Genomic DNA, 57,671 nt, shown 5'->3' with positions numbered 1-57,671 from the left:
CCAAGGTCGTTGCGGCCGCGAAACCAGTGGAATACTGGTAAACGTAGTAGTTGTAGTAGAAATGCGGAATCCGCGTCCACTCGTCGGCGATTTGGGGATCGGACACGACCCCGTCGCCGTAGTAACGCCGGTTCAGGTCACCGTAGAATTTGCTCATGAAGTCGGCCGTCAAGGTTTCCCCGGCAGCGGCTTGCGTGTGAATGTAGTCTTCAAATTCAGCGAACTGCGTCTGCCGGTAAACGGTCCCCTTGAACCCATCCAGGTAGTGGTTCAACACGTAAGCCCGGACCTGAGGATCCGTTTGTGTCTTCAACAGATAATCCGTTAAGAGATTTTCGTTCGTCGTCGAAGCAATTTCGGCCACGAAGATGGAGTAATCCCCATACTGGTAAGGTTGGTTCGTCCGGGTGTAGTGGCTGTGCATGCTGTGACCCATTTCGTGGACCAGCGTGAACAGGCTTTCCAGACTGTCCTGCCAATTCAACAGAATGTACGGCTTGGTGTCGTACATCCCACCGGAATAGGCCCCCGTGCGTTTGCCTTCGTTTTCCACGACGTCAATGGCGCGGGTATCGAACATCTTCTGCACGTTGGCCACGTAATCGGGACCGAGCACGCTCAGCGCCTTCAAGGCTTCCTGTTGGGCTTCCGCGTAGGTGTAGCTCAGGCTAGGTTCCCCGGTGATGGGCGTGTACAGGTCGTACATGTGCAGTTCGGGCAGGCCCAAGATTTCCTTACGCAGGTTCACGTATTGGTGCAGGGAATCCAGGTGGTCGTTGACCGTCTTGACCAGCGTGTCGTAAACCACAGCGGGTACGTTGTTGGCACTCATCGCAGCTTCACGGGCACTGGCATAATGACGAACGTCAGCGTTAAAATTGTGCGTTTTAACTTCGCTAGCCAGCGTGGAGGCAAAGGTATGCCGGAACTGTTGATAGACGCTGTACAGGGCCTTAAAGGCCTGTTCACGGACGGCTGGCGTGGTGGATTCCAGCAGGACCCCATAGAGGCCTTCGGAGAGCCGGACGTCGTTACCCTTTTCATCCTGAACGACGGGGAACTTCAAATCGGCATCGCTCAGCACGCTATAGGTCTTCGATGAGGCAGCGAAGATATCACTGGCCCCAGCCAAGAGCTTTTCTTCTTGAACGGACAGTGTGTGGGCCCGTTGTTGCCCTAAGACATCAAAGATGTGTTGATACGCCGCTAATTTAGGCTCAGCATCGATCAGCTTTTGCAGGTCGGCTGGCTCCAAGGCCAAGACTTCTGGCTCGAACCAAGACGCTGCTGCGCCAACGGTTGCCAAGAGGCCTTCCGCCTGGCCCATTAAGGCTTGGGCGGCCGCATCGCCGGTATCCTGATCATTCTTCAGGGAGGCGTAAACGTAAACGCGTTCTAACTGGCGTTCCAGGTCAAAGTTGGCCTTGGTCACGCGGTACAGGTCGGCACCGCTCTGGGATAATTGCCCCTTCATGGCGGCCATCTTCGTTGCTTCGGCTTGGACGTCCTTCACGGCAGCCTTAAAGGCCGCGTCATCGGGGTAAATCGTGGTTAAGTCCCAGGTCAGGGCCGTGGGAACTGCGGAACGTTTGGGAATTTGTTTCAAATTTCTCATCCTCCTTTAACATTGCATAGCAATATTTTACCACTTTCACCCGTGCCATAGGGAAATCAGCCCAAAACTTTCTCATCATTTTCTAACCAGGCGGTGTAATCTGCATCCCAATGCGGTTCCGAGATAATTTGCCAACCGGTCGTCGTGCGTTTGATCAGGTCCGCTTGGGTCAAATCGGCTAGTAAATCGTCAATGGCGGTCAAATAAGCCGTCTGCCCGGTAAATCGAACCGCCGTGACCTCGCCACCCACCAGCTGAAAGGCCGCCCACGCCAAGCGTTCCAGGGTATCCGTCAAAACGTTCGAACGTTCAAATAGCCACGCCGCCAGAATGATACGCCACAGTAACAAGCCGCGGCTAAAAATAGGCGCCGTGACCGTCACCGTTGCCAACACCTGGGGGAACCCGGCCAGATGATGTCCGGTCAAATAAACCGCCGTCTGTAAAGGTTTGAGTACGGTGGATGACCGGCGTAAATCGCGGTCCAGCTCCCAGCGAAACCGCGCCAAGTTCGGTTGCGCCCACCACAAACGTCGCTGTGACCCAGCCGATAAGTCGGCCACATTCGCAAGCCAAACCGACTGACACTGATAGTCACCGGTAATGGCCTGACAGATGTGATGGTCGACGCGCAGTTGATTGCGCTCCACGTCCCAAAATAACAGGCAAAGTCCCCACCCATTTAACCAGCTGGCAAAGCGGTCGATCAAATGCCACCCCAATTTTTGCTTGGCGAACCGGCTCCCCAGTAACCAGAGCGGATACACCCCTAGGCCTTGATAGCCTAACGTCCGTTCAGCGACCTCGTCGCGGTTGATGGGGCTACACTGAAACTCCAGGGCAATCGGTCGCGGCTGGTGGTCAATCCAACAGTCGGCCCGCTGGGAAATACTGGGTAAGACCCGTTCCAAGGTGATGGCTCCCCAAGGAACGAAGAAGTCAGCCAACTGGCGTTTTCCCAACACGTGTTGGGGCGTCTCCCCTTCGCCCTTAACCGTACATGACGACTGTGGCCGGTGGGCAAAATACGGCTGCACCCGTGTCCCATGGTGCAGAACCACCGGCTGCTGACACGCCGGACACACGTACGACCGCCCCCGTTCAGCATTCTTCGCATCCACCAACTGTTTTTCTCGAGCCGCAATCAACATCAAACATCCCTCCTCACAGGTTAACTCCGTAAAGGACCGCCAAATGTTCGTGGGAAATTAAAAAAATCCGAATCCTTGGAATGGGATTCGGATTGGAGATTTTTATTTTAAATAGACGTTGATGTAATGACCTATCATTCAGCAAAACGAAACATCGACACGCTGACGTGCAGACAGTGAAAACGCACCTAACCAGTCTAAGCGACCAGAGGCGGGTCAACCTGGTCAGCTGTGTCAGTGATGTTAGCTGAGTGTTTTTCTCAGCTTAGATCACGGGACGACCTTGGAAACTCGCGATTCACAGCGAGGTTTCAAGGCGAGGCCCCAGACCGCCTCTCAGGCTGGGACCGCTCCCCACAACAGAGCAGGTTGAACCCGCCGCCGGGAACGCATGACTAGCTCAGGCTGGAGTCGGACCCCATAGCAGGCCACCTTGAGCCCACCGGCGGGAACAGCAAAACCAATGTATATTTCACTATTCTTAACGATTAGTCCTTAGCTGGAAAATGGGCGATGACTTGGTAAATAGGCCCCTTAGCCGAAAACTTTTGCTCGTACTCCGTCTGAATATCTTCCACGTCATCAGTCGCGGCATGCAAATCGAGCCAGACGCCGTCGAAGACCATGCCGAAGTTATTCAAGCTCCCTAAGGAATATTCAAATAAGCCGCGGTTATCGGTCTTGAACTGAACGGACCCTTCTGGCTGAAGGACGTCGGCGTAATGGGCCAAGAAGACCGGTGATGTTAACCGACGCTTCTCATGACGCGTCTTAGGCCATGGGTCAGAGAAGTTCAGGTACAGCCCCGCAACTTCCCCAGCGGCGAAGAAGGTGTTGATGGCTTCACCATCCGTGTGTACCAATTGGATGTTCGTCAATTCACTGGCCACGACCTTTTTCAGAGCGGCCGCAATCACAGAAAATTGAATTTCGATGCCAATAAAGTTGTGGTCGGGATGGGCCTTGGCCATTTCAACGATGAACTGCCCCTTCCCGGTCCCAATTTCAACAAATAAGGGTTGGTTCTTGGGGAAGCGACTCTGCCAGTTGCCCTTCAAGGGTTCTGGTTCGCTCACCAATCGTTCGGTGTGTTCGGCCACATAGTCCTTGGCCCACGGTTTATTACGTACACGCACTATAAAATCCTCCTTGTTAGCACAACGGCGGGCGCGAGGTTTGTCCCCGCTCCCGCCGACGTTATTTAATCAGTTACTGACTCACACGTCAGCTTTTCGAGTAAAATTAAATGTTGATTCATGATTTGAAAACGCTGCTGGTGGAAGCTCTCCGCGATAACGCTCAAGCAGTGCACCCGCGCATACCAGTTGACCCGTGCGGTCAGGTCCGGCGTTGTCGTCTCGCCGTAATCCTGTAACCAGCGTTGCCACTCTTCCAGGGGCACGTACTCACAGAGCAGTGCGCCCAGGTCGAAGGCGGGGTCAGCGAACGTGGCTGCGTCCCAATCCACCAGGTAAAGCCGTTGGCGGTCGGATAACAACCAGTTCTTATGATTCAAATCACCATGACAAACTTCATAATGCGTCTTGGGCAGTTGCGGTTGCTCGTTTTGCAAGGTCGCAAAGGCTGATTGGATCAGCGGATGTTGGCGCAGGTCAGCGGCTAAGGCTGGCTGTAAGCGAGTTAACAACTGGGCGGGCGTGGTAAATCGTCCGCCGACTTTTAATAACATATCATGAAGCAGATGGGAATGATGGACCCGGTGAAGCAAGCGGGCGACCCGCTCTTCACGCATTTCACTGCGCCGTAACGTTCGGCCGTTTAACCATTCCTGGGCCGTCATGACGTCGCCGGTGGCCAAACGTTTGGTCCAGACGAGCCGCGGCGTAATGCCCTCCATGGAGAGAGCCGCTAGAAACGGTGACGCGTTTTGTTTTAAGAACACCTTTTGTGACGCCTTGGTTCCCATGTACGCCGTGCCCGTATTACCGCCCAGCGGATACAGACTCCAGCCGTCACTAATATCTAGTGCCATGCGTGCCACCCCTCCTCGATTTGTCAGCTATTATTAATTCTATGGGGAAATGGCGGCCACGTCAAGCCTTATTTTTATCGGCGCGCGCTAACCGTTGCGGCGTGTAGATTCTAGCAAGATACCAAACTTCGACGGCCTCGACCAGCAGGGTGATCCCCGCCGTTTCTAACTCCCGATTGGCAATCACGACAACCACCCACAATAGGAGCGCCGCCGTGCTGAGAATCAGCGTGACCAATTTGACGAAACTCTTGAGCCGAAACTCTGGCAGGATGGGATAGACGTGCGTGAAGACCACGTCGTCGTATTGCTGGAAGAATGGCAGAAGCTGGAAGCCAATCAGGTAGATGAACAGAGCCGCCAGGAAGACGGGCAACCACTGCCCGCGCACGAAGTACAGCAGGAGCATGCCGATAACCGTCAGGCGAACGACCAACCCACTGAAATCGGTGCCCCGGACCATCCCGCGGCTAAACAGATACAGGTACGTTTGACTATGCTTGGGTTTGATCCCGGTAAACAGCCAGTCCAGGTAACGCCGCCGCTTGATGGTGCCCGAAACCATGGGCACCTCCGTAAAGAGATTGAAGAAGCGGTAAATGCCCAGCATCCGGTTGTCTTCGAGCTTGATCTGCTCGCGCCAACGAATCTGTTGCTTTTGCCAGTGTTGTTGGAACCAAACGGCAACTGCCCCATCAGCGACGAGCGCCAGCGCCAAGGCCACGTAAGGCGTGACCCACAGGCCGCTGGCAATCACGACGATGGCCAGGAGCCACTTGAATCCCCACTGGTTCATCCGGCGTTGCCCGGTCACCTGGTAGGCACTGGCCAGGTCCAACCGAAGGAGGCTATCCTTCAAGACGATTTGAGCCACCGCCAGGATCAGAATCTTAGCCACGGTCCAGTGCAGGGCCACGCTCAAAAATGGTGCCAGAATGAACAGCGTGATGACCTGCGTACACTGCGCCAGAAACTGGCTGTAGCGCCGCGCGGCCACGAAGTAATCGTGCATCGCCCGCTCCTTTGGCAGGAGAAAGACGCGGTCGGCATCCTCAATCAAGGTTGCGAACCGACCAATCTGAGCCACGATGACCAGCACCAGTAAGGCAACCAGTGGCGCCCACCACAGGCCCGGCTTTAACGATTTTAAAATGTTGGAGTAGCCCAATCCCAGGCCACCCATGAAGAATAATAACGCAAAGACGAAGAAATCATTGAACACCAGCCGCAAATACTTGGCCATTTCCCGGAGATGGCGCTGTAGCCGGTTCTTGAATAAATCTTTCATGCGCGGTCGACCTTGGTCATCGACAGGTAAATATCATTCAGCGATTCCCCCGCTTCCGGAAGAGCGGCTTGCAATTCACTGAGGGTGCCTTCGGTCTTGACCTGGCCATCGTGCAAGAGCACGAAGCGGTCACAGTACCGTTGGGCCGTGTCCAACACGTGGGTCGACATCAGGATGCTGGCCCCGGTCTTCTTACGGGCTTCGATTAAGTTTAAGAGGTCATTGACGGCCAGTGGATCCAGGCCCAGGAAGGGTTCGTCAATGATAAACAGCTTGGCTTGGGTCAAAAAGGCACAGACGATCATGACCTTTTGCTTCATCCCCTTGGAAAAGTTGGCGGGGAACCAGTCAAGCTTGTTGTCTAAACGGAACGTCTTTAACAATTCATGGGCCGTGACCCAGGCCTTCTCCTGGTCCAGATCATAGGCCATCATGGTCATTTCCAAATGTTCTCGCAACGTGAGCTCCTGATAGAGCACCGGCGTTTCGGGAATATAAGCAATCTGTTGTTTGTAGGCTTGGCTATCCTGATCGATAGTCACACCGTTCAGACTGATTTTCCCTTTGTGGGGGGTCAGTAGGCCAATCACGTGATTAATCGTGGTCGACTTCCCGGCCCCGTTCAATCCAATGAGCCCAACTAATTCACCGTCTTTAACGTCAAAACTGATATCTTTTAAGACGGGAATTTGTGAGTAACCACCCACGACATGGCTGACTTCTAGTGCCATTATGCATCCCTTCATTTCCTTTGAATTAACCGCCCTATTATACCATACGTGGCCTTAGGGTTGCTTTTATCTTGTTGGCGGGTGGGGCCCTAAGACCCTTAGCCCTTTAGCCCTTAAAGTCAAAAGATTAAGGACACCTGACATTGGCCGCCTGCGGCTTCCAGGTACTACGCCTGCTGTGGGGAACGGTTCCGGCCTGAGGAGCGGTCCTGCACCTCGCTTTGAAACCTCGCTTAGGGTCGCGAGTTTCCAAAGTCGTCCCGTGCTGTAGGCTGAGAAAGACCCTCAGCCAACACCACCGACACAGCCGTCTCCGTACCTGGCTTCCTCCGGCTCTGATTGTGCGTTGCCCTTTCTTTTGGCTTGGAGCTTAGGGTCAAGGTCAAGGGCTAGGTCCCACCCCGCCAACAAGGTGGGCGTAAACCCCGGCCACGGATGGGATAATCGGTCAGTTTCTGTTTGATATGCACCTCTACCTTAATTAACGATAATTGTCTTCACCACTTTACGTTGTCCTACTTGAGGTGGGAGCAGCCGTTTGATCCTACTGCTTCTCTACTAAAGTAGACCAAAAAACTAGACACCGACGAACCGATTTCATCTGGCGAACTGTCCCGCTTCGTTGCAAAAGTAATCACTAACGCTCTGTCACTCAGCGGTCATAGCACATCTCGACCATATATACACCACTCTCAGATACCCCAAACGACACCAGTGTCAGCTCCGGACAGGTCAACGGAGCCGGAGGCAGTCAGACCCGTCCCCCCTGTGTCGGTGGTGTTAGTCTGAGCATTTTCTCAGGCTTACAGCACGGGATGCCTTTTGAGACCGGACCTCAGGCTCAAAAGCAAGACCGAAGACCGCTCTTTGGCTTCGGTCGGTCCCCACAGGGGGGCGGGTCTGAACTGACGCAGGTGGAGTTGACCTGTCCGGAGCGGCTTACAGCACGGGATGTCTTTTGAGACCGATCCTCAGGCTCAAAAGCAAGACCGAAGACCGATTCTTGGCTTCGGTCGGTCCCCATAGGGGGGCGGGTCTGAACTGACGCAGGTGGAGTTGGCCTGTCCGGACCGGGTCCACGCTTGTATCGTTGGTTGGGGTCCCCGGAGCAATGGTGTATAATGAGGGAAATCGAAGTGAAAGAAGGAGTTTTCATGGATCAAATGACCCTAGAACCACACTACGCTGACGACTGTATCTTTTGTAAAATCTTAACCGGGGACATCCCCAGCTACACGGTTTACGAAGACAACATCGTGAAGGCATTTCTGGATATCTCGCAAGGGACGCCCGGCCATACGTTGGTGATTCCGAAGACCCACGTTCAAGATATCTTTGCTTACGACGCCGACCTCGCTGCCGCCGTCTTCTCCCGGATTCCTAAGATTGCGCGCGCCGTTAAGGCTTCCGACCCTGCCATCACCGGGATGAACATTTTAAACAATAATGGGAAAGTGGCTTACCAATCCGTTTTCCACTCCCACATTCATCTGGTTCCTCGCTACACCGATCAGGATGACTTCAAGATGATTTTCAAAGACAACTCCGGCAATTACACCCCCGCCGACTACGCTGCGATCCAAGAAAAAATCAAAGCACAATTGGAGGGTTAATTATGGGACTTGGTCGTTTTCTAACGGGCACCACCCTCGCTGTCGGCGTTGGTTTGGCAGCCTACCTAACCCTCACGAAGCAAGCCCCCCTCACCTGGGGCAAGAATGTCAAACAACAAGCCCAGCACACGGCCGCACAAATTGATGATATTCGTCAAGCCAAGGACCGCGTGGCACAACGCGCAACCGGATTAACGGCAGCCCTGACCGCTGCCCAGCCGGTTTTGGATGACATTCAGACCGACGTCGATAAGTTTGCGTTTAAGATTGCCCCGCGGGTCTCAGCGATTCAAGAAATTTTGGATGAACACGCTGGCGAGTAATTTTGAACTTTTTGTAAAGCTTTGCCGACCTTTTTCGGTTTGCCACTATTTGTGTTATGATGTTTGAGTATGGTGCTTGCACCAATTTTGATGAATGGATGTGTTGAGGAATATGAAGAAATGGTTTATCGCCTTCGCTGGCTTGTTACTGACTGTAACACTGGCCGGTTGCGGCAGCCAAACCGTTGCCACCACTAACGGTGGTAAGATTACCGAAAGTGCGTACTACAGCAGTTTAAAGGGTACCTCTTCTGGTAAGCAAGTCTTGCAACAAATGATTTTGAACAAGGTCTTGGAAAAGCAATACGGTAGCAAGGTCAGCAAGTCTGCAGTTACCAAGCAATTCAATACCTACAAATCACAATACGGTTCATCATTCAAGAGCGTTCTTTCCCAAAGTGGGATGACGGAATCCAGCTTAAAGACTGAAATCCGTTCGAACTTACTTTTGAAGGAAGCCGTTAAGGATAATGTGACGGTTAGTGACGCGCAACTCAAGAAGCAATTCAAGAGTTACCAACCAAAGGTCACTGTTGCCCACATCTTAGTATCTAAGAAGTCAACTGCCAACACGGTTATCAGTGACTTGAAGGGTACCAAGAAGAGCAACTTGACTAGCGAATTCACGAAGTTAGCTAAGAAGTACTCCACTGATACGGCTACTAAGAACAAGGGTGGTAAGTTGAGTGCCTTCGATAGCACCGACACTTCCCTGGACGCAACCTTTAAGAAGGCTGCCTTCAAGTTATCAACTGACGAATACACCACTACGCCTGTTAAGACGCAATACGGTTACCACGTCATCTTGATGTTGAAGAACCCTGGTAAGGGCACAATCAACGAACACAAGGCTGAATTGAAGAAGCAAATCATTGACAACGACATGAACGATAGCACCGTTCTGCACAACGTGGTTGCCAAGGTCTTGAAGAAGGGTAACGTTTCTATCAAGGATAACGACTTGAAGAACATCCTTTCCGACTACCTCTCAACTAGCTCAAGTTCTAAGACGTCATCATCAGCTTCATCTAAATAATTAAACGTTTCCGTTTGGGGCACCGATCATTTGGTCGGCGCCCTTTTTGTTTGCCGTAACAGCTTAAAAAGGACGCCGCCAGTCTCCCGTGTGAGAGATTGGCGACGCCCTATTTGGCATTAGTCTTCAGTTGGTGGTTGCGGCGTGGTGCTGGATGGTCGGTAGAACCGACGGCCGTCCATGGCGAAGACCCGTTCGGAGAATTCACCGGGTTCCGTGTGGGCCACGACCGTGTCGAGCATCATGATGGAGGCATCGAGTTCGTCCAATTGATGTAAGACGTCCGCCTCGCGCAAGGCTGGCCGTACCGGTGAGCCGTACTCCAGCAACCCGTGGTGACTGAGAATCATGTGCCGGAGTAGCAGCACGTCCTCGGCCTGTGGATCAAGCTTCAGCGTGTCGCAGGCCCGGACCAGTTCCCCATCGATCAACACGATGTGCCCGACCAGGTTGCCGGCCAGCGTGTAGACCGTCGACTTGGGACCGGACAGTTCAATCGTCTTGCCCAGGTCATGCAGGATGGCTCCGGCGAATAGCAACGGCGCGTTCAGGTCCGAATACTGCTTCACGACCGCGTGTGCCAATTTCAAAATGGAAATCGTATGGAATGCCAAGCCACCTTGGAATGCGTGGTGGTTACTCTTGGCGGCCGGGTACGTGTAAAATTTATCCGCGTACTCCGCAATCAGCTTGCGAACGAGCCGATTCCAGGTTGGCTGCGTGATTTCAAAAATGGTTTGGGTGATGTACTCTTCCATCTCCGCGCGTGACATGGGCGCCTGTTCAATGAAGGCGTTGGGGTCACTTGGCTCGCCCGCGTGTGTCAAACGCAAATGGAAAATCTTGATTTGCGGGTGCGTTTGGTAATTCTCCCGCTTCCCCTGTAGGTGCACGACCCGGCCGGCCACGTAGTTTTCCGTGTCGTCCGGTGAGGCGTCCCAGTATTTCCCAGAGATTTCACCCGACTGGTCCTCGAAGACCAGCGCGATGTATTGCTTCCCGTTCTTGGCCGTGCGGACGTCCGCCGACTTCAGGAGGACGAAGAGGTCAACGGCTTCGTCGACCCCATAGTCCATTAGTTGTTTCGTTGCCGCCATATATGTCCCTCCTAGTCATTTAACCGAATTAAGTTTCCCGTGTTTAACCGTTCAACGGCCGTATCTGCCGTCAAGAAAATGATTTGAACGGTCTGGCTAATCTCCGTCAATAAAGCGTACGCGGCTTGGCGCCGGTCCGCATCAAAGTTGACGAACCCATCGTCGATCAGCAACGGCATGGCGACCTGTTGCTGCATGACGATGGCAAACGCCAGTTTCACGGCCAAATCTAGCTGTTCCGCGGTTCCCCGGGAAAGCTGACCGACGTTGCGCCATGCCCCGTCGGCTCGCCGTACCCGTAAAGTCGTCGCGGTCAGTTCAATTTCAGTATACCGGTTTTCCGTTAATTTGCCATATAATTTGCTGGCCTGGGCCACAATTTGTGGGAGTCGGTCACCGGAAGCCGCGGCCAACGTCGCACTGATCCATTGACTGGTCAGGCGTTGCACCAGCCACTCCTGGGTCGTGGCCACCATTTGCGTTTCCAAATTCGCCAGACGTTGGCGCAACGTGGCTTGGGTGCCGCTGGCCGTCAAATGAGCCAGTTGCCCGGCTAAGGTGGCCAACTGCGTCGTGGCTTGATCCAGCGTCTGTTGGAGCTGTGCCTGCTGTGTTTGCGCTTGGGTCACGGAACCGGTCAGGGCCGCCTGATCAGCGACCTGTTGTAAGGCCGTCAGGTTGGCCGCCCCGATTTGCTGGGCCAATGTCGTGCGTTGTTGTTCCTGGTTCTGTCGTTCACGTTGAGCCTGGTAGCGTTCATAAAAGGCCGCGACACTCCGCAGATTTCGTGTGCTCAGGAAGGTGGCCAACGCATGACTGGCCTCGTCCGCGGCGCGTTGATCCGTGCGGAGACGTGCCGTCAGACTGGCCAGTTCGCCCGATTGGGTCTGGCTGGCCTGTTGGCGTGCCTGTAGATCAGCCAGTTGCGTGGCGACCGTGGCAAAATTGCTAGTCGCCAGCGAGGGCAAGACCTGCCCGACCGCCGTGAGGAAATCCGCGACCGTCTGCTTGGCCTTGGCCAATTGGGCGCCCTGCGACTCCATTTGCCGAGATAAACGTTCCCACTCCGCAATGGCGGTCTGAGCGGCCGACCACTGAGCTAACGGCACGTTTCCCAGGCCGTGGGCGTCTCCGATGACGTCTAACTGATTGGTCAGGTCATCGACGAGGTGGCCCCCCTCGCGCAACTGCGCCTGGTTATCCCGAATATCAGCCGTTAGGTCCTCGAGCTCCCGGCTGGCCGGCGTACTGCTGTCGACCTGAAAGACGCCGTAGTACCCGACGGCGACCCCACACAGGGCCCCCACCAACTTGAACAGTGTCCCGGGCAAGAGCAGCGAGCCAATCAGGACCACGAGTCCCACGGCCAACCAAATCAATTGCTTGTCGGCCAGTGGGTTGCGTTGCTGCTGACGGGTCGGCTGCTGTTGCTGGTAGCGTTCATTCAGCTGATTGAGGTGTTGCTGGATACGCCGGCGTTTCTGATTGGCGGCGGTCAAGCGTTCCTGTAGGTCTTTGACTTGTTGCAGGGTCGCCAGTGAAAATGGCCGCGGCATCTGCCCGCCGACTGCGTACTGGGTTTCCAGGGCGGTCGACCGTTGCTGTAGGTCACGTTGCTGCGCGGCTAACTGCTGTTGTGTCTGAGCCGCCTGTTGCACGGCTGGCAGTTGGGCCAGCAACGGATCGACCTGGGCGGCAACTGGTAAGTATTCCTGAAATAGCGGTGGCAACTGTGCCGTTTGTTGGAGGTCCTGGACGCGCTGTTGATCAGCGGTCAGGACCTTTTCCGTTGCCGTGACCTGCCCCCGCAACTGTTCAAGCTGCGTGGCGTCATCGGCACTAAAGCCACTGGGGACGGGCTGGTCGGCCAAGTGACCGAGTCGTTGCCATTCCGCAAACGCGGGCCAACTGGCCGCCTGCTGGGTTAACTGCGCCGTGACTTGGCGTTGTTGCGCCAGCTGGTCCTGCGTTTGGGACTGCTGCTGGCGTAGGTTCTGTTGTTCCTGTAACAACTGCCAGTAGGTCCCGTAGGCCGCATCCGCCTTGGCTAATTTGTCCGTCAGCTCGCGGTGTGCCTGTAATTGTTGATTCAAAATGGGATTGCGCCCCTGCGGCTTGTAGCGACTATCGGCCTGCTGGTCCAACTGATGGGCCTGCGTCAGCCAAAAGTCACTGCCGACCGCCCCCACGTGTCGCAGACGGTCAATCAGCTCCTGCTTGGAGGCCGCGAAGACTTGACCGAGCCGGGGCTCGTTGATGGCGTACACGCTGGTGAACAGTTGTTGGTCCACCGGTGCTAGGAGGCTCGCCAGGTTGTTGGCCGGTAGCGTCAGATCCGTGGTGTCGTTATGTAGCGTGACCTTGCCCCCGTGAGGCCCCGCCGTTCGGGTGACGGTATAGGTGGCGTCCGCCTGAACGAACTGAATTTCGCCGCCAAAACGACTGCCGTCGAGCGGTTCGTACCGCAACTCGGGATGTTTCTTGGTCGGAAAGCCAAAGAGAATGGCCGTGATAAATTGGGTCAGGGTCGACTTGCCGGCTTCGTTGGGGCCCACTAAAAAGTTGAGGCCGTCCGTCAAGTCAAAGGTTCGGTCGTGAAAATGGCCAAAGCCGTAAATCGTCAAGCGCTTAAGCTTCATCGTGTGCCTCCTCTCCCATCAATTCCGCCAAGAGTGCTTCGGCCTGCGCGTGGACCTGCGTGGCCGTTTCGGGCTGCACAAACCACTCGGCTAACGCCGGATCTTGGGCTAATTTGCCAAAAGTTGTCTGTAAATTATCTGCGGTAAAGATTGCCGCCGCCCCCTGCTCCCAGTAGGCTTGATCCAACTGGGGCGCGACCGGTTGCGCTTGATTGGTCGCGAGCTTGACGCCAATCAGGTAGCGTTGGGCCGCCTTCAATTGGCGGGCGTGGGTTCGTTGATAGAGGGCCAACCACTCACCATTGTTAAAACTGGTCAAGTCGGCCCCCGTCAACGCGGCGCCACTCACGGTTACCGCGGTCAACGTGGCTTGTGCGGCGGTGTTAGTGGTGAGCCATGCCGTCAGGTCGGTCGTCAGCTGGGGCAAGTCGGTGGCCGTGGACGTTAACGTGGCGGCATCCCAGAGAATTTCGGCGGTGGGGAAGAATTCCGGCACCAATTTACCGGCTTGACTGGTCACCAGGTAGGCGCCCTTCTCACCCGTTTCGTTGATGCTGCGTCCCTGCGTGTTACCGGCGTATAGGATTGGGGGCTGTTCCGCCAGAAATTGCCGGTGGTGAATGTGCCCTAACGCCCAGTAATCATAGCGTTTGGCCAATAAATCGGCCACGTGAAACGGGGCGTAATGGTCGCTGGTTCCCGTGGCCACGGCACCGTGTAGCATGCCAATGTGCCACTGCGTCTCAGCGTGAGCCGGAAAATCGGCCACCTGATCCGTGGGCACCCACCGCTCGGGGTAGCTGAAGCCACTCACCGCCACGGTCTCACCGGAGGCCAGCGTCAACGTGTGGGTGGTCACGTTCGGGCCCAGAACCGTCACGTTGGCCGGATAGTTCACGGTCTGGTGCCGGTCGGCCAGGTAATCATGATTCCCAAAACTAATAATGACGGGAATATGGTGGTCGTTTAACCGGTCAAATTGTTGAAACAGATAGGCCTGCGCCGCCACGCTTTGTTCCGCCCGGTCAAACAGGTCCCCCGCAAGCAACACAAAGTCGACCTGCTCGGCAATGGCCCGGTCAAAGACCCGCGTCGCCGCCGTAAAGGTTGATTGCCGCACGGTCGTCAGTAAGCTACTGGGGAGGGTCGTCAATCCCAGAAAGGGACTATCTAAATGTAAATCAGCTGCGTGAATAAATTTCATGAGTTTCCTCCCGATTAACTGGGTCGAACAAAAAATCGTCGGCGCACCGACCTCCCAAAGTGAGTGGTTGCGCCGACGATTGACTGATGCTTAACCCGCGTAAATATCTTGAATGGGTTGCGTAATCGTTTTGTTTAATTGGTTCAACATGGAGTTGACACCGCGTTCGGCTTCCATTAAGTTCTTAACGGCGTCGATCTTGCCAACTTGGTCGGCAACCTCACGGGCATGCTTCATTTCATCGTCTGTTAATTGTTGACCAGACATTTGCTTTTGTTGCAAGTCCAGTTGAATCTTTTGAAAGTCTTTGAACAGCTTGTAGGTGTCGGCGTCTGCCTTCATCTCGTTAAATGCCGTTTGCAGTGCTTTGAATTGATCTGAATCTTTGAGCGCTTGGGTCACTTGTTCGCCCAGCTCTACCATCTTGTCAGCCATTACGTTTCCTCCTCAGTGGGCGTGACGCCCATTTACAATACAAAGTCTATTGTAACATGTTAGGCGCTTTCATCCCACCCACTTTTGGCTAATTGACAATGGAATTCCACCACGACTTCACCGTATTGGCGGCGTCGCTGAAGGACTTGCCGGCGTTATCGATGCCCTTTTGCACGGAATCCCAAACGTCACTGCCGTCGCTAGAACTGCTGCCATTGTTTTCGGCCTTGGCAATCGTCGAGGCGTCCTTGGTGTTGAAGGCAGTTCCCTTCGTGTTCGGCAGGATGCTCTGCATTTCGGCCTGGTAAAGTGGACCTTCACCGGTACCACTGACATTTTCCAAATGGTGCTTGCTACTGGTGTTGTCAAAGCCTTCCCAGGTGGCCACGACCACGTCCGGCGTATAGCCGACGATCCATTTGTCCCGGGTCGCATCGGAATCACCATCGGCTTCGGTGCTCCCGGTCTTCCCGGCAATCGTGTACCCGTAAGGCTTGGCGCTGACCCCGGTCCCGTAGTTGAAGACGCCCATCATCATGCTGGTCATCTGCTTAGCGGTCTTGCTGGACATGACCTTGGTCTTCTTGGCCGCGGAGTCGGACGTGTCCACAACCACATTACCGGACGCGTCGACAATCTTGCGAATGTAGTGGGCCGAGGACATGGTCCCGTTGTTGGCAAAGGCCGTGTAGGCCTGGGCCAACTGTTGCGGGGACACCCCGGTCTTCAAGCCACCCAACGCGAGCGCTAGGTTCTTATCGGACTTGGTGACGGGGAGACCGAACTTCTTGACGGAGTCATACCCCTTGTCCACGCCAATCTTGTTCAGTAACCAGACGGCCGGCGCGTTCTTACTCTGCGCCAGTGCCTGATACATTGGCACCTTACCGCTGTACTGATTGCCATAGTTGTGTGGTGAATATTTATTGGTCCCATAGGACTGTTTCTTATCGGTCAATTCGGAATCATAGTAGTAGCCATTTTCCAGGGCTGGCGTATAAACGGCCAGCGGTTTAATGGTCGATCCGGGTTGGCGCCGCATCTGCGTGGCCCGGTTGTAGCCCCGGAACACGTGCTGGCCCCGACCGCCGACGACGGCCTCGACCCCACCCGTGTTGGGGTCAATCGCAATGCTGGCGGCCTGGACCTTGGTCCCGTCGCTGGCATTGGCTGGGAAATAACTGGGATTTTTAAAGAGCGTCTGCATTTGCGACTGGTTGGCCTGGTCCAGGGACGTGTAGATCTTATATCCCTTGTTCATTATTTCCGATTCGGTCAACCCATACTTACTAACGGCCTCATTGATCACGGCGTCAAAGTAATACGGGTACTTATAACTATTCTTGTAGTTATAGGTGTCGCTGGTGGTCAACGCAGTGGCCTGATACTGCTTGGCCTGGGCACTGGAAATACTGCCGGTCTCCGCCATCAGTCCCAGGACCACGTTTCGCCGTGACCGCGAGGCTTGGGGATGGTCAACGGGGTTGTAGGCACTCGGTGACGTCAACATCCCCGCCAAAACCGCAGATTCGGGCACGGATAAATTAGCCGCTGTCTTGCCAAAGTAGCGTTCGGCAGCGTCCTGAACACCCCAGACTCCGTTGCCAAAGTAGGCGTTGTTCAAATACATCGAGAGAATGTCCTTTTTGCTATAAACATTTTCCACTTCAATGGAGAGGAACAGTTCCTTAAACTTCCGCGTAAACGTTTGCTCCTGCGTTAGGTAGGCGTTCTTCACCAGTTGCTGGGTCAACGTACTCCCACCACCACTAATGTAGCCGCGCCGAAGCACTTTATTTTTGGCAAACAGGTAGAAGGCTCGCGCATACCCCTTGAAGGAAAAGCCGTATTCCTTGTAAAAATTACGGTCTTCGGTCGAAATGACCGCACCCTGAATGTTGGGTGAAATTTTCTTCAACGGCACGTAGGTTCCCTTCTGCGAATACAGGGTCCCCGCCTTATTATTTTTACGGTCATAGATCTGCGTGGGATTTTCCAGCGCAGCCTTCAGATCACCAACGTTGGCAGTCTTGGCCATAAAGGTCAGGTAGCCGCTCCCCACCAAAATGATGGTTAGAAAAATCACGATTAACCAACGTGTCAGTTGGAATCGCCGCCAGAAGCGTTTGAAGCGAGCTCTGAAGCCCGACCAAAAATTCTGATTAGGTTCTTGGTTATTCATAAAATAGCCTCTTCTTATCTCAATTGTAATAGACCTATTTTAGCATAGTCCAGCCAATCAGCCGACATTCAGTTGAATCTTTAGCAAGCTTTAAATTAGCTTAACCGATTCAGCGCAACAAAAAAGCGGGACTCAGCCGACAAATTCGACCGGTACCGCTCGGTTCATTTCTAAATTTAGTGCACAATTTCTGGGTTCATTTCACCGGCGATTTCATCATGCAATTTTTCAGCAATCTCGGCGTTCGGACTGATGATGAAGATGGTATCATGCCCGGCCAGGGTTCCGGCAATCTCTGGCATATTCAAATCATCAAAGATGGCCGCCAATAGGTTCCCGTTACTCGGCAGCGTTTTCAAAATGTTGACGAATTCAACCCGGGTTAAGCCGGTCACGACTTCGTTAATCGTTTCCCGTAAATGCTCTTCTTCGCTCCGGTTTCCCGCCTTGAAGATGGTGTAACGCAAATGGCCGTGGCCGTCTTGGGCCTTAACAATTTGCATTTCCCGGATATCCCGCGAGATGGTGGCCTGAGTCGCCTGAATACCCACCTCTTCCAGGTGTTCCATTAATTCTTCTTGAGTCCCAATGGGATACTGATTGATGAGTTGCTCGATGCGCGCTTGGCGAATACTTTTTTTCATGGCGACGACCCTCCCGCATAAAATTGCATTAAGTATAACAAAGGATGCGGAATTTGGCCACATGTCTCTGCATATTTATAAAGTAAGTGTACCAAATATTCGTTTTTAACGCAAAGAACCTTGCTTATTTCATTTACCGACTTTTGGGTAAACGAAAAAGTTTCGTGCCGCTGGTAGCCGACCCGGAACTTCGCTTGCTTTCTATCTAGTATTGACCCTAATCTGACGCGTTCAGTCCATGGTCCCCAATATCAGTCCGGTAAATCAACGACCCCAATGATAACCGGTCAAGTTGATGGTAGACCCGTCGCTGTGCCGTCTTTAAATCAGCTGCGTGATCAGCCACCAGCATGACCCGACCACCGGTACTGATCAGTTGGTCGGGGGTCCCGCTCACGCTGGCATAATCCGCCCCGGCGACGGTCGGCACGGGTACGCCCAGCTGTGGCTTGCTGGGATAACCCGGTGCCGCTAAGACCACACCTAAATAAGTGTCCGTCGTTTGCCAGTCTAAAGTCGGCTGTTTGCCTTCTAAAAGGTCGACGATGACCTGATAGAAATCGCTCTGTAATTGTGGGAGTAAAACCTGGGCTTCCGGGTCCCCCAGTCGCAGATTATATTCAATGACTTGGACCCCCGTTGGCGTCACGATTCCCCCAACGTACAGAACTCCGGCAAACGCCAGGTTGTCAGCCATCAACCCATCAATTGTGGGCTGAATAATCTTCTGGACCGTCTCTTGAAGGATGTCAGTGGTCACTTGCGGGACGGGTGAATACGCCCCCATACCCCCGGTATTAGGTCCCTTGTCCTGATTCAACAAGCGTTTGTGGTCCTGAGCCGTCGGTAACAGCCCATACTGGTCGCCGCCAACAAAGACCATCTGAGAAAATTCAAAGCCTGTCAAATGGGCTTCAATCAAGACGGGGCCGCCAGCTGAGAAAGCGGCTTGCAGGGCTTGTTGTGCCATTTGGTGTGTCGTCGCTACCGTGACACCCTTGCCCGCCGCCAGGCCATCCACCTTAATCACCTGTGGCAGACTGGCCTGATCACTGTAGGCAATCGCGGTCGTCACGTCTTCAAACAACTGGTAATCAGCGGTCGGAATCCCGTGGCGTCGCATAAACGTCTTGGCAAAGACTTTGGAGCTCTCTAACCGTGCTGTTTGCTGTTTGGGTCCAAACACTTGGAGCCCAGCCGCCTGGAAATAATCCACAATACCCGCAGCCAGCGGGACTTCCGGTCCCACGACCGTTAACGCAACCTGATGCTGCTGGGCAAAGGCAACCAATTTAGCAAAATCAAGTTCAGCAATGGCAACCGTTTCAATCTGATCCAATTGCATCCCCGGATTACCTGGTGCACAAAAAACGGTCGTTACCTGGGGACTCCGCAATAGTGCCTTGGCAATGGCATGCTCACGGCCGCCGCTACCGATGACGAAAACTTCTGCCATAGTTGACTCTCCTCCATTTTTGCTTAGATTTTCTTCGTGGCAATCAATTCTGCTAAAACATCTGGATACAGCTCATGTTCGATCTGATGAATACGTTCAGTTAGGCTGGCCAAGGTGTCATCGGACTCCACGGAAACCCGCTGTTGGCGAATAACTTGGCCCGTATCGATGCCCGCATCAATAAAGTGGACCGTCACACCGGTCTCTGACACACCGGCCGCAAAGGCGTCTGCGATTCCCTGTCTCCCCGGAAACTTGGGTAATAGTGCGGGATGCAGATTAATAATGCGATGGGGGTAAGCCGTCAGTAAGGTTTTCCCCACGATACGCATGTAACCCGCCAGTAGAATAGCCGCTACCTGGTGAGCATACAAGCTGGTTAAAATAACCGTCTCGGCAGCCGCCTTCGTGGCAAAATCCTTGTAGTTAATCACGAGTACGGGAACGCCAACCGCCTCGGCCCGCTTAATCACGGGCGCAGCGGCTTGATCACAAACCAGCAACACAATTTCTGCTGGAATTTTTCGTTCCACAATGGCTGACTGGAGCGCACTAAAGTTGGTGCCAGTGCCGGAAGCAAAAACAGCAATGCGTTTAACCATCCGTCGCCTCCCGAAAGGTCACTGGATCTTCACCGGTGACGACCTGGCCGACTTGGTAGGCGACTTGATCAACCGCGGCTAAGCTGGCTAGGACCGAGGCGACCTGTTCTGGGTGGACAACCAATACCATTCCCAGGCCCAAGTTAAACGTCGAGCGGACATCCGTTACCGTCAGTTGCCCCAACTCAGCTAAGACGGTCATGATTGGGGGGACTGGCCAAGTGCCCAACTCAAATTGGGCGCTTAACTTCTCCGGCAGGGCTCGGGCCACATTTTCAATCAGCCCCCCGCCCGTAATGTGGGCGATACTGGCAACCAGTTTTTGTTGTAACAGTGGCAAGACGCTGCCGACATAGATTTTAGTGGGTCGTAATAGTTCTTCGCCAAGAGCGTGACCCACCGTTGGAAAAACGTGGTCGAGTGAAAAATGATGCTGTTTAAATAAGATATCCCGCACCAGACTGAAGCCGTTGGCGTGTAAGCCATTGGCTGGTAACCCAATCAACACATCCCCAGCCCGAACTTGACTCGGATTGAGCAAGGCCGACCGGTCCGCAATCCCAACCGCAAAGCCCGCGAGGTCGTAATGGCTGTGCGCATACATGTCTGGCATTTCAGCCGTTTCGCCGCCAATCAGCGCGACGTCGGCCTCTTGACAGCCTGTGACCACGCCTTTCATGATAGCTGCTACTTGATCTTGATCAGTGTGGCCCAAGCCCAGGTAGTCTAAGAAAAACTGGGGGCGAGCCCCTTGCGCCAGAATATCATTTACACACATCGCGACTAAATCGATACCAATTGTCTCGTGACGTTGCGCAGCAATCGCCACCAATAATTTGGTTCCCACACCATCCGTGCCGGCAACCAGGACTGGCTCATTCATGACCGCATCGGCAGCTAGGGGAAAGAGACCGCCAAAGGCTCCCAGCTGACGGTTACCACTCAATGCCTTCACGGTCTTCAGTACTTCATAGCCAGCGTTTAGATCCACACCTGCCTTTTTGTAGGCCTCACTCATGCCTGTTTCCTCCCTACTTCTTTAGCCACTGCATTTCTTCGTCAAATTCTGCCTGGTAATCGTATAACGGCGTCGGATAGTCCCCGTTGAAATAGGCCATACACAGTCCACCATACGGGTCATCCACGTCCAGACCCACTGAATCAATCACACCCTGTTCACTCAAGAATCCTAGTGAATCCGCCCCAAATGAGGTACACATTTCTGGAATTGTTTTCTGAGCGGCGACTAATTCCTTGGTGGTCTGAATATCAATTCCGTAGAAACACGGGAAGCGTAGCGGCGGTGACGCAATGCGCAAGTGTACGGCGCTGGCCCCAGCATCTTTTAACAACTTCACAATTCGCTGGCAAGTAGTACCACGAACAATTGAGTCGTCAATTAAAACCACCCGTTTCCCAGCCACCACGCCTTGAACGGCGGACAACTTCATCCGGACCCCCTGTTCTCGCAGTGCTTGCGTCGGTTGAATGAAGGTTCGCGAGGAATATTGGTTCTTGATCAACCCCATTTCATACGGTAGCCCACTAGCTTCGGCGTACCCCGTTGCGGCCGACAGCGAGGAATTAGGCACCCCCACCACAATATCTGCATCGACCGGTTGCTCCTTGGCTAATTGGATGCCCATTCGCTTCCGGGCCGAGTGCACGTTAACGCCATAAATATTGGAATCTGGTCGGGCAAAGTAAATGAATTCCATTGAACAAATGGCTAAATTTCCCGCCGTCGTGTAATGATCGACGGTCAGTCCTTGATCATCAATCGTTAGGAGCTCACCCGGATGGACATCCTGGATAAACTTGGCACCGACGGCATCCAGCGCGCACGTCTCACTACAAACCACGTAACCCCCGGTGGGCAACTGACCCACAACCAGTGGCCGCAAACCATTCGGGTCTAACGCCGCAAACAACCGATCATTCGTTAATAACAGGTACGCAAAGCCCCCGTGAACCTGACGTAACGCTTCTTTTAATTGGCCGGTCAGGGTTGGTGATTGACTTCGGCGAACCAGATGCATGAGAATTTCGCTATCCGAGCTGGCATGAAAAATGGCCCCGGCGGCTTCTAACCGGTGGCGCAACGTCTTGGCATTGGTTAAATTGCCATTGTGGGCTAAGGCAAACTGGGCGTCACTGAAATTAAATTCCAGTGGCTGAATGTTTTCAATGCCGTGGTTGCCGGCAGTGGCGTACCGCACATGGCCAACCGCAGCCGTGCCGGTCAACCGCTCTAAGCGACGCGGTTCCCGAAAGACATCGGCCAGTAAACCTAATCCCCGTTCTGACTGGAGCTGGCCCGCATTATTCGCGGTAATCCCAGCCCCTTCTTGCCCCCGATGCTGCAGTGCATGCAAGCCAAAGTAGGTGAGCTTGGCCGCATCCGGTGAGCCCCAGACGCCAAAGACGCCGCACTCTTCGTTCAGGCCTTTTATTTCAACAGACACGGTAACGCTCCTTCCCATAACTTTTTTGCTTCGCTGACGGGCAGATCAAAAGCCTGATCAGCTGTTTTGACCCATAGCCGGTCTTCTGCTGTCGTGATTCCCAGATAAGTGACCGTCTCTTGCATCAAGGCTTCAAACGCTGCCTGATGTTCCGGCGCTACCGACACGACAAAGCGTGATTGGGTTTCCGCAAAGAACTGAACGGCTGGCAGTTGACTGGTCAAAGTCACCCCTAAGTCGCCACCAAAACATGATTCAGCAATCGTGGTGATCAGTCCCCCTTCAGAGACATCGTGGGCACTGGCAACTAGTCCTGCTTGGATAGCTTCTAGGACGAGTTTTTGATGGTGATGCTCCGTCGCCAGGTCAAAGTCAAACAGATTGCCGCTGACTTGACCCGTCAACATCTTCTGGCACTCACTTCCATTAAAGTCGGCATGAGTGGCACCCACCACGTAAACCTTGTCACCAGCTCGTTTGAAGTCTTGCGTCGTCACGTCCCGTAAATGCTTAATCAACCCGACCATCCCAATCATTGGGGTTGGATAAATAGGTTCGCCGTTTGATTCATTGTTCAACGACACATTTCCCGAAATGACTGGCGTGTTAAACAGCTGGCAGGCGCGACTGATTCCTTGGGCAGCCTCATCCAAGTCGTAAAATTGTTCGGGCTTTTCTGGATTACCAAAGTTCAAGCAGTCCGTGATTCCCAGCGGTAAGCCCCCCGAAGCAACGATATTTCTAGCAGCCTCTGCCACGGCCATCTCACCACCGACACGCGGGTTGAGATGAAGGTAACGGCCATTCACATCCGTCGTCATTGCCAGAGCCTTATCCGTTTGGCGAATCCGAATCACCCCGGCATCTGAACCCGGTCGGACAACTGTGTTGGTCTGAACTTGTGAATCATACGTTTCAAACAGTGACTGCTTGGAAGCAATCGTGGGCTGCTGTAATAGCTGTTTGAGTGTGGCCGTCACATCTGGGATTACCGGCACAAACTGTGTGGCAGACTGTTGGTCCAGACGCTGAGGACGACGCTTTTCTCGTTGATAGACCGGTGCTTGCGTCGCCAACGCATCAACTGGCACATCGGCCTCTATCACCCCGTGATGCACCAACTGGTACTGATGTCCCGGGACGACTTCACCAATGACCACCGCATCTAACCCATATTTATCAAAGACTTCACGAATTTCTGCCGCTGAGCCCTGCTTAATGCATAACAGCATGCGTTCTTGTGATTCCGACAGCATCAACTCAAACGCTGTCATATCCGTTTCACGTTGGGGCACTAAGTCCAAATTGAGTTTAAGCCCACTTCCCGCTTTGGACGCCATTTCTGCTGAAGAGGAAACCAAGCCGGCCGCGCCCATGTCTTGAATCCCGACCAGACTGTTACGATGCTCGTGAATCACTTCTAGACAGGCATCCATCAACAGTTTTTCCATGAATGGATCACCGACTTGAACTGCCGAACGCTGGGTTTCCTTGGCATCATTGAATTCTGCCGACGCAAAGGACGCGCCATTGATGCCATCACGACCGGTTTTGGCGCCAACGTAGATGATTTGATTGCCGACCCCGGTTGCCTGCCCCTTCTGCATGTCTGCATGATTTAGGAGGCCAACGCACATGGCATTCACTAGCGGATTCTTCTGATAACACGCATCAAATGCCATATCCCCACCAATCGTGGGAATCCCAATACAGTTGCCGTAGCCCCCGATGCCGGCCACGACTTGCGAAATCACATACGTCGTTGCCGAATCCGTGGGTTCACCAAAGCGTAGGCTATCGAGCAAGGCAACTGGCTTGGCCCCCATTGAAAAGATATCGCGGATGATGCCCCCCACGCCGGTTGCGGCCCCCTCATAGGGTTCCACTGCCGACGGATGGTTATGACTTTCTGCCTTAAAGACCACGGCCTGGCCATCACCAATATCAATGATGCCGGCCCCTTCGCCCGGACCCGCTAAGACGTGATCACCCTGGGTCCAAAACTTTTTCAACACTGGTTTAGAGTTCTTGTAGGAACAGTGTTCACTCCACATCCCCGAGAAAAGGCCGACCTCAGTATAATTGGGCAACCGATGGAGGACTTGTTCACAAATGAGGTGATACTCATCAGTCGTGAGGCCTAGTTGCAGGTAGGCTTGCGTATCCCGGATAGCCTCCGGCGTTAATTTAGCGGTTTTCAACATGCGCATCCCCCTGTACATGATTCATCAACAATGAGTCAAAAATTCCTAACCCATCAACGGAACCCAGAATCGTTTCAACTGCCCGTTCTGGATGGGGCATCATCCCCAAAACGTTGCCACGACGGTTCACAATTCCCGCAATGTTCGCCACACTACCGTTGGGATTATCAACGTATTCAAAGACAATCTGATTATGTGCTTTTAATTCCGCTAGGGTTGCGTCATCACAATAATAATTACCCTCGCCATGTGCAATCGGTAGTTTAATGTCTTGATGACGCGCATAGGCCGTCGTAAATCGGGTTTGGGTATTGCTGACGTGTAGGGGGCTAACTTGGCAAATAAACTTGGATGATTCATTTGCCTGTAAGGCACCTGGCAACAGGCCCGCCTCCGTCAAAATTTGAAAACCATTACAGATACCCATGACCGGCTTGCCAGCGTTGGCAAAGGCCTTCACTGCCGTCATCACTGGCGCAAAACGGGCAATCGCCCCGCTACGCAGGTAATCCCCGTATGAAAATCCGCCGGGCAGAATGACCGCATCATAGCCGCTCAAATCGGTGGTAGTGGCGGGCACTAAATCGGCCGGCGTGTGTAGACAATCACGCAGGGCATTCAATAAATCATAGTCGCAATTAGAACCCGGAAAAACGGGGATGGCAAACTTCATGGTTTAAGCCTCCAACTCTGTAATTTCGTAACGATAAGTTTCCATGTTCACGTTAGCCAGTAACCGGTCGCACATCTCATCAACCTGTTCGGCTAACGGTTTCTCCCCAGGAGTCAATTTAATTTCAAAGTATTTACCTAGGGTAACGGTCGCCACATTTTCATAGTCTAGCCGATGGAGGGCGTCTTTGATGGCTTCACCCTTCGGATCTAAAATCGATGGTTTATAGGTCACATAGACCTTTGCTAAATACATGGCTTTTCCTCCTCTACCACTGCCAATCGATCGAGCACTTCTGTATAGACCTGGGTCAAGTCACCAGAATTCTTACGGAAAACATCTTTGTCCAACGACTCATGGGTTGTTTGATCAACCAGTCGACAGCTATCTGGTGAAATTTCATCGGCTAATAAAACTTTGCCGTCCGTCGTTAAGCCAAATTCAATTTTAAAATCGACCAGCTGGACCTGCATGGCGCCAAAGATTTGTTGTAATCGTCGATTGACCAATTGGGCTTGTCGGCGCATTTCAGCTAGCGAATCTGCGGTAGCCACGTTTAAGGCCAGAATTTGAGAATCGTTGATGAATGGATCATCTAGCTGGTCACTCTTGTAGAAGAATTCCATGACCGGCTCTTCAAAAGGGGTCAGATGTGGCATACCAAATTTCCGTTCAAAACTCCCCGACGCAGCGTTCCGCACCACCGTTTCCAAAGGAATCATGGTTACCCGGCGGACCAACTGAACGTAGGCTGACTGCTGCGTGATAAAGTGATTGGCAATCCCATGCTTCGCCAAGTCCTGAAAGATCAGGCTAGCAATCCGATTGTTGAGCAAGCCCTTTTGGGCAATGGCGACTTTGCGCTTGCCATTTAAGGCAGTCGCTTGATCTAAATACTCCACCCACAACACTTCTGGGTCGTTCGTTTCGTACATGGCCTTAGCTTTCCCCGTGTAAATCAGGCCTTGCTTGGTAATCTCTGTCATCGGTTATTGTTCCCCTTTCAATGCCGCTACTGCTGCTAAAGCCGCCTGCGTATCCGCATTCAAAACCGTTACGTGCCCCATCTTCCGCTGCGCTTTAATTTCTGCCTTGCCGTAATCGTGAAAATGCCACTCCGGATGTTGGCTGAGCAAGTCTCGGGCCACCTGTAAATCTGCTCCCAGTAAGTTGCGCATGACCGCTGGGGTCGCCTGCGTAATCTGGGGAATCGGTAACCCACAAATACTGCGGATGTGGGCCTCAAACTGTGAAATGTTGCACGCCTCAATGCTGTAATGCCCAGAATTATGCGGTCGCGGTGCTAATTCATTCACTAAGAGCTCGCCATCAGGTAAGACAAAGAATTCGATCCCCAAGACCCCACGTAAATGTAAGGCTGTGGCAATTTTTGTGGCGAACACTTGCGCTTGCTGGTGCACGGCCGGCGCAACCTGGGCTGGTGCAATCGTGGTATGCAGGATATGGTTTTGGTGGCGATTTTCAACCAGTGGAAAGGCCGCCACGTTTCCCGTCGCATCACGGGTCACCATCATCGCAACCTCTAATTTAAAGTCCTGTCGGCGCTCTAGGATACAAGGCCGTTGGCAAAGTTCCCGACTAGCTGCCGACAATTCTGGTTGGTTGACATCGACCTGGCCGTGCCCGTCGTAGCCGCCTTCTAGCGTTTTCAAAATTGCCGGGGTCCCTAGCTGTCCAACGGTCTTTTCTAACGCTGCCGTCCCCTGAACCGCCGCAAACGGCGTGACTGGAATCCCTTGACTATGTAAAAACTGTTTTTCCGCCAAACGATTCCGAGTCAACCGCAGCAGGTCCGTACCTTGTGGGAGTCGGGTCAGCGATTGCACGGCATCTAAAGCTGCTACATCAACGTTTTCAAACTCGTAGGTCAGCACATCGCTTCGTTGGGCCAATTGTTCCAGAGCTGTGGTCTCCTGATAGTCCGCGATGATTTGAAAGTCGGCCACCTGCCCCGCTGGTGACTGAGGAGTGGGGTCTAGGATGCCCACGTGATAGCCCATGGCTTTCGCACTCAGCGCTAGCATTTGGCCCAGCTGCCCGCCACCTACGATACCGATTGTTGCCGGCGGTAGGATTGGCGTCTCAGAATTGTTGTTCACTGCGTTCTGCCTCCTGCCGTTGACGTTGTCGAAAGTCTTGGACCTGCATTTGAATTTGCTGATCCTGTAAACCTAAAATTTGCGCTGCCAATAGTGCCGCATTCTTAGCCCCAGCCGCCCCAATTGTCATAGTGGCTACCGAGACGCCGGCTGGCATTTGGACAATGGACAGGAGCGAATCCATGCCGTTCAGCGCGTGCGACTGCATGGGCACCCCAATGACCGGGAGCACCGTATTAGCTGCGAGCATCCCCGGTAAGTGCGCCGCCCCGCCAGCTCCGGCAATAATCACCTGCAATCCCCGGCCCTGCGCCTGTTGGCCGTAATCTTGCAAGACATCCGGCATTCGATGCGCTGAGATGATGTGCCGCTCGTAGTCGACGCCTAGGGTCGTCAATTGCTGCGCCGCTAACTGCATCGTGGGCCAATCCGAGATAGACCCCATGACTAAACCAACCTGCACCATGTTTATTCCTCCCGCTAGTCTATTTATTCGCTAAGTTTAGCAATTCGCCACCTGACTGTCAACTAAAATACTAACAATTACGTGATATAATTATTTTAATATTCGTTTTCAGTAGAACTATATTCTTGATAAATTCATTTTACAATTTAAATATTCAGTAATCGCGAACTTAACACAAATATGTGCGAGATCAATTTTCCTAATTTTTTCCGTAAAAAAAGAGACGCCCGCAGGCATCTCTTTTGAAAACAGTTCATTACATTTCGTCAGGTGCTTGAACCCCTAACAGACGTAAGCTTTCCTTCAAGACTGTTGACACTGCCTTGACTAAAGCTAAACGTGCTGGCAAACCGGCATCGTCCGCTAAAATCTTGGAGTGGGCGTAGTACTTGTTGAAGGTCTTGGCTAACCGAATCGCGTATTTAGCAATGACGGATGGCTCTAACTCATCGCAAGCCATCTTGACCATGGCTGGGAAGTCGGCCAAAGTCTTGATCGTATCCCAGGCTTCTGGATCAGAAACTTGGTTGCCATCGGCCTTAACGGCGACGTCACCAGCCTTACGTAAGATACTTTCGGCCCGTACCCGTGAGTATTGCACATAAGGACCCGTTTCACCTTCAAACTTCAATTGATCGGCGAGCACGAAGTCAATGTTGTTGGTCCGTTCGTTCTTCAAATCACCGAAGACGATGGCCCCAACCCCGACCTGCTTGGCAACTTCTTCCTTGTTAGCTAAGTTAGGGTTCTTTTCGTTAATTTCTTCGCCGGCCAGCTTAACAGATTCTTCGAGAACCTTGTCCAGCAAGATGATCCGACCAGAACGCGTGGAAAGTTTCTTCCCATCAACGGTGATCAGTCCAAATGGCACGTGTTGAACGTCATCAGCAGATGGCACACCCATTTCCTGCAAGACAGCCTTCAATTGCTTGAAGTAGTAGGTTTGTTCGGACCCCACGACGTACAAGTTTTTGGCTGGCTTGTAAGTCCGGTCACGGTACAGAGCCGTCGCAATGTCCCGGGTGATGTACAGGGAAGCGCCATCACTCTTCAGGATCAGGGCTGGGTTCAAGTCGTGCTTGCTCAGGTCAACCACCTGGGCCCCTTGAGATTCAACCAGTAAATGCTTGTCCTTCAAAATTTGAACAACTTCGGCTAACTTATCGTTGTAGAAGGCTTCACCATTGTAGGTATCAAAGGTAACCCCTAATTTTTCATAAACGTCGTTGAATTCTTGCAATGACGCCTTCCGGAACCAGTCCCAGAGACGGTGGGCTTCGGGATCGCCATTTTCAAGCTTTCTGAACCATTCCCGGGCTTCATCGTCCAGTTCAGGCTTGTCAACGTCTTCCTTATGGAAACGAACGTAGTATTCAACCAGTTTGTTGATAGGATCTTTCTTAACGTCTTCTTCGTTCCCCCACAGCTTGTAGGCCGTGATGAGCTTCCCGAATTGCGTTCCCCAGTCACCCAAGTGATTGTCCTTGATTGGGTTATAGCCGTTCTTGGTCAAAATTTCAGCGATGGAATTTCCAATCACCGTTGACCGCAAGTGACCCATGGACATTGGCTTAGCAATGTTAGGTGAGGACATATCGATTGGCACATTGCCGCCGTTACCATCGTCGTTTTGACCATAGCTGGCGCCGGCCGTTAAGACCGTGTTCAACGTTTCTTCACTATAAGCGCTCTTATCAAAGAAGAAGTTCAGGTAAGGACCCACGACTTCAACCTTTTCAAAGCCCGTCTTATCTAGCTTGTCCGCCAAATCCTGGGCAATTTGTTGGGGTGCTTGGTGCAACAACTTAGCCAAGGTAAAGGTTGGGAACGCCATGTCCCCTTTGTCTGACGTCTTAGGACGTTCCAACTTAGCCGCGATATCTTCTGCGGATAATTGGCCGTCCAGCGCGGTAGCTAAGGCATTGGTAACTGTTTGTTTGTAATCCATACTAGTTCCTCCTCGTATTCTTCTCAAAACATCGTCAGTCTCAGGCGCTTCACGGGATAAAAAAAGTCCCCTACAAAATAAATTGTAAGAGACGAGATGACCCGCGGTACCACTCTGATTGACTTTAAAGTCCACTTTAAAATTCTGTTTAAATGACACCAATTGCTCCGTTCCGCTAGGATCCTTGTCCGGCTCGCAGCACTCCGGACTCGCTGAAAAGGATTTCCACAACGTACTATTTCAATGGCGATAAATGCCTTCGAATAATAAGAAAGACGACCAAGACTGGCCGCCCAACATTCGAAAGCGGGTGACGGGAATCGGACCCGCGACGCAAGCTTGGGAAGCTTGAATTTTACCACTAAACTACACCCGCACAACACAAATGAGTATAGCATATCATTTGTGAGTTGTCATCGTTTTTTGCAAATAAATTCAAAAAAGTTTTGAAAAACTAATTTTCATCCGCACTGTTTCCGGTAATTTTAGCAGCAGACTTCCGCACAACAGCGCGGTTGTTCATGTCGCCAACGGCAGTTTTGTCGGCAGGATCGTAGTCCCGAATCTCAACTAAAACTGAATTATCATACACTTTGGTAACTTCCCCAGTGAAATCGTGTTCCAGAGGACCAAATTTTTTCGCCGCAACGTAATCGCCAATCTTAATCTCTGTAGTCTCAGCCATTGTTCGTCGCTCCTTTCGTATGCAAAGTAATATTATAGCCATGTTTCAGCGGTGAAGCAAGTAAAGTTCCCTCCCAGACTTCATGATTCCCCCTAGTGCCACCGTTTACGCCCGCTTTCTCGTGGCTTGCAATCTAATTGTAAGGTGATTGAAACAAAATGAGAAAGCCGAACCTTGCTTGCTGTTTAGTAATTATATCCGTCAAAACGCGAACGTACATTTCTATTTTAACTTCAATATCATTTTTAACTGCAAATTACCGAACAACGGGATATTTCGGCGAATTCCGAAACCATACTCAAATTGGTCTAAATAAGTTATAATCTAGTCGTTGTGTTAGTTCGTTTTTATTCAATAGGAAATTTTCATAGGAGGAGAAGACATTATGAAGAAATGGCAACGTTGGGCGGTTCGGGGAATCGCTCTCACGGCGGGCTGTTTAGGCCTTTTCTGGTCAACAACAACGGCCAGCGCCAATGCAATTAATACTTATATTGCCAATCAGCAATATGCAACACCCAAAATCACGAAGAATATCTGGCCGACTTTTCCTAAGAATAGCTACCGGAATGGGAAGCCTGAAGGGGTCGTGGTCCATGAAACGGCCAACCCCAACTCGACGATTTACGGTGAAATTTCTTATATGAAGAATAATTATCAATCAGCTTTCGTCCACACCTTCGTGGATGCTAGCAGTATCATCAACATCGCCAACACGAATTACTTATGCTGGGGAGCCGGTCCCATTGCCAACGCCCGCTACGTCCAATTCGAACAAGTTGAAGTCCACAGCAAGGCAGCCTTCGCGTCTGAATTGAACAATGCCGCCTACTACACGGCTTATATCCTTAACCAGTACGGCCTATCACCAAAGCGTAACGTGACGGTTCTCTCCCACCATGATGTGTCCAACAACCTTGGTGGCACGAACCATACCGACCCCGATGGTTACTGGAAAGCCAATGCCAGCGCCTACTTTGGCACGACTTACACCATGAATGACTTCATGACGCTGGTCAATACCCAATACGCCAATCTCGGTGGCACGACCACGGACAGTACGGATACGACCGATACTTCAACGGACCATACCGTGACGACGCCTAAGAAGACGGTTAAATACAACCACGGTGGCAACAATGAAACGGCTACCCTGGCTAGCAACTACACCAAGTGGACCGTCTACAACCACGTCAAGGGTACGAGCGGTGCCTACAAGATCGGTTGGGGCCGCCTGAGTGCGGACCACCGTGGCGCAAAGGTCTACGTTGACTCTCGCGGTGTGAAAAAAGGCGGTTGGAGTGGTACCTGGTACCGGATTCGCTTTGGCAAGAATTCAACGGCCAAATACTGGGTCTACAGTAAGACCTTGAACTTCCCCAAGGTCACCTACAGTGATGCCAGCGGGACTTACACCCTGAACACCGACACCAACTACAAGCTGACGAATCACGTGTTAAACTCAAACTACCTGTCTAAGACGACGGCGCACACGCAGGACTTCCCTGCTGGCACCAAGGTCAAAGTGAACAAGTCTGGTCTTAAAGCCAGCGACGGTTCGACTTGGTACCGCATCACCTTAAACGATAAAGCTTACTGGATTCCAGCAGCCGGCTTGAACGGTAACGCTTAAAACTACCTAAGGCGCGGAACGCATTTGTTCCGTGCCTTTTTTGAAAGGATCGTTTCCGATGAATAAAATTATTTTCTACGGCGCCACCTCCCTCGACGGCTACCTGGCCACCCCCGAGGACAATATCGACTGGCTCACCCAACTGCCCGACATCCCCGCCGATGCCGGCGTCCAGGTCCTTTCCAAAATGACTAGTGCCATCATGGGTCGCGTTACCTACGATTTCGTCGCTAAGATGGCGCCTGACGTCCCGTTTAACCCTGCCAACCCACGGATGCACAATTACGTTTTAACGCGGGAAAACCGGCAGAATTTGCCATTAACGACGTTCACCGATAATGACGTGGTCACTCTTGCTCGCCAACTCAAGCGTGCGGACGGCAACATCTGGATTGTTGGGGGTTCCAGCATTTTGACCCCCTTACTAGCCGCCGACCTCGTTGATGAACTCTACTTACAGCTTGCCCCCATCGTGTTGGGGCAAGGCAAACGCCTGTGGGGAGAACTCGCGGCGCCGCACCAATTCACGTTGATGCAGGCCCACACCCTTGGGCCATTGGCCGAATTAGTCTATCAGCGCAGAAATTAGTAACGCTTGACCACGCGAGTATGGTACGCTTAACTTAGTTTTTACGCGAAGGAGCGGTCGGTATGTGGTTAGGCCTACATTTTTGGACCTGGATAGTTTTAACAATTTTAGTTGTCGGTGGCTTGACCCGCCATTCAGAAAAACGGGCCACGCAGTTCTTGATTCTGGCGCGAATCGCGTATTTGGTCATGATCATCAGTGGGGTCGTCTTAAGCATCCGGACCTTTAGCCACGCCCCCCTGCTCATCAGCCTGAAGTTTCTGCTGGGCATCGGCACGATTGCCCTCATCGAAATCAGTTTCGGCCGGAAGATGGAGCGCAACACGCCTCACTTGGTCTACTGGATCTTGGGTGTGGTCGCCCTCGCAACGGTTGCCCTGGGACTCACGCTGGGCCTTCACTAAATTTAACAAATAATGGACGGACCTGGCTGATTGGCTGGGTCCTTTTTGGTAGTTGTTTGCTTTTTCCATTAGCTCCTCTTAAAATAAAGACAAGTACATGTGAAGGAGTGAACGATATGCAAGGTGTTATCTATAATGGTATTCACGATATCGCGGTTAAGGACTTACCCATGCCTCATCCGACTGCAAATGATATCGTCATCAAGGTTATGCGTAACGGCATTTGTGGCTCAGACCTCCACGCCTATAATTTAGGTGGTGATGAAATCGGGATTCTCAAAGGTGGTGCCTTAGGTCACGAATTTGTTGGTATTGTCACTGAGGTCGGCGCAAACGTGACTGGCATTCAGGTCGATGACCATGTCTTCATCAATCCCAGTCGCGCTAAAGGCTCCACTAGTCAACTGGCCATGGCCGGTGGTCTCTCCCAATTTAATCTGATTCAGGATGCCGTCCTTGATCAAAACGTCTTTCTTTTGCCACAGTCGCTTTCGTTTGACCGAGCCGTCGTGATTGAACCCTACGCCGTCGGTATCCATGGCAAAAATATCGCGCATCCCCAAACCAATCAAAGCTTTTGTATCTTTGGCGCCGGGCCAGTCGGCTTAGCGAGCGCTTCTGGCCTGTTGCGTCAAGGCATGACCCGGGTCGTTGTTGTCGACATCGATAACCAACGTTTAGCCTTCGCCAAAAAGTTAGGAGCTAACGTCATTAATTCTGCCAAAACCAACTTATCCGCCGCTCTGAAAAAACTTTTTGGCACCGGGACCGGTCTTATGGGCGATGAACGGATTGGCGTAGACACTTACATCGATTGTGTCGGGCTTCCCAGCTTCATGACCGACTTCATCGACCAAGCCAAGTTCGGCGCAAAATTTGTCGTAGTCGCGTTGGGTGCGAAACCGGTCACCTTCAAGCCACAGTTCCTGGCCATGAATGAGATCAGCCTAATTGGCTCGGCCATCTATACCGCCGTCGATATCAAAGAAGCCATCGCCAACGTCACCCAGACTGACAACCACTTCCCTGAAATTGTATCCGCTCACTACCCACTTGCCGAGAGCGAAGCCGCGTTTGAACGGGCAAACACTGATAAGACGGCACTCAAGGTCGTCATTAACGTCAACGCTTAAATCATTTCACTAAAAAAGGAATCACTCACCCTCCATACGGAGAAGCTGAGTGATTCCTTTTCAACTTGCTTAATCTTAGTTGCGTAGCTTAGACAAGGCCATCTCAATCGTCCGGTCAACCAAAACAGATTGGCTGTCAACGATTGGGTAGGTCTTTTCCGGTTCGCGTTCCTGCGCCAAGGATAATTCCGTGCAGCCCAGGATCACGACATCGGCGTGTTGGTCTTCAATCATTTCGCGAATAATGCGGTGAAATAAATCGGCATCCACGTCATTATTTTGCTTAATGTGGTCGTAGATCAGCGTCATCGTTTCCGCTTCGATTTCCGGCGTTGGCAGCACGGGCGTCAACCCAGCCGCGTTAATCTCATCTTCGTAGACCTTATCAGTGATGGTCCCCTGCGTCCCAGTAATCCCAATGCGCTTGGCATTCGGGTACTTACGCTTGATCTCATTCACCGTTTCCCACGGCATGTGTAGGATGGGAACATCGGTTGCCGCCTTCAAATCATCGTAAAAGTAATGCGCCGTGTTACATGGCAACGTGAAAAAGGCTGGGCCCAGTTGACTCTGCTGGCGAATATCGTCTAGCAGACTGGGTAACGGATTGGGCTGACTGTGATCCAAAATGTAAGCCGTCCGATCCGGTACCGTCGCGTGGTTGACCAAAATATAATTCAAATAATCTTGATCGGCGTGGGCGGGCGTCCGAGCATTTAACAAATGAAGATAACTCTCGGTTGCCATGGTCCCCATACCGCCAATAATCGTAAAGAATTTTTTCATGGTGGTTACCCCTTATTTTCTGCGAAATACTTCTTAAAGTTAACCGTGTAGTTGTGTTGCATCCATTGAATCAACGCCCAGCGCTTCAGGTTCATGTCCTCGTCGTAACGGTAGGTCGTGCCGTACTTGCCCGCTGCAATCAGCTTCAACGCACGGTCCTTGTCGGCATTTTCCCGGGTGTACTGCTTGAAGACCTTGACCGGCACACCTAACCAGAGCGCATGTTGGCTTTCGTCCTTGTTGCCGTACACCGTTGGGGCATCCGCTAAGCTGTCCTGAACGTAATCCTTGACCACCCAATCGGCCAAGTTATAGCCGTTTAAGGTGACGAAGAAACTGCTCCGGCCCTGCCGCAAATTGATTTCAAACAGCTTGAAGGATTGGTCCCGCACGTCATACTTCATATCAAAGTTGGCGTAACCGGTAAACTCAATGGCTTCCAGGAATTTTTGAATGTTATGGTAAATCGTTTCGTTATATTCCGGAATGATAGCCACGTAATTGCCAATCGCGGATGGTGCTGGGTCTTCCAGTAAGGGGTGGCCCAGGCACATCATTTTAACGTGATGGTTGCGGTCCACGTAGGCGTTCAACACCCGCATGTTACTGTCATCCCCGGGCACAAAGTCCTGTAAAATCAGGTCAGATTGGTACCCGTTAGCGTAAATTTTTTGTAAAATGTCGCGGAATTCCGCCTCGGACTGAATCCGAAAGGCCTTCTTCCGGCCTTCAAAGTGGACGTCTAACCATTCCACACTGTTGGCAGGCTTCAGGGCTACCGGGTAGTCAAAGGGTTGTTCAACGGGTTCTGATGCGGTGGCGTCTGCCTTGGTGATGATCCGCGTTGCGGGGTATGGCAAGCCATACTGGTCACAAACCTTGTAGAAGTTTTCCTTGTTGTTCAGGTGCCGCAGCTTATCGTAATCGATATATGGGCAAATGAATACGTCTTCCAGTTCGTCCTTGTGCTTACTGATCAGTTCCGCGTAACCATCCCCACACCCAATCAAAATCACGGGTTCTGGATGATCCGCGTAACGTTCCTTGAGTTTCCGCATGGTCTCAATCCAAACGGGGTCCTCATCAAATCCTGGAATCAATTCCAGGTTGACGACTTTGGTGTAGCGGGTCGGTGCCAACTGAATGCTGGCAAAGGCCTGAACGGGTTCATGGTACAGCTGATAAAATGACCGGGCCATCCCGTATACGTTAAAATCGCTCCCTAGCAGAACGGGCGTGAATTTTGCTCCATTGGTTTCCATAACAAATTAAAGTCCCTTCACAACGTACTTATATCTCTCATTAAATGTTCAACTATTTATTTTATTTATCGCACAATTTCTGGCAATAATTATTTCAGCCAGCACGGGTGTTCACAATTACTGCCATGAACACCCGTGTTACAGGCGATTTCCGATCCGCAACCGGTGTCAGTCGGAGGGCTGGTGAAAACGGACCAAGCGTGGTCAGTCTCAGTGACCAGAGACGGATCAAGGTGACCAGCTGTGTCGATGGTCTAAGCTGAGGTTTCTCACTCAGCTTAGACCATGGGACAACCTTTGAGACCGTTTTTCAGGCTCAAAGTTGAGGTGGAAGCCCGCCCTTCGGCTGGAACCGACCCCACAGCAGGGCACCTTGAATCCGCCGCCGGGAACGGAAATTGCCCACAGCGTTCTGGTCCATTTTCACCAATCGTTGGACCAGAAAAAAGCTAAGTAAACACAATCAAGGTTGTTAGCGGACGAGTCCAATAGCAACCTTGATCGTTATCGGCCAGCCAAAAAGCTATGCCGTTTTAAATTAAATTTGCGTGCGGCGAACCAGGTCCACCGTCTTAGCCGTCGTGTCTTCTGGGAAGTAAACTTCGTACCATAAGATAAACGTGTAGATGGTGAAGATCTTTTGCATGCTAGACTTACCGTTGATGTGTTCGTGTAAGATATCCATCAGGGCGTCCGTGTTAAAGAACTTGTGGGCCACGTCGGAATTAAAGGCTTCGATGATCCGTGACTTGTAAGGTTCCGTCTTGATCCAGGTGGCAATTGGAGATGGGAAGCCCATCTTTTCCTTCTTAGCCACCCGTTCTGGTAACTCAGCCTCGGCAGCGGTCCGCAGAGAAACCTTGGTTTCATCCGCGTGAATCCGCGTCTTCACTGGCATGGTGGCGGCAAACTTCGCAACTTCCTTATCAACCAATGGCGTCCGCACTTCAAGTGAGTTTGCCATACTCATCCGGTCAGCCTTGTGCAGAATGTCATAAGGTAACCAGGTGTTGATATCAAAGTATTGCATCTGCGTCATTTCATCCAGGCCCTTAACGTCATCGAAGAAATGCTTAGTGTAAGCCCCAGCGTCTTGGTTCAGGCTTGGGTTCTTCAGAATCTTGTTGCGGTCATGGTAATCGAAGACGTAGTTGACCCGGTAGTAGCGTTCACTCAATGGCTGTGCCCCACGGACCAGGAACCGCCGACCATGGAAGCGAGGGAATTTTTCAGCGATGCCACCCAGCATCTTCCGAATGCCCTTAGGTACCCACTTCTGGTAACGTTCGAATGGAATGGCTTCCAAGTAAGTGTTGTAGCCACCGAAGAATTCGTCGGCCCCTTCACCAGACAGCGCCACCTTAACGGATTCACGCGTCCCCTTGGACAGGTAGTACAGTTGCATGGCAGATGGGTTGGATAACGGTTCATCCATGTAGTACATAATCGTTGGCAAAATGTCAAAGTAATCGTCACCAGTCATGTAGAGTGGCGTGTTCTTTTGCTTGATTTCCTTGGCAAATTCGGTTGACCAGCTCAATTCACTGTACTTAGAATTCTTGAACCCTAAGGAGAAGGATTGGATTGGCTTTAATTTAGAAGCTTCGTTCAACACGTAGGAAGAATCAATCCCACTGGACAGGAAGCTCCCAACCTCAACGTCGGCGATCATGTGGGTCTTGACGGATTCATCAACAATCCCGCGAATCTTCTTGGCATCCTCTTCAACCGTCTGACTGTTGTCGATGTGATCGTAGTTGAACTTGTAGTAACGGTGCGTTTCCGTCTCGCCATTGGCATGGTGAATGAAGTATTGACCAGGCAAAACCTTGTAGACGTTCTTGAACATCGTGTCCCGTGATGGGATAAATTCAAAACTCAAATGAATTGGCAAGAGGGCTTCGTTGAATTCCTTCTTAAAGTTAGGGTGTTCGAGGAACGCCTTAATTTCAGAGGCCCACAGGAAGGTCTCGCCATCATCGTAGTAGTACATTGGCTTGATACCAAAGTGGTCCCGTGCGCCAAAGACTTCGTTCTTCGTCTTGTCATAAATGGCGAAGGCGTACATCCCACGCAGGCGGTCCAACAGCTTAGGACCCCAAGCATCGTACCCGTGAATCAAGACTTCTGAGTCCACGTCAGTTTGGAATTCGTAACCCAACTTTTGTAAGTCGGCCCGAATTTCTTGATAGTTATAAATTTCACCGTTAAAGGTCAAAACCTTGGTTTGATCCCGGTTATACATGGGTTGTTTACCATGGGCTAAGTCGATGATCGACAGCCGGCGGAAACCCATCACGGCTTGTTCGTCGTGGAAGAAAGCCTCGTCATCCGGCCCCCGGTGCTTAATCCGATCTGCCATACTGTTGATGGTATTAGTCGGAACATCTTTTTGATTCACATAGCCAACGAATCCACACATGTGCGTATCCCCTTTTTCCTTTATTCTTATCGCCTAATTTAGTCGTTCATTAAAAATTAAATGAAACACAACACCCATCATTTTAGCAAATTTATTTCGGGAATACCATAATATTAAGGATTCTTAATGGATAGCTAAAACTCCGGTTACTCTGGCGCCACTTCAGCCAATTGATCCGTGTTGATCACTTTGACCTGACGACGACCAATGGTCTCAATCACGCCGTCCTTGACCAGCTGCCGAAGCTTGCGGCTCAAGGACTCTGGCGTCATGCCCAGGTAAGCGGCCAGGTCCTGCTTGCTCATTGGTAGATCAATGACGCCGGACTGATGCCCGCTAATTTCTTGTAAATAGCCGGCTAACCGTGGGAGCGCGTCCGGAATGGCCAGCAAGGTGGCCTGTCGTTCCGCCGTCTTCAACCGGTCCGCTAGCGCCCCCAGCAAGGCCATGGACAGCGGTGGCATCTGCTTGATCAAGGCTGTCAGGGAAGCTCGCGAAATGGTACATAACTCGCTGTCCTTGGTAGCTTCAGCGTATGAACTGTGAATTTCATCCGTAAACAGCGCGATTTCACCAATGAAGTCGCCCGGATTCAGTACCCGCAAGACCTGTTCCCGACCATCTTCGCCCAAATGGTATAGGCGTACCTGACCCACATTGACGATGTACAGAGTTTGTGAAACTTCTCCGGTGCTAAACACCGTCCCGCCCTTCTTGGCCATGACGGGCCGGGTAACCTGAGCCACCGACGTCAGTTGATCCGCCGACAAGCGCTGAAAAATGGTCACCTGGGAAACACATTCCAGTTCTTGTTCGATTGATTCATGATGATGTTCATGTACCATTTCGGCATCTCCTTAAATTTTTTCGATTGGTCTAGTGAGAAATGATGGGTTGATTCCGTTCCCGGCGGCGGGCTCAAAGTGCCCTGCTGTGGGGAACGACTCCGGACTGTGGAACGGTCCTCCGCCTCGCCTTGAAACTTCGCCAAAACCGCGAGTTTCCAAGGTCGTCCCGTGCTCTAACCTGAGAAAATCACTCAGCTAAGACCACCGACACAGCTGGTCACCTTGGCCCGCCTCTGGTCACTGACATTGACCACCGTTTTTCACTAGACCAATGCCAATCCGTCTGGCTTTGAATGCCGCAATACTAGCATTTACATAACATTATTGCTAATTTTTGCAATTACAAATTACTGAAAATCACTGATACCACGGACCACTGTGTGTTACCGGCAAAATCGGTGAGAATGAGTCATCGCGGACAAACTACTCAACCACCCCAATAACAGCCACCAGCCACCGCTAATAACCGTTTGATAATGGACTAAACCAGTGTCAGCCGCAGGGCTGGTGAAAATGAGCCAGCGAGGACAGAATTAGTGACCAGAGGCAGATCAACCACCCCGGCTGTGTCGATGGTCTTGGCTGGAGTTCTTTTCCAGCCTAGCCCATGGGACAACCTTTGCGACCGCTTCTCAGGCGCAAAGTTGAGGTGGAAGCCCGCCCTTCGGCTGGAACCGGCCCCATAGCAGGGGTGGTTGAATCTGCCGCCGGGAACGACAGTCTCTGTCAGTCACTGCCAACCGCCGATAGCCGTTTGATAATGGGCTTAACCCGTGTCAGCCGCAGGGATGGGAAAACTGGGCCAGTCGTGGAAGTGACCAGAGACGAGCCAAGGCGCCCAGCTGTGTCGGTGGCCTTGGCTGGAGTTCTTTTCCAGCCTAGTCCACGGGGCGACTTTTGAGACCGCTCTTCGGCTCAAAATCGAGGTGGAAGCCCGTCCTTTGGCTGTAACCGACCCCATAGCAGGGCGCCTTGAGCTCGTCGGCGGGAACGGACGCGACTAGGCGCGGTTTTCACCAGCCCGGAGGCGCCAGACAACGACCAAGTTAAGTCCATTCTATCAAACTATTAGCGGTTACCGGTGGCTGACGCCTCACTCTTGGCGAAATGCCCCATCCCTTTCACAATGATAGCGGTTTATCCCGTGCCACGCGTGTGTTATAGTGTGCTTAACGACATTCTATGAGGAGGAATTATTATGAACCGTCATACCCATCAGGCTTGCACCTCGTTTTTAGCCGGTAAACTTGCTACTTTAGATGGTAGCACACTGATTGCCCGTAACGAAGATAACTTCGTGGCCATTTGGCCAAAACGGGCCGTCGTCCATCCCGCTAACGAGGACCGCGACCGCCACTTTGTTTCGAAAGGTAACGCGTTTACCACGACGTTACCCGAACAGGCTTACCACTACACGGCCATGCCCGACAATGACCCGAGCGAAGGCTACTTTGAGGAGAGCGGCATCAACGACCAGAACGTGGCCATGAGCGCGACCGAAAGTGCCTATACCAATAGCCGCGTCTTGGGCATCGATCCACTAGTCACGGACGGCATCGCCGAAGACGCTATGCTAACGGTCGTTCTGCCTTACGTCGACTCCGCCCAGGCCGGGATTCAACGGCTGGGCCAACTGGTCACGGAAAATGGGGCTGCCGAAACCAACGGGGTCCTCTTCAGTGACGCCGAAGAGGTTTGGTACATGGAAATCGTCAGTGGGCATCACTGGGTCGCCCAGCGCATCCCCGACGACGCCTACGCCGTGGTTGCCAACCAATTGGCCATTGAGGACGTCGACTTCATTGACACCAAGAACTTCTTGACCTCCCCGGGTATCCGCCAGTTTGTTCAGGAAAACCGCTTGAACCCCGATGGCAATCGTTTCAACTCCCGCCACATCTTCGGTACCCAAACGATTGACGATGCGCACTACAACACACCACGGGTCTGGTACGGTCACAAGCTGTTCACCCCGAGCGCCCTGGAGAATCCTAGCAGCCAAGACCTGCCATTCATCCGGCACGCCGAACGTAAAATCAGCGTCGGCGCCGTTGAACAATTCTTGGGCTCCCACTACCAAGAAACCCCGTTCGATCCGTTGGGCACTGGTAGCGAAGAGGCCAAGCACCAGTTCCGGGCGGTCGGCCTGTCACGGACCCAGAACTCACACATCCTGCAGATTCGCCGCAACGTGGCGCCCGTCCTGGCCGGCGTCGTTTGGCAATGTCTCGGCAACCCCGCCTTCAGTCCCTACCTGCCTTTCTATGCACAGGGTGATCAAGTGGGTCTGGCATACGGCGAGGACAACGCCGCTTACAATGGCCAGAACCCCTACTGGGCCAACAAGTTACTCGACGTTTTGAGCGAGGCGCATTACCACCAGAACCGCAAGCTACTTGCCGACTTCCTGAACCAAACGCAAGCGGCCGGCTACCAACGCTTACATTTAGGCGACCAACAAGCCACCGTCTCCGCTGCTTCTCTCGGCCAGTTCAACGCCGAGACGGCCGATGCCTTGGCTCAAGCCATTCAAGTCCAGACGGGTAAATTAGTTCAGGCCAATGCCGACCTTTCCGCCCTGACCTTTACCATGGATGCCGGCTTGTAAATTGGTATCGTTTTCAAAAGGAATGCGCTATAATGAAATTAGCAGCTAGCCTCGAAAGGAATGATTAGATGGATGAAGTAGTCCTTTTCAACCCAGGAGATTCAATTGGTAATTTTCACGATTATCACGAAGCCGTGCAAACGGCCCAGATTTACCAGGAACGGCATGATGAGTCCGGTCACGTCCTGGTCGTCAAGAGCGAACACGGGGAGCCATCGTTCGATATCTTTTTGGCGGAACAACAGTTGACCGATCGAACAGAACCGTCAACGACCAAACGTTACACCGTTTCCAAAAAACTTTAATTTGCTAAATAAGCGCATCGCCAAAATTTCTGCCGGCGATGCGCTTTTTTGTAGTCTATTTTTTAAATAAGTTTAATTGGTCCTTTAAATATTTACCGGTGACACTTTCCGTGGCTTGACTGACCGCTGTAGGCGTGCCGGTTGCGACCAAGTGGCCCCCGTTGATGCCGCCACCGGGTCCCATGTCAATCACGTAGTCCGCGTTGGCGATCAGGTCCAAGTCATGTTCAATCGCAATCACCGTGGCCCCTTGCTGAAGCAGCTGGTCAAAGACCTTAACCAATTGTTGGATATCCAGCGGGTGCAGGCCGACCGTGGGTTCATCGAAGATAAACAGCGTCCCAGTCTGGCGTTTGCCGATTCGTGAGACCAGCTTCAAGCGCTGCGCCTCGCCACCGGACAATGCTGGCGTGCTCTCCCCCAATAAGAGGTAGCCCAGCCCCATGTCATGTAGCGTCTGCAGGGTTTGTTCGATTCCACTTTCCGTCGCAAAAATTGGTAATGCCTCATCGACGGACAGAGCCAGAATGTCCGCAATGCTATAGCCATGCCAGGTCACAGCCAGCGTTTCTGGATTGTAGCGTTGCCCATGGCACTGGGGACAAACCTCCGTGATATCTGGCAAATATTGGACGTCGAGGGAAATCTGACCGGTCCCGTTACACGTGGGGCAGGCCCCCGCCTTGACGTTATACGAGAAACGACTGTTGGTATAGCCCTGTTTCTTCGCCGCCGAGGTCGCCGCAAACAGCTTACGTAACCGGTCCAAAATATCGGTATAGGTGGCCACCGTCGACCGGACATTCTTGCCAACCGGGACGGAATCCACCTTGACCACGTGACGAATGCCGGCACGGTCCAACTGGGTGACGTGCTTGGGCAACGTGCGATGGGCCACGTCCGCCTCAATGGCGGGAATTAGACTGTCGAGTACCAGCGTCGTCTTACCGGCCCCACTCATCCCCGTGACCGTAGTCAAGCGATTTTTCGGGAACTTCACGGCAACATCGTCAATGTTGAAACGGTGCTGCACCTCGAGGCTCAGACTGCCCTTTTGCCAAAGCGTCTGGTCGTCGAGCTGCGGCCGTTCGCGCAGTTGGGCGGTCCCGTTTAAAAATGGTGCAATCAGTGATTGCTGACTGTGGGCCACCTCGGCCACGGTCCCCTGGTCAACGACGGTCCCGCCCGTTTTGCCGGCACCGGGGCCAATTTCAATCACGTAATCGGCCGCGCCAATGATTCGGGTATCATGGTCGACCACGACCACGGAATTACCCTGCGCCACCAAGCCCCGGAAGGCTTTAATCAATCCGGTGACGTTGGCGGGATGCAAGCCCACGGAAGGTTCGTCCAACACGTAGAGCACGCCAGTCGTGGCACTCCGTAACGTGCGTCCCAGTTGAATCCGTTGGAGTTCCCCGGTCGACAGGGTAGCGCCGGGACGACTTAGCGTGAGGTAATCCAAGCCCAGATCCACCATTGGTTGCAGGCTCAACAGTAATTCGTCGACCAAGTTCTGGCCGATGCCCTGCATCTTAGCGGGCAACCAGTCCACAATGGTCCCGGCAAATTGCCGCAGCTCATTGACGGGCAGGTCACACACTTCCGCGATATTCTTGCCGACTAATTTCTGCTTGAGCAATGCTGGATTCAGCCGGGTGCCGTGACAGGTTGGACAGGTATCGAACGTGTAAAATTTGTTTAATTTGGCAATCGTCCGTTCATTCTTGCTGGTGGCCATGCTGTCCTCCACTGCGGCAAAGGCGCTTTCGTAAACGGCCTTATCCATGTGGAAGATTTTCCCCTTGCTGCTGGGGATGTCGATAGCCACGAACTGCTTCTTTCCATGGAGCACGCGCTGTTTATCCGCGTCACTCAGGTCCTTGTAAGGAACGTCGATGGGAATACCGATGGCGTTGGCCACGATGGGCATGAAGTTCCGGCCGGGCAGGTGCCAGGAAGCCACGGCCCCTTCCTGAAGCGTCTGATCCTCGTTGCCAATAATCAGGGACGCGTCCAGTTGCCGGACCTCGCCCAGCCCATCACAGGTGGGACAAGCCCCACCTGAGTTAAACGCAAAGTCTTCTGCGCCGGGCGCCCGGAATGTGACGCCACAGGTCGGGCAGGTCACGTAACCATCATTTTCCGCGACAGCTAGCGTCGACGGCACCTGATGGCCGTTGGGACAAACCGGTGACCCCAGCCGAGAAAAGACTAGTCGTAAAATATTCAGGCTCTCGGACATGGTGCCGACGGTCGAGCGGACCCCGGGCACCTGCGGCCGTTGACGTAACGCTAAGGCTGAAGGTAGGTACTCGACGGATTCAACTGCGGCCTTCCCCATCTGGTTGATGCGCCGCCGTGTAAAGGTCGAGAGCGCATTTAGGTAGCGCCGAGCCCCTTCTGCGTAGAGCACACCCATCGCCAGGGATGACTTGCCGGATCCACTCCGCCCGGTGATAGCGACGAATTGGTTTAAGGGGATGTCGACGTCCAGGTCCTTAAGATTGTTGACCTTAGCGCCGCGCACCTTGATGTGTGTGGGTAAATTAGTTGGCATGGAAAACTCCTTTCTGAAAATGGACTCTAATTTCACTATACCATTCTCGCAGAAATTCCGTTGGTTCAGCCGCTTACCAATTACTTTCGCAGAACCACCAAGCTACAAATGACTAATAATGTCCGGATTGACGTCCTTTAAAATCTGATCATGCAACTTTTTTGCCACGTCTTCAGTCGGACTAATAATAAAAATCGTATCATGCCCCGCCAAGGTCCCCGTAATTTCCGGCAGGTCGAGGTCGTCGAAAATGGCGGCCAGCAGATTTCCATTGCTGGGTTGTGTCTTGATCACGTTCACGAATTCTACCCGTGTGATGCCGACAACCACCTCATTAATGGTTTCTCGCAGGTGCTCTTCCTCACTCCGATTGCCGGCCTTAAAAATCGTGTAGCGTAAATGGCCGTGACCATCCTGAGACTTAACGATCTGCATCTCCCGAATATCCCGGGAAATAGTGGTCTGGGTGGCTTGAATACCTACCTCTTCCAAATGGGTCATTAATTCTTCTTGCGTCCCAATTGGATACTGATTAATTAATCGTTCAATGTGTGCCTGTCGCATACTCTTTTTCACTAAATCCGCCCCCATTGTATAAACGTTGCCTTACACTAGATATAAATGTATAAAATACCGGTTTTTATGCATAATGATTAGCCACATTGTAGCAAAAATCACCGACGAACGCAAAATTATTTACCACCCAAACGACCCCATTTTAAAATAACATTTTTAATGAAATATAGTAGAAGAAATTAAAAATTAAATTTTGAAAAAAATCGCTAAAATCACTGGTACGACGGGTTAAAAACTGTATACTTAGAAGTGTAATTTATTCACGTCTAGGAGGCATTCAGAATGTCACAAAATTTTATCGTTGACGACTCGTTCTGGGAAATTTTCCCCGAAGTCGAAATTGCATTTTTAACCGCACACAATGTGGACAATCATGATAACGGTCAGGTTCCGGCAACGCTTTTATCCGCTGCCAATGAAGCGGCCGCAACGCGCTGGGTTCCCAATGATCCCATCAGTAAGAATGCCGTGATCCAAGACTGGCGAAATGCCTTTCAACAGTTCAAGACCAAAAAAGGTGCGCGCTGCGCCGTTGAAAGCCTGTTGAAGCGGGCCAAGAACGGCAAGGGGGTTGGCAACATCAACCCCGTCGTGGACATCTACAATTCCGTTTCGCTCGAATGGGCCTTCCCCGTTGCAGCGGAGGATATGGATCAGATTCAGGGCGACATTCATTTGACGGTCGCCGAGGGTGGCGAACCCTTCCGGCCAATCGGTGAGGACGAGGTTGAAACGGCCCTACCTGGTGAGGTCATCTACCATGACGCCCACGATGTCATTTCTCGTTGCTGGGCTTGGCGTGACAGTGCTCGCGTCGAAGCTACCGAGGACTCCAAGAATCTTTTGTTCTACATGGAAAACGTCAATCCAGCGCGGCAAGAGGATCACACCCAAGCCATTCAGGCTCTGCAACAACGACTGCACGACTACTTAGGCTTGGAAACCAGCCTCACCCTTGTGACCAAAGCACACCCAGCCATTACGTTCAAAGACTAACCGATTATCAGCGAATGACGGGCGACCAAGGTTTCCGTTTCGAAATGTAAGCGCATTAATTTCCGAAGTTGTTTTATATTCCCCATAGGAGTCTGGCGAGCGTCTCGTCAGGCTGAAAGGATCGTTTCTATTATGAAAATGTCAACGCTGTCAGAACCCGAATCCCCTGCCAGGCCGAGTCACGGACTAGGCCTCACTGCACTGATTTCAACCGTTATCTCCTCTTCAATTGGTGGGGGAATCTTCGCCTTAACTTCTGACTTAGCGGTCGCCGCTTCACCTGGACCCGCCCTTATTGCCTGGGGCATCGTGGGTTTTGGAACCCTGATGCTGGCCCTGTCACTGAACAATCTCGTCACCAAGCGCCCCGACCTCGAAGGGATCTTCTCCTACGCCGAGGAAGGCTTTGGCAAATACACGGGCTTCGTCAGTGGCTGGGGCTACTGGATTTCTGCCTGGATGGGTAACGTGGCCTTTGCGACCGTGATGATGAATGCGGTCGGCTACTTCATTCCCCTGTTCAACAGCAGCAATAAGATTCCGTCCGTCATTGTCACCAGTATTATCCTCTGGTTACTGACGCTACTGGTCAATCACGGGATTGAAAGTGCCGCCGTTATTAATTCTCTGATCACTGTCTGCAAGCTGATCCCCCTGTTTGTCTTCATTGTGATTGCGATTATCCTGTTCAAGGGACAGGTCTTCACCGTCAACTTCTGGGGCAACGTCCAATCTAACGTACAGGGGGCCATCGCACCTAGTTCGATTGGCTCGCAGATCAAGAGCTGTTTCATCATTATGATGTGGGTCTTCGTCGGGATTGAAGGGGCCACGATGCTCTCCTCGCGGGCGAACAAGAAATCCGATGCTGGTAAGGCCACGTTGATTGGCCTGTGTGGCTTGGTGGTCATTTACATCCTAGCTTCCGTTCTCCCGTACGGCTACTTCGACCGGCAAACGCTGGCCGCTATGAAGCAACCCGCCATGGTTTACATTTTCAGAGACATGGTCGGCTCCTGGGGTGGCGCGATGATCAGCTTAGGCCTGATTATTTCAACCCTGGGTTCCTGGTTATCCTGGACTATGCTCCCCGCAGAAACGATTCGCTTAATGTCCAAGCAAGAACTCTTACCCAAGATTTTCAGTCGCAAGAACAAAAACGGCACCGCTACCATTTCGTTGATTACCAGTAGTGCCCTGATTCAATTCTTTCTCTTAACCTTAATTTTCACGGACCGCGCTTACCAAATTGCCTACTCGATGTGTACCGTTGCCATCACCATCTGTTACATCCTGGTGGCGGCCTACCAAATCAAGTTTTCCTGGCATCACCTGCAGGAAGCGGGCAACAAGCTCCAGCTGTGGATTGGGATTGGCGCCCTGCTCTTCGAAAGTACGGCCGTCTACTTCTCCGGAATTAAATACCTAATCTTCTGTTCCATCGCCTACATTCCCGGAAGTATTCTCTTCCTGATGGCGCGTAAACACCGCACCCAGGGCGGCAAAATGCTGTCCCACAAGGAATGGGCCGGAATGGCCATCATCCTGGGCTGTGCCGTGTTGGCCTTGATCAGCCTCTTCAATGGTTCCCTGCGCCTCTAGTCGAATTGATGGGTAAACAAAACGCCGTCACATCAACCGTTTGGTTGATGTGACAGCGTTTTTTGGTAGCAACGATTGCGTTGCCAGTAATGGCTGCCACTCTAATTGTTCAATAAGGTGAAATACTTGCGCTCATAGGTAATTTGCCCACCGGCAACCAGTTCTTTGACTACCTGGCTGGCGGTCTCGCGGGTGGTCCCGGAAATTTGGGAGAGCTCGATCAACGTAATGGGGTAGGGAATCAGGCGCGTGCCATCAGCCCCTGGTTTACCAATGGATTGGCCGAGAACCTTGAGGCCGTTGCGCACGCGACTGCTGGCACTGGAGTTCACCATCAACTGTAATTGATTCTCATTTTCGTTGATGATCTGCCCCATTTCCAGGATGACATTCCGCATCATCTTCTTGTTCTTCATCAAGAGACTTTCGAAGTCTGCCATCGGAATCGAAATGATTTCGGTCGCCGTCATGCCCGTGACCGAATAGGAATAGTCATGGTCGTGGAACATCCCCCGGTAGGGAAATCCCTTCGTCTCATTGATAAATTCGTAGAAAAACTCATTCCCGGATTCATCGGTTCGCTCAGTCTTCAACAAGCCTTTCGCCAAAAAATAAAAGTTTGCGCGCGGATCGGCCTGATTGAACAGTAACTGGCCCTTCGGATAGCTCCGGACCCGCATTTTATTTTGAATCACGGCAAACTCTTCACTGGTAAAATCTTTAAACTCGGGATTTTTTTTCAAAAGCTGTAAATATTGTGGATATTCATTCTTTCGTATAATCAAAATAATCCTCCCAAACGCGTTATGACTTATTTCATCATAACGTAATTCGGGAGGATTATCAGCACCGATCATCAAAAAATTGCTAGTTTGATCAGCGACGTGCGCTAACTATTTAGAAATGATGGTTCCTTGACCGTTTTCGAGGAATTCACCAATGTTTTCCAGTGAGGTCACAACGGCTTGGCCATGGCTGCTGTTCTTAACGAAGTCGACAGCGGCTTGGACCTTAGGGAGCATGCTCCCCTTGGCAAATTGGTTATCCTTTTCGTAGTCTTCCAGTTCTTGGATGCTGACGTGTTCCAGCTTCTTTTGATCTGGCTTGTTGAAGTTCACGTAAATGTTGTCCACGGCCGTCAGGATGATCAGCAGGTCGGCGTGAACCAATTCAGCTAATTTTTCTGAGGCAAAGTCTTTGTCGATAACGGCTTCGCGACCAACGAGGCGGTTGCCTTCACGGACCACGGGCACGCCACCACCCCCAACGGAGATAGGAATGACGCCGGCACCAACTAAGGTGTCCACGACCCGGTATTCGTTCACACCAATTGGCTTTGGTGATGGCACAACGCGACGGTAGCCTCGGCCTGCGTCTTCAACGTAGGTGTATTCTGGGTGCTCCTTCTGTAACTTTTCAGCTTCGGCTTGGTTGTAGAAGGGACCGATTGGCTTCGTTGGTGACGTGAAGGCGCCATCCTTAGGGTCAACCTCAACTTGGGTAACCACCGTGGCAACATCCTTGGTGATTCCGGCTGCGGCCAATTCTTCGTCCAAAGCGTTTTGCATCCAGTAACCGATGCTCCCTTGCGTCATGGCAACGGCAGTATCCAATGGCATTGCGGGGTTCTTTTCAGTACTCCCGGCAGCCTGTTGCAGTAACAAGTTTCCAACTTGGGGACCGTTCCCGTGGGAAATAATCAGGTCATCCCCCTGTTCAACGAACTTCACCAAGTACTTTGCGGTCGTCCGCAGAGCAGCTTGTTGGGCTTCCGAAGAAGCATCCTTTGATAAGATGGCGTTACCGCCAAGGGCCACAACAATTTTACGCTTTGTCATAATCAATTCTCCTCGTCTTTGTTTAATCTTTATTCAAGTAATCCGCTAAAACAGCCAAGCCCTTCTTCAACGTTTCCGTTGGGGCACAGTACCCCAGGCGGGCGTGTCCCGGAACATCGAAGGCTTCCCCAGGAACCAGCAGAACGCCGGTATCCCGGAGTAAGTTTTGACAGAATTCCAGGCTAGACGTCTTGGTTTCGAGCTTAACAAATGAGGTTGAGACCCCATTCGGAAAGACACAACTCACATTGGGCGTCTTGGCAACCCAATCTTTGAAAATCTTCAGGTTGTTTTGGACAATCTCACGGTTTCGAGCCAACACCTTGTCGCGGTTCTGGAGGACCAGGCAAGCCGCCTGATCACTGAAGACCCCGGCACAAATCATGGTGTAATCCCGGTACTTGCGGAAGGTTTCGGCTAGTTCGGCATTGGTGGCCGTCCAGCCGACCCGGATCCCCGGCATCGAGTAGGTCTTCGACAGCGAGTTGGTGGAAATCCCCTTTTCATAGAGGTCCGCGATTGGCGCAAAGTCAACGCTTTCATCGAATGGCAGGTAAACTTCATCCACCAGCACGTAGGCGCCCACTTCACGGGCAATGGCAACGACCTGTTCCATGAAGTCCCGGTTCAGAATCGTCCCGGTCGGGTTGTTGGCGTTGTTGATACAGATCATCTTAGTGTCAGGGCGAATCAAGCGTTTCAGCTCTTCAATGTCCGGATACCAGTTTTCACTTTCCTGTAACTTCCAGAAGCTGACGTCCGCACCCAGTGACCGCGGAATATCGTACAGTTGTTGGTAACTTGGGTAAACACTGATGACGTGGTCGCCCGGTTTGATCAAAGCGTACAGCGCTAACAGGTTAGCCCCAGTGGCCCCATTCGTTTGCAGGATGTTAGCGGCATCAACGTGATCGTACAGCTTGCTGACCTCTTTTTTAAAGGTCGGTGAGCCTTCGATCCAGCCGTAATTCATTTTCTGTTGGTCTAATTCATCATAGGTGTTATCTTTGGTCAGATTAACCAGTTCATTCATTGAAAACGACGTGATCGTGCTCTGGGCCAAATCATAGGTCGCCTCGCGTTCGTGAACGTTCAACCATTCCTCAACACCAAATCCATCGATATCCATGTGCCGTTCCTCCTAAATCGTGATGAGTCCCATTGCAACCAGGACGACCCCGGCGATTGCACCGATGACAATCAAGGTCGAGTAGATGATTTCAGCTTTGGTCAGCTTCCCATCATCAATATCGAATTCTTTTTTGGCACGGTAGTAGAAGTATAGGCCTGGAATGTAACCGATACAGCAGAGTAACAGGAAGTGTAACCCAGCTAAGGTAATGGCAATAACTTGGAAGGCTAAGGCAAAGATCCCGATCCACATCTGTTTTGTATCTTTATTTTGCGCAGAGAATTTCACTTGGTACATCCCCACGAAAATGTAGCACACCACGATAGCAGCGGTACACAGGGAAAGCGCAAAGTTGTAAGCTTCTTCAGAGAATAACAGCACTAACAGGAAGATTTGAATTAAGGCAGCAGTCAGCACCAGTGAGAACGTTGGTGCACCGTTTTTGTTCTTCTTACCAAAGTAACTAGGCAAGAGTTTTTCTTCAGCCATTAACATGGTGGTATCGGCTGGCAACATCGTCCAGGATAACCATGCCCCTAAGATGGCAATGATTAAACCAACACTGATGAAGGCCCCGCCCCATTTGCCGACCATGTCTTGGAAAATGTAGAGCATGGCAGGTTGGTTGATTTTAGCTAATTCGTTTTGTGACAGGTAACCATAAGGTAAAACAGAAGCCAAAACGTAGATGACCAGTAAGGAAATGATCCCGATGATGGTTGCCCGGCCGGCATCGTTCTTGCTCTTGGCACGAGAAGACAGCATGCTTGCCCCTTCAACCCCAACGAAGACCCACATCATGATCATCAAGCAAGACTTGAATTGGGTCCAGATATCACTACCACCGGCAACGCCAGAGGTCACGTTCGTCCAGAAGTGCGCCGTGAACATGCCACCCTTGAAGACGAAGATGCCGACAACGATGAAGGCAAACAGTGGAATCAATTTGCAAATCGTAATAATCGTGTTCACTGCCGCAGCGGATTCAACCCCGCGGTTAACGATGAACGTCAGCGCCCAGGAAACGACACTGGCCAAGATCACGGAAGCCACATTTTGGCCACCCTTGAACATTGGCAGGAAGTACCCCAGAGAACTCATGAGGACGGTGGCAAAGGCCACGTTCCCCAGCCAAGCACTCAGCCAGTAACCCCAGCCACTCACGAATCCGGCAAAGTTACCGAACCCCTCTTGGGCATAGGCGTGGATTCCTTCAGCATCGGGCTTCTTTAATAATAAGTTGTTTAGTGACAACGCTAACATTAAAATCCCAAATCCAACGATCAACCACGCTAACAGAACGGGGCCAGGTGCAGCACCGCCAGCCAGTGAACTGGTTAAGGTAAAGACCCCTGAACCGATTGAACTAGTGACGACGGCCGCCGTTAACGCGCCCAGAGATAATCCTTTATTTTCATCCATATTCTCACTCTTTTCCTCGTGTTTGCAATAAAAAACGGACTAATCGCTCTGATTAGCCCGTCTTTAATCACTCGTTAAGCTTTAGGAATAAACAAGTTACCTAAAGTTGCGGCCATCATCGCTTTGATGGAGTGCATCCGGTTTTCAGCTTCTTCGAATTGACGCCCATACTTACTAGTGAAGACTTCTTCAGTAACTTCCATTTCAGTAATGCCGTACTTCTTTTCAACATCTTGACCGTATTGGGTTTCGGTGTTGTGGAATGCTGGTAAGCAGTGCAGGAAGATGAGTTGGTCATCTGGGGTACCAGTCTTCTTAAGAGCAGCCATGTTAACTTGGTATGGCTTCAATAACTTAACCCGTTCTTCCCAGTTGCTTTCGCCCATGGATACCCAAACGTCGGTGTAAACCACGTTGGAACCTGCTAAACCTTCATCCAAGTCATCGGTAACCAGGAGCTTAGCACCGGACTTCTTAGCAAAGCCTTGAGCCAAGTCTTGGGTTTCCTTAGTTGGGAACAGTTCCTTAGGGGCAACGATGTGGACGTTGACACCTAAGATAGCACCAGTAACCAGCAGAGAGTTGGCAACGTTGTTCCGGCCATCACCCATGAAGGTTAAGGTCAAGCCCTTTAAGGTACCGAAGTTTTCCTTAACGGTCATGAAGTCAGCCAACATTTGGGTTGGGTGCCATTCGTCGGTTAAACCGTTCCAAACTGGCACACCTGAGTCGCGAGCTAAGATTTCAGCATCGCTTTGCTTGAACCCACGGAATTCAATCCCATCGAACATGCCGCCTAAGACCTTGGCAGTGTCAGAAGTCGATTCCTTCTTACCTAATTGGATGTCGTTTTGGCCCAAGTATTCTGGGTGAGCACCTAAGTCGATAGCAGCAGTGGTGAATGCTGAACGGGTCCGAGTTGAGGACTTTTCAAAGAGTAAGGCGATGTTCTTACCTTCCAAGTAGTGGTGAGGAACGCCGGCCTTCTTCAAAGCCTTCAAATGTAAACCGAAGTCGATCAAGTATTCGAGTTCTTCTGCGGTGAAGTCCTTTTCAGCTAAAACGCTGCGACCTTGAAAGACATTTTGCTTGAAATCTTGTGCCATGATTAATCAATCTCCTCTAATTTTAAAATTAATTGTTTACTTTAAGTCTTCACGTACCAATGGCATACTCATGCAACGAGGACCCCCACGACCGCGGGATAATTCACTTGAGAGAATGTCAATAACCTTCAAGCCATGCTTACGAAGTAATTCGTTAGAAACATAGTTCCGGTTGTAGGTAACGACGACACCAGGGGCAATGGCTAAGGTGTTAGAACCATCATTCCATTGTTCACGGCCAGCGACGATTGGGTCACCATTACCGGTTGGGATTAAGTCTAAGTCATCCAAACCTAAGGCGTCTTTCAGAACTTGCTTCAAGTCCGTCTTGTGTTCGAGGTGTAAGTCTTCAGTGCCCTTGCCAGGTGTGATGGTCCAGGTGTCGATGTGACCGCCTTCGCCTAAGATACCTGGGTGAACCGTGAATTGGTCGGTGTTGATCATGGTGAACACCGTGTCCAAATGCATCATTGCGTGGTTATGTGGAATCCGGATAGCAATCACAGTATCGAAGTTGCTGTCCTTGAACAGGTTCCGGGCAATGTCTTCAATGGCATTGGCAGAAGTCCGTTGTGAAACTCCGATGGCCATCACGTGATCGGACAGAACCAGTTCGTCCCCACCTTCAATACGGGTGGTGTGGTTCCGGTCGCGCCAAACGTTCAAGCCCTTGTTAGCAAACCGGTGATGGTACTTGATAATGGTTTCCATAAAGAGTGATTCGCGTTGGCGAGCAGCGAACGTCATGTGGTTAATGCTTAAACCATCCCCGATTGAAGCCGCTGGGTCACGAGTGAAGTACAGGTTAGGCATTGGGTCCATAAAGAATGGGTAGTCGCTGTCTTCAGCGGCACTAACCAGGTCACTAGGTGTGAAGTCCAGTTCGTCTTTACGAACCCCACCCATAATCTTGTTAACCATTGCTTGTGTGTCGAGGGAAAGTAAGTATTCCTTCAGGACATCATGAATCGTGCCGGCCATGTAGCCGCTTTCAGTTAACATCTGTTGCAAGAAATTTAATTTAACTTCTTCGCCACCATCGTCTAAGGCTTCGGCGGATAATTTTTCTAAGTACAGAACTTCAGTCCCGTTTTCGCGAAGAACCTTAGCGAAGTTGTCATGTTCTTGTTGGGCGATTGGTAAATATGGAATGTCATCAAACAGTAACCGTGACATCATATCTGGCGTGAAGTTTTCTACTTCAACGTCCGGACGCTTCAGCATAACCGTTTTCAGTTTACCGATTTCAGATGTTACATGGATAGGTGTTGTCATCATTGTTTCCTCCCTTGCTTAACTACAAGACAGAGTATAATCTCGAAATGAAAACGCTAACATTAAATGGCTAGCATTCAAAATGCGAAGGATTTCACATTTTAAGAGTGGAATGTATATTCAGTCCAAAATATACATTATTCATTCATTTTGACTGGTAAAAATTAGTAAAAATAGACTTTTTTACATAAAATTAATTTGTGTTTTTCTTACATTTTTTTGCAGATCATTTCTTTGCATGACTTTTCAGAGGCAACGTCATTGACGAAAAGACAACTCTTTTCGATTTATATCGTTGCTATTAAAGGCTTTCCATAACTTGTCGATGCTTTTACAGTGGCATTAGTGATTACATGATTTTCTTGGCTGAGGGCTTTTTCGTTAACTTTCCTTGTAAAAGAACTTTGGCTTTTTCATTGTAAAGATAATGTATAAACTGAGTATTATTCAGGTAAAACGCTCCAGACCGGTTGTGGCACCGCGGCTGTTAGTAATTTAATCACAAATAAGTGGCTGGTCACTTCTCTTAACGTTTGTCAGCCCCTGAGACTAGTAAAAGAGCGCTCAGGTCACGAGGACTTGAACGCTCTTTGCTAAATTAATTTTTCTATTAGGTGCGGACTACATCTCGTCTGGTGCCTTAACGCCCAACAAGCGCAAGCTTTCCTTGACGACGATTGAGACGGACTTAACCAAAGCTAACCGGGCTGGTAAGCCGGCATCATCCGCAAGAATCTTGGAGTGCGCGTAGTATTTGTTGAAAGTCTTGGACAAGCGGATGGCATACTTGGCGATGACGGAAGGCTCTAACTCGTCACAGGCCATCTTGACCATGGTTGGGAAGTCGGCCAGGGCCTTGATGGTATCCCAAGCTTCGGGATCGGTGACCTGGTTGGCATCCGCCGTAATTGTGGTTGCCTTAGCTTTCCGCAGAATGCTTTCGGCCCGGGCATGGGCGTATTGGACGTAAGGACCGGTTTCCCCTTCGAACTTCAGTTGATCTGCCAAAACGAAGTCAATGTTGTTGGTCCGTTCGTTCTTCAAATCACCAAAGACGATGGCACCGACCCCAACTTGTTGCGCGACCGCTGACTTGTTGGCCAAATCAGGATTCTTCTCGTTGATTTCCTTTTCAGCCAGCTCGACGGATTCTTCCAAGACCTTAGCCAACAGAATGATCCGGCCGGAACGCGTTGACAATTTCTTCCCATCAACGGTGATCAGCCCAAATGGCACGTGTTGCAGGTTCGGCGCTGACTTCAGGCCCATTTCTAACAGAACGGCCTTTAACTGCTGGAAGTAATACGTTTGTTCCGAGCCAACAACGTATAAGTTCTTGGCTGGTGCATATTCACGGTCACGATACAGCGCGGTCGCAATATCCCGCGTGATGTATAGTGATGCCCCATCACTCTTTAAGATCAGTGCTGGGTTCAGGTTGTACTTGCTGAGGTCAACGACTTGGGCGCCTTGTGATTCAACCAACAGGTGCTTGTCCTTGAGGATTTGAACGACCTCTTCCAGCTTATCGTTGTAGAAGGCTTCCCCGTTGTAGGTATCAAACGTTACACCCAACTTCTTGTAGACGTCGTTGAACTCTTCCAATGAAGCTTCCCGGAACCATTTCCAGAGACGGTGCGCTTCAGGGTCGCCATTTTCCAGCTTTCTGAACCATTCACGGGCTTCATCGTCCAATTCAGGCTTGTCCACATCCTCTTTATGGAAGCGAACATAATATTCAACTAATTTGTTAATGGGGTCAGCCTTAACGTCAGCTTCGTTCCCCCACAGCTTGTAGGCCGTGATGAGCTTCCCAAATTGGGTGCCCCAGTCGCCTAGGTGATTGTCCTTGATGGGGGCATAGCCGTTCTTGGTCAGAATCTCAGCAATCGAGTTCCCAATCACGGTCGACCGTAAATGCCCCATGGACATTGGCTTGGCAATGTTTGGTGAAGACATGTCGATGGGCACCTTCCCACCGTTGCCATCATTGTTTTGGCCGTAGGAAGCGCCGGCGTTCAAGACATTTTCCAGCGTCGCAGCACTGTATTGGCCCTTATCAAAGAAGAAATTCAAGTATGGACCGGCAACCACGACACGTTCAAAGTCACTTGAATCAATCTTTTCGGCCAAATCTTGGGCAATCTGTTGCGGTGCCCGGTGCAGGAGCTTAGCTAGTGCAAACGTGGGGAACGCCATGTCCCCAAGATCAGACGTCTTGGGCTTTTCAAGCTTCAACGCAATCTCTTCCGCCGACAATTGGCCGTCTAACGCGTTCGCCAATGCCGTAATAACCTTCTGTTTATAGTCCATACGAAAATTCCTCCCTGTAGTTCAAAAATTATCAAGATGATTAATCTCAGTGTACACTAATTCCCTAGGGCGTCAAAGGTGTTGTGTCACAAATTACCTACGTTAAATGCCTGCTAGTTGTGCCTCAGCGCGCTTCTATCGGGGGCCATATAATTATGCTAATAACCAGTGGACTGGACTCTAGGGGGCCAAATGGGGCTTGTAGACGACAAAAAGAGGCTGTGACATAACTAGCCTCTGTAGAACAAAAATAAGGCACGAAACCGAACTTTGGTTTCGTGCCTTATTTCC

The 57,671-nt window shown here is 51.6% G+C and carries 48 protein-coding genes and 1 tRNA gene (1 of these 49 running past the window's edge); 11 read left to right on the top strand and 38 right to left on the bottom strand.

The features are described from left to right. The 6 genes from pepF to JUF13_RS00220 all read right to left on the bottom strand — a co-directional run. Positions 1–1,615, bottom strand: partial view of an oligoendopeptidase F gene (gene pepF, locus JUF13_RS00245; RefSeq protein WP_203637234.1) — the 5' portion only. It extends 203 nt beyond the left edge of the window; the window shows 1,615 of its 1,818 coding nt (coding positions 1–1,615); its start codon is at positions 1,613–1,615; its stop codon lies beyond the left edge, outside the window. A 56-nt stretch (positions 1,616–1,671) separates the two neighbouring features. Next, positions 1,672–2,766: a competence protein CoiA gene (locus JUF13_RS00240; protein WP_203637233.1), complete on the bottom strand. Its 1,095-nt coding sequence runs from the start codon at positions 2,764–2,766 to the stop codon at positions 1,672–1,674. A gap of 488 nt (positions 2,767–3,254) precedes the next feature. After that, positions 3,255–3,902: a tRNA (guanosine(46)-N7)-methyltransferase TrmB gene (trmB, locus tag JUF13_RS00235; RefSeq protein ID WP_203637232.1), complete on the bottom strand. Its 648-nt coding sequence runs from the start codon at positions 3,900–3,902 to the stop codon at positions 3,255–3,257. A gap of 65 nt (positions 3,903–3,967) precedes the next feature. Then, entirely contained in the window at positions 3,968–4,759 is a 792-nt protein-coding gene (locus JUF13_RS00230) for a phosphotransferase family protein (protein WP_203637231.1), read from the bottom strand. A 61-nt stretch (positions 4,760–4,820) separates the two neighbouring features. Continuing rightward, positions 4,821–6,047: an ABC transporter permease gene (locus JUF13_RS00225; RefSeq protein ID WP_203637230.1), complete on the bottom strand. Its 1,227-nt coding sequence runs from the start codon at positions 6,045–6,047 to the stop codon at positions 4,821–4,823. After that, complete coding sequence (locus tag JUF13_RS00220; RefSeq protein ID WP_203637229.1) at positions 6,044–6,778, bottom strand: ABC transporter ATP-binding protein; 735 nt, start codon at positions 6,776–6,778, stop codon at positions 6,044–6,046. Before JUF13_RS00220 ends, JUF13_RS00225 begins: the two co-directional genes overlap by 4 nt. 1,154 nt (positions 6,779–7,932) lie before the next feature. Between JUF13_RS00220 and JUF13_RS00215 the strand changes: the two genes are divergently transcribed. From JUF13_RS00215 to JUF13_RS00205, 3 genes are all read left to right on the top strand, one after another. After that, positions 7,933–8,391, top strand: coding sequence for an HIT family protein (locus tag JUF13_RS00215; RefSeq protein ID WP_203637228.1), 459 nt, complete (start codon positions 7,933–7,935; stop codon positions 8,389–8,391). A gap of 2 nt (positions 8,392–8,393) precedes the next feature. After that, entirely contained in the window at positions 8,394–8,714 is a 321-nt protein-coding gene (locus tag JUF13_RS00210; RefSeq protein ID WP_203637227.1) for a hypothetical protein, read from the top strand. A 112-nt stretch (positions 8,715–8,826) separates the two neighbouring features. Continuing rightward, positions 8,827–9,750 carry a peptidylprolyl isomerase PrsA gene (locus JUF13_RS00205; protein ID WP_203637226.1) on the top strand — a complete coding sequence of 308 codons (924 nt, stop codon included), beginning with the start codon at positions 8,827–8,829 and terminating at the stop codon, positions 9,748–9,750. A gap of 119 nt (positions 9,751–9,869) precedes the next feature. Here JUF13_RS00205 and JUF13_RS00200 read toward each other — a convergent pair whose 3' ends face one another. The 19 genes from JUF13_RS00200 to JUF13_RS00110 all read right to left on the bottom strand — a co-directional run bounded on the left by JUF13_RS00200 (position 9,870) and on the right by JUF13_RS00110 (position 30,570). Beyond that, entirely contained in the window at positions 9,870–10,847 is a 978-nt protein-coding gene (locus tag JUF13_RS00200; protein ID WP_203637225.1) for a 3'-5' exoribonuclease YhaM family protein, read from the bottom strand. 11 nt (positions 10,848–10,858) lie between these two features. Then, positions 10,859–13,486, bottom strand: coding sequence for an ATP-binding protein (locus JUF13_RS00195; protein ID WP_203637224.1), 2,628 nt, complete (start codon positions 13,484–13,486; stop codon positions 10,859–10,861). Then, the gene (locus JUF13_RS00190) at positions 13,476–14,690 is read right to left on the bottom strand and encodes a metallophosphoesterase family protein (RefSeq protein ID WP_203637223.1); all 1,215 of its coding nucleotides are present in this window, start codon (positions 14,688–14,690) and stop codon (positions 13,476–13,478) included. Before JUF13_RS00190 ends, JUF13_RS00195 begins: the two co-directional genes overlap by 11 nt. A gap of 90 nt (positions 14,691–14,780) precedes the next feature. Further along, entirely contained in the window at positions 14,781–15,125 is a 345-nt protein-coding gene (locus JUF13_RS00185) for a YlbF family regulator (RefSeq protein WP_125763176.1), read from the bottom strand. An 88-nt stretch (positions 15,126–15,213) separates the two neighbouring features. Next, positions 15,214–17,307, bottom strand: a complete 2,094-nt coding sequence (locus JUF13_RS00180) for a PBP1A family penicillin-binding protein (RefSeq protein ID WP_203637222.1) — start codon at positions 17,305–17,307, stop codon at positions 15,214–15,216. 176 nt (positions 17,308–17,483) lie between these two features. Beyond that, on the bottom strand, positions 17,484–17,951 hold the full coding sequence (locus tag JUF13_RS00175) for an arginine repressor (RefSeq protein ID WP_125763180.1): 468 nt from the start codon (positions 17,949–17,951) through the stop codon (positions 17,484–17,486). Positions 17,952–18,168: 217 nt separating this feature from the next. Beyond that, positions 18,169–19,407 (bottom strand): phosphoribosylamine--glycine ligase, encoded by a 1,239-nt coding sequence (gene purD / locus JUF13_RS00170; RefSeq protein WP_203637221.1) that lies wholly within the window; start codon positions 19,405–19,407, stop codon positions 18,169–18,171. A gap of 23 nt (positions 19,408–19,430) precedes the next feature. Then, positions 19,431–20,009, bottom strand: coding sequence for a phosphoribosylglycinamide formyltransferase (purN, locus tag JUF13_RS00165; RefSeq protein WP_203637220.1), 579 nt, complete (start codon positions 20,007–20,009; stop codon positions 19,431–19,433). Continuing rightward, positions 20,002–21,027, bottom strand: a complete 1,026-nt coding sequence (gene purM / locus JUF13_RS00160) for a phosphoribosylformylglycinamidine cyclo-ligase (RefSeq protein WP_203637219.1) — start codon at positions 21,025–21,027, stop codon at positions 20,002–20,004. Before purM ends, purN begins: the two co-directional genes overlap by 8 nt. Before the next feature lie 13 nt (positions 21,028–21,040). After that, positions 21,041–22,474, bottom strand: coding sequence for an amidophosphoribosyltransferase (gene purF, locus JUF13_RS00155; protein WP_203637218.1), 1,434 nt, complete (start codon positions 22,472–22,474; stop codon positions 21,041–21,043). Beyond that, on the bottom strand, positions 22,459–24,678 hold the full coding sequence (gene purL / locus JUF13_RS00150) for a phosphoribosylformylglycinamidine synthase subunit PurL (RefSeq protein ID WP_203637217.1): 2,220 nt from the start codon (positions 24,676–24,678) through the stop codon (positions 22,459–22,461). The genes purF and purL overlap by 16 nt, the downstream gene beginning before the upstream one ends. Then, positions 24,662–25,351 (bottom strand): phosphoribosylformylglycinamidine synthase subunit PurQ, encoded by a 690-nt coding sequence (gene purQ, locus JUF13_RS00145; protein WP_203637216.1) that lies wholly within the window; start codon positions 25,349–25,351, stop codon positions 24,662–24,664. The genes purL and purQ overlap by 17 nt, the downstream gene beginning before the upstream one ends. A gap of 3 nt (positions 25,352–25,354) precedes the next feature. Beyond that, the gene (gene purS, locus JUF13_RS00140) at positions 25,355–25,606 is read right to left on the bottom strand and encodes a phosphoribosylformylglycinamidine synthase subunit PurS (protein WP_203637215.1); all 252 of its coding nucleotides are present in this window, start codon (positions 25,604–25,606) and stop codon (positions 25,355–25,357) included. Beyond that, positions 25,597–26,337, bottom strand: a complete 741-nt coding sequence (gene purC, locus JUF13_RS00135; RefSeq protein WP_203637214.1) for a phosphoribosylaminoimidazolesuccinocarboxamide synthase — start codon at positions 26,335–26,337, stop codon at positions 25,597–25,599. The genes purS and purC overlap by 10 nt, the downstream gene beginning before the upstream one ends. 3 nt (positions 26,338–26,340) lie before the next feature. After that, entirely contained in the window at positions 26,341–27,471 is a 1,131-nt protein-coding gene (gene purK, locus JUF13_RS00130) for a 5-(carboxyamino)imidazole ribonucleotide synthase (RefSeq protein ID WP_203637213.1), read from the bottom strand. Then, the gene (gene purE, locus JUF13_RS00125; protein WP_203637212.1) at positions 27,455–27,937 is read right to left on the bottom strand and encodes a 5-(carboxyamino)imidazole ribonucleotide mutase; all 483 of its coding nucleotides are present in this window, start codon (positions 27,935–27,937) and stop codon (positions 27,455–27,457) included. The genes purK and purE overlap by 17 nt, the downstream gene beginning before the upstream one ends. A gap of 256 nt (positions 27,938–28,193) precedes the next feature. Further along, positions 28,194–29,885 carry an arginine--tRNA ligase gene (gene argS, locus JUF13_RS00120; protein ID WP_125763202.1) on the bottom strand — a complete coding sequence of 564 codons (1,692 nt, stop codon included), beginning with the start codon at positions 29,883–29,885 and terminating at the stop codon, positions 28,194–28,196. Positions 29,886–30,190: 305 nt separating this feature from the next. After that, a tRNA-Gly gene (locus JUF13_RS00115) sits at positions 30,191–30,261 on the bottom strand. Between the two features lie 78 nt (positions 30,262–30,339). Next, positions 30,340–30,570, bottom strand: a complete 231-nt coding sequence (locus JUF13_RS00110; protein WP_125763204.1) for a DUF2187 domain-containing protein — start codon at positions 30,568–30,570, stop codon at positions 30,340–30,342. 385 nt (positions 30,571–30,955) lie between these two features. Here JUF13_RS00110 and JUF13_RS00105 point away from each other — a divergent pair, with 385 nt between their 5' ends. The 4 genes from JUF13_RS00105 to JUF13_RS00090 all read left to right on the top strand — a co-directional run bounded on the left by JUF13_RS00105 (position 30,956) and on the right by JUF13_RS00090 (position 34,329). Then, positions 30,956–32,203: a peptidoglycan recognition protein family protein gene (locus JUF13_RS00105; protein ID WP_203637211.1), complete on the top strand. Its 1,248-nt coding sequence runs from the start codon at positions 30,956–30,958 to the stop codon at positions 32,201–32,203. Between the two features lie 58 nt (positions 32,204–32,261). Further along, positions 32,262–32,792 carry a dihydrofolate reductase family protein gene (locus JUF13_RS00100; protein WP_203637210.1) on the top strand — a complete coding sequence of 177 codons (531 nt, stop codon included), beginning with the start codon at positions 32,262–32,264 and terminating at the stop codon, positions 32,790–32,792. Between the two features lie 62 nt (positions 32,793–32,854). Then, positions 32,855–33,196, top strand: coding sequence for a YisL family protein (locus JUF13_RS00095; protein ID WP_203637209.1), 342 nt, complete (start codon positions 32,855–32,857; stop codon positions 33,194–33,196). A 116-nt stretch (positions 33,197–33,312) separates the two neighbouring features. Then, positions 33,313–34,329 (top strand): zinc-dependent alcohol dehydrogenase, encoded by a 1,017-nt coding sequence (locus JUF13_RS00090; protein ID WP_203637208.1) that lies wholly within the window; start codon positions 33,313–33,315, stop codon positions 34,327–34,329. 75 nt (positions 34,330–34,404) lie between these two features. On the opposite strand, the gene JUF13_RS00085 is transcribed toward JUF13_RS00090, so the two are convergent. The 4 genes from JUF13_RS00085 to JUF13_RS00070 all read right to left on the bottom strand — a co-directional run bounded on the left by JUF13_RS00085 (position 34,405) and on the right by JUF13_RS00070 (position 39,644). Then, complete coding sequence (locus tag JUF13_RS00085) at positions 34,405–35,115, bottom strand: aspartate/glutamate racemase family protein (protein WP_203637207.1); 711 nt, start codon at positions 35,113–35,115, stop codon at positions 34,405–34,407. A 5-nt stretch (positions 35,116–35,120) separates the two neighbouring features. Further along, positions 35,121–36,377, bottom strand: a complete 1,257-nt coding sequence (locus JUF13_RS00080; protein ID WP_203637206.1) for a carboxylate--amine ligase — start codon at positions 36,375–36,377, stop codon at positions 35,121–35,123. A 538-nt stretch (positions 36,378–36,915) separates the two neighbouring features. After that, positions 36,916–38,799, bottom strand: a complete 1,884-nt coding sequence (gene asnB, locus JUF13_RS00075) for an asparagine synthase (glutamine-hydrolyzing) (protein ID WP_203637205.1) — start codon at positions 38,797–38,799, stop codon at positions 36,916–36,918. A 146-nt stretch (positions 38,800–38,945) separates the two neighbouring features. Beyond that, positions 38,946–39,644, bottom strand: a complete 699-nt coding sequence (locus tag JUF13_RS00070; RefSeq protein WP_203637204.1) for a Crp/Fnr family transcriptional regulator — start codon at positions 39,642–39,644, stop codon at positions 38,946–38,948. Positions 39,645–40,845: 1,201 nt separating this feature from the next. On the opposite strand from JUF13_RS00070, the gene JUF13_RS00065 reads away from it, so the two are divergent. After that, positions 40,846–42,255: a C69 family dipeptidase gene (locus JUF13_RS00065; protein ID WP_203637203.1), complete on the top strand. Its 1,410-nt coding sequence runs from the start codon at positions 40,846–40,848 to the stop codon at positions 42,253–42,255. Positions 42,256–42,323: 68 nt separating this feature from the next. Then, positions 42,324–42,560, top strand: a complete 237-nt coding sequence (locus JUF13_RS00060; RefSeq protein ID WP_125763224.1) for a hypothetical protein — start codon at positions 42,324–42,326, stop codon at positions 42,558–42,560. A gap of 55 nt (positions 42,561–42,615) precedes the next feature. Here the strand turns inward: JUF13_RS00060 and JUF13_RS00055 are convergent, their stop codons facing one another. Next, complete coding sequence (locus tag JUF13_RS00055; protein WP_203637202.1) at positions 42,616–45,120, bottom strand: excinuclease ABC subunit UvrA; 2,505 nt, start codon at positions 45,118–45,120, stop codon at positions 42,616–42,618. 102 nt (positions 45,121–45,222) lie between these two features. Beyond that, positions 45,223–45,696 carry an arginine repressor gene (argR, locus tag JUF13_RS00050; RefSeq protein ID WP_125763228.1) on the bottom strand — a complete coding sequence of 158 codons (474 nt, stop codon included), beginning with the start codon at positions 45,694–45,696 and terminating at the stop codon, positions 45,223–45,225. A 282-nt stretch (positions 45,697–45,978) separates the two neighbouring features. On the opposite strand from argR, the gene JUF13_RS00045 reads away from it, so the two are divergent. Beyond that, complete coding sequence (locus JUF13_RS00045) at positions 45,979–46,692, top strand: B3/B4 domain-containing protein (RefSeq protein WP_203637201.1); 714 nt, start codon at positions 45,979–45,981, stop codon at positions 46,690–46,692. 138 nt (positions 46,693–46,830) lie between these two features. Continuing rightward, entirely contained in the window at positions 46,831–48,294 is a 1,464-nt protein-coding gene (gene arcD, locus JUF13_RS00040; protein WP_373300790.1) for an arginine-ornithine antiporter, read from the top strand. A gap of 101 nt (positions 48,295–48,395) precedes the next feature. Here the strand turns inward: arcD (JUF13_RS00040) and JUF13_RS00035 are convergent, their stop codons facing one another. The 7 genes from JUF13_RS00035 to argS (JUF13_RS00005) form a co-directional block, all read right to left on the bottom strand. Continuing rightward, positions 48,396–49,079, bottom strand: a complete 684-nt coding sequence (locus JUF13_RS00035) for a Crp/Fnr family transcriptional regulator (RefSeq protein WP_225893586.1) — start codon at positions 49,077–49,079, stop codon at positions 48,396–48,398. Between the two features lie 108 nt (positions 49,080–49,187). Further along, complete coding sequence (gene arcC, locus JUF13_RS00030) at positions 49,188–50,132, bottom strand: carbamate kinase (protein WP_203637199.1); 945 nt, start codon at positions 50,130–50,132, stop codon at positions 49,188–49,190. A 22-nt stretch (positions 50,133–50,154) separates the two neighbouring features. Beyond that, entirely contained in the window at positions 50,155–51,261 is a 1,107-nt protein-coding gene (locus JUF13_RS00025; protein ID WP_203637198.1) for an aminotransferase, read from the bottom strand. Between the two features lie 12 nt (positions 51,262–51,273). Next, entirely contained in the window at positions 51,274–52,686 is a 1,413-nt protein-coding gene (arcD, locus tag JUF13_RS00020; RefSeq protein WP_203637197.1) for an arginine-ornithine antiporter, read from the bottom strand. A gap of 74 nt (positions 52,687–52,760) precedes the next feature. After that, entirely contained in the window at positions 52,761–53,792 is a 1,032-nt protein-coding gene (gene argF / locus JUF13_RS00015) for an ornithine carbamoyltransferase (protein WP_203637196.1), read from the bottom strand. A 36-nt stretch (positions 53,793–53,828) separates the two neighbouring features. Then, positions 53,829–55,067, bottom strand: coding sequence for an arginine deiminase (gene arcA, locus JUF13_RS00010; protein WP_125763242.1), 1,239 nt, complete (start codon positions 55,065–55,067; stop codon positions 53,829–53,831). Positions 55,068–55,688: 621 nt separating this feature from the next. Beyond that, on the bottom strand, positions 55,689–57,380 hold the full coding sequence (gene argS / locus JUF13_RS00005; RefSeq protein WP_203637195.1) for an arginine--tRNA ligase: 1,692 nt from the start codon (positions 57,378–57,380) through the stop codon (positions 55,689–55,691). Positions 57,381–57,671: the final 291 nt, after the last annotated feature.

This window comes from Levilactobacillus wangkuiensis (assembly GCF_016861605.1).
Taxonomy (GTDB): Bacteria; Bacillota; Bacilli; order Lactobacillales; family Lactobacillaceae; genus Levilactobacillus; species Levilactobacillus wangkuiensis.
Note: the sequence above shows the minus strand (reverse complement) of the source record. Positions and strands in the feature narration are given on the sequence as shown.

Coding starts and splice junctions, on each gene's coding strand:
- purN (WP_203637220.1), bottom strand. CDS start 20,009: ATGGTTAAACGCATTGCTGTTTTTGCTTCCGGCACTGGCACCAACTTT.
- purQ (WP_203637216.1), bottom strand. CDS start 25,351: ATGAAGTTTGCCATCCCCGTTTTTCCGGGTTCTAATTGCGACTATGAT.
- JUF13_RS00090 (WP_203637208.1), top strand. CDS start 33,313: ATGCAAGGTGTTATCTATAATGGTATTCACGATATCGCGGTTAAGGAC.
- purD (WP_203637221.1), bottom strand. CDS start 19,407: ATGGCAGAAGTTTTCGTCATCGGTAGCGGCGGCCGTGAGCATGCCATT.
- JUF13_RS00105 (WP_203637211.1), top strand. CDS start 30,956: ATGAAGAAATGGCAACGTTGGGCGGTTCGGGGAATCGCTCTCACGGCG.
- JUF13_RS00065 (WP_203637203.1), top strand. CDS start 40,846: ATGAACCGTCATACCCATCAGGCTTGCACCTCGTTTTTAGCCGGTAAA.
- JUF13_RS00240 (WP_203637233.1), bottom strand. CDS start 2,766: ATGTTGATTGCGGCTCGAGAAAAACAGTTGGTGGATGCGAAGAATGCT.
- arcD (WP_203637197.1), bottom strand. CDS start 52,686: ATGGATGAAAATAAAGGATTATCTCTGGGCGCGTTAACGGCGGCCGTC.
- JUF13_RS00095 (WP_203637209.1), top strand. CDS start 32,855: ATGTGGTTAGGCCTACATTTTTGGACCTGGATAGTTTTAACAATTTTA.
- JUF13_RS00060 (WP_125763224.1), top strand. CDS start 42,324: ATGGATGAAGTAGTCCTTTTCAACCCAGGAGATTCAATTGGTAATTTT.
- JUF13_RS00100 (WP_203637210.1), top strand. CDS start 32,262: ATGAATAAAATTATTTTCTACGGCGCCACCTCCCTCGACGGCTACCTG.
- JUF13_RS00215 (WP_203637228.1), top strand. CDS start 7,933: ATGGATCAAATGACCCTAGAACCACACTACGCTGACGACTGTATCTTT.
- arcA (WP_125763242.1), bottom strand. CDS start 55,067: ATGACAACACCTATCCATGTAACATCTGAAATCGGTAAACTGAAAACG.
- JUF13_RS00225 (WP_203637230.1), bottom strand. CDS start 6,047: ATGAAAGATTTATTCAAGAACCGGCTACAGCGCCATCTCCGGGAAATG.
- JUF13_RS00195 (WP_203637224.1), bottom strand. CDS start 13,486: ATGAAGCTTAAGCGCTTGACGATTTACGGCTTTGGCCATTTTCACGAC.
- purM (WP_203637219.1), bottom strand. CDS start 21,027: ATGAGTGAGGCCTACAAAAAGGCAGGTGTGGATCTAAACGCTGGCTAT.
- argS (WP_125763202.1), bottom strand. CDS start 29,885: ATGGATTACAAACAAACAGTTACCAATGCCTTAGCTACCGCGCTGGAC.
- arcC (WP_203637199.1), bottom strand. CDS start 50,132: ATGACAAAGCGTAAAATTGTTGTGGCCCTTGGCGGTAACGCCATCTTA.
- JUF13_RS00180 (WP_203637222.1), bottom strand. CDS start 17,307: ATGAATAACCAAGAACCTAATCAGAATTTTTGGTCGGGCTTCAGAGCT.
- JUF13_RS00230 (WP_203637231.1), bottom strand. CDS start 4,759: ATGGCACTAGATATTAGTGACGGCTGGAGTCTGTATCCGCTGGGCGGT.
- JUF13_RS00210 (WP_203637227.1), top strand. CDS start 8,394: ATGGGACTTGGTCGTTTTCTAACGGGCACCACCCTCGCTGTCGGCGTT.
- JUF13_RS00185 (WP_125763176.1), bottom strand. CDS start 15,125: ATGGCTGACAAGATGGTAGAGCTGGGCGAACAAGTGACCCAAGCGCTC.
- JUF13_RS00070 (WP_203637204.1), bottom strand. CDS start 39,644: ATGGTACATGAACATCATCATGAATCAATCGAACAAGAACTGGAATGT.
- purS (WP_203637215.1), bottom strand. CDS start 25,606: ATGTATTTAGCAAAGGTCTATGTGACCTATAAACCATCGATTTTAGAT.
- argS (WP_203637195.1), bottom strand. CDS start 57,380: ATGGACTATAAACAGAAGGTTATTACGGCATTGGCGAACGCGTTAGAC.
- arcD (WP_373300790.1), top strand. CDS start 46,831: ATGTCAACGCTGTCAGAACCCGAATCCCCTGCCAGGCCGAGTCACGGA.
- JUF13_RS00055 (WP_203637202.1), bottom strand. CDS start 45,120: ATGCCAACTAATTTACCCACACACATCAAGGTGCGCGGCGCTAAGGTC.
- argF (WP_203637196.1), bottom strand. CDS start 53,792: ATGGCACAAGATTTCAAGCAAAATGTCTTTCAAGGTCGCAGCGTTTTA.
- purE (WP_203637212.1), bottom strand. CDS start 27,937: ATGGTGCAGGTTGGTTTAGTCATGGGGTCTATCTCGGATTGGCCCACG.
- JUF13_RS00175 (WP_125763180.1), bottom strand. CDS start 17,951: ATGAAAAAAAGTATTCGCCAAGCGCGCATCGAGCAACTCATCAATCAG.
- purC (WP_203637214.1), bottom strand. CDS start 26,337: ATGACAGAGATTACCAAGCAAGGCCTGATTTACACGGGGAAAGCTAAG.
- JUF13_RS00220 (WP_203637229.1), bottom strand. CDS start 6,778: ATGGCACTAGAAGTCAGCCATGTCGTGGGTGGTTACTCACAAATTCCC.
- JUF13_RS00080 (WP_203637206.1), bottom strand. CDS start 36,377: ATGGAAACCAATGGAGCAAAATTCACGCCCGTTCTGCTAGGGAGCGAT.
- JUF13_RS00205 (WP_203637226.1), top strand. CDS start 8,827: ATGAAGAAATGGTTTATCGCCTTCGCTGGCTTGTTACTGACTGTAACA.
- JUF13_RS00025 (WP_203637198.1), bottom strand. CDS start 51,261: ATGGATATCGATGGATTTGGTGTTGAGGAATGGTTGAACGTTCACGAA.
- JUF13_RS00085 (WP_203637207.1), bottom strand. CDS start 35,115: ATGAAAAAATTCTTTACGATTATTGGCGGTATGGGGACCATGGCAACC.
- purL (WP_203637217.1), bottom strand. CDS start 24,678: ATGTTGAAAACCGCTAAATTAACGCCGGAGGCTATCCGGGATACGCAA.
- JUF13_RS00200 (WP_203637225.1), bottom strand. CDS start 10,847: ATGGCGGCAACGAAACAACTAATGGACTATGGGGTCGACGAAGCCGTT.
- JUF13_RS00110 (WP_125763204.1), bottom strand. CDS start 30,570: ATGGCTGAGACTACAGAGATTAAGATTGGCGATTACGTTGCGGCGAAA.
- JUF13_RS00045 (WP_203637201.1), top strand. CDS start 45,979: ATGTCACAAAATTTTATCGTTGACGACTCGTTCTGGGAAATTTTCCCC.
- JUF13_RS00190 (WP_203637223.1), bottom strand. CDS start 14,690: ATGAAATTTATTCACGCAGCTGATTTACATTTAGATAGTCCCTTTCTG.
- asnB (WP_203637205.1), bottom strand. CDS start 38,799: ATGTGTGGATTCGTTGGCTATGTGAATCAAAAAGATGTTCCGACTAAT.